The organism is Comamonas denitrificans, from assembly GCF_017368815.1.
In the GTDB taxonomy this organism is placed as follows: Bacteria; Pseudomonadota; Gammaproteobacteria; order Burkholderiales; family Burkholderiaceae_C; genus Comamonas; species Comamonas denitrificans.
On record NZ_JAFNME010000016.1, the window covers coordinates 1 to 57,309 of the forward strand.

A 57,309-nucleotide genomic window follows, 5' to 3' on the forward strand; every position below is an offset into this window, starting at 1 on the left:
GGAGTCAGCGGGGGGCAGCGTTTCGGCGCTCGCGCTGCCGCTGATGCGTTGGCTGGGCAGGCTGGTCAAGACATGGGCGGGGTTGATGCCTTGCAGCTGCACCTGGGCGTTCAATGCCTGGGTGGCCACAGTCCATTGGCCTTGGGCTTGGAGCTGGCCGCCGGGGGTGCCTGGATCTTCCTGCGTCGTCTCTTTTGTTCCTTTGCCCTTTTTTGACCCTTTTGACTCTTTTTGGCCATGGGGCAATTGCAGCTGGAGCTGGTCGAGCGTCCACACCTGGCCATCGAATTGCGCTTGGGCTTGCAGTTGCTGCAGGGGCAGGGCGGGGGCATCCCCGGGGCCGGCTTGGGGGTTGGCGATGTCGGTGCGAAAGCGCCAAACGCCGTCGGCATCGGTGGTGATGTGCAGCTGCCCGGTGAGATCGCTGGGCGGCAGCTGCGGGGCAAAGAGGGCGAGATTGACGTGCTGCAACTCCAGCTGGGCCTGCGGCAGCGGCTGGGCTTGCCATGGGGTGACGGTGGCGTGCAGGCGGGCGGATAAAGGGGGCAGGGCGCTGTTTGCCCCAGTGGTGGGCGCATCGGCATCGGTGGCCTGGGGCTGCACCTGGGCGGTCACTTGCAGTTGGGCCTGGGGGCCAAAGAGCTGGCCGCTGATGTCCACTTGCGCTTGCAGCGCCAAGGGCTGGGCCAGTTCCAACGCCGGGGTGGCGCTGGCCTGGGCCTGGGCCGTCAGCTGCAGGGGCGCTTGGCCGCCCAGTTGCACGCTGGCGCTGAGCTGGGCCTGCTGGGGGCCGTAGCGCAGGCTGCTTAGTTGCAGACGGTGTTGATCGCGGTCGTAGCGGTAGGTGGCAGCCAGGTGGTCAAGCTGGGCGCTGGGGCCGTCGGCCCAGGTGAAGGTGTCGATCTGCACCGGCAGGTCAATGGCCAGGGGCAGTTGCAGGCTGCGCAGGGGCTGGCTGGGGGTGTCGTCCGGCGGGGCCTCGGGCTGGGCGCGGTAATCGACGCGGGCGGCGTGCAGGCGCTCAACGGCCAAGCGCCGCTGCAGCAGCTGGCCCAGGTTCCAGGCCAGCGTTAGATTTTTTATTTGTAGCGTAAACCGCTGGTTGGATATGCGTAAACGGTCAATTTCACCCCCAAAACGCAAGCTGCCTTGGGCGTTTTCTACCTCAAGCTGCATGCCCGCAGGCAGCCAGCGCTGTGCCACGGCCAGGGTTTGCGCCAGGGATTGTTCTCGCCCGCTCCACCACCACAGGCTGGCCAGGCCCGTGGCCAGCACCAGCAGCAAGGCCAGGCCCAGCCAGCCCAGGCGGCGGCGCCTAGGGCGGTGTTTGGGGGCAGCAGGGGCGGCCGCTGGGGCCCCCGCCGGGGTGTCGAACACGGGGTCTTGGCGTTCAGGCATGGCAGGTTTAGAAGGTAAAGCCTAAGCGCAGGTGCAGGCGCAGTTGTTGGGTTTTAAAGCCATAGGCGATGTCGGCTTGCAAGGGGCCGACGGGGCTGTTCCAACGGATGCCGGAGCCGGCACCAACAAAGATTTGCACGTTGTTGCCGGGCTCATCGGTGACGGAGCCGGCATCCAGAAACACCGTGTGCTCCCAGTCTTTGCGGTTACCGGCCAGCACGATGGGGCGCTGCCATTCGGCCGAAGCGGCCAGCATATAGCGCCCGCCAATCATGTCATCGCCATTGCGCCGGGTGCCAATGCTTTGGTAGCTGTAGCCGCGCACGGTGGTGTCGCCGCCCGATAAGAAGAGCAGGGTCAGCGGGATATCCGTGCCTTTGCGGGCCACCACCGCGCCCAGTTGGCTGCGCAGCATCAGGCGGGCGCGGCGCTTGGTGGCCGCATCGCGCTCGCCCATGGGTTTGAAGTATTGCCAGCGGCCCAGCACGCGGGTGAAGGGGGTGCGCTCAGGGGTCAGCGTGCTGCCCAGGCCCAGCTCAAACGCCAGCCCATGGCCCCGGGTGGGGTTGCTGGCGTTGTTGAAGTAGCGCCCTGTCCAGCTGTAGTTGGCGCTGATGGCCGAGCTTTTGGGCGGGGCTTTGTCGCCTTGCGGGTTGGCCAGGTCGTAGCGCAGAAAGTACTGGCGGTCGATGCTGTCCTCATCCTTGCCGCGCCCGGCGGCCAGGGAGATGCTGTTGGTGTCGTAATCGGCCAGTTCGGCGCGTTCGGCGCTGGCGCTGGCAAACCAGTTCCAGCCGGTTGCATCGGGCAAGGAATACAGGCGGGTTGAGAGCAGTGGATTTTTGGCGTTGAGCTGCAGCTTGTTGTGCGCCTGCCAGCCCAGGCCCGGAATGCGGTGGTGGGTGTAATCCAGCGACAGGCGCGGCCCAATGTCGGTGCTCATGCCCGCGCCGTACACCCATTTGCGCAAAGGCGCTTCGCGCACCTGGGCCAGCACGGGCACCTGCACTTCGGTGGCATCGGGGGGGATGTTGTCTGTCTGCAGTGTTAAAAAGACCGAGTCGTACAAGCCCGTGGCCGCCATGCGCTGCTGCACATCGAGCAAGGTGGTTTGCCGGTATTCCGCCCCCACGGGCAGGCGGGCCGCGCGGGCCACCCCGGCGTTGTCGTAACGCTCGCCGCCTTCAATGGTGAGCGCCCCAAAGCGCACCAGGGGACCGGTAGCGTAATGCGCCTGCAGGTGGGCTTGGTGGGTGTCGGCATCAATCTCGGCCCGGCTGCTGGTCAGCGCTGCGGTGGGGTAGCGCCGCGCTTGCAGGCTGCGCAGCCCTTCGGCCTTGGCGCTGGCCCAGGCCGCTTGGGAAAACGGCTGCCCCACCTCCAGGGGCCAATTGCGGCCAATGCTTTGGCGTTGCCAGCTGCCGGCTTTTTCGCCCTCTTGCGGGCTGGTGACCTGGATATCGGCCTGCGCCACCGTGGTTTGCACGCCCGCATCGACGGTAATGCGCACCGTGGGCAGCACCTCAGAGTCACGGGGCGGGGCCTCCAGGACCAGCTCCACCGTCGGGGCGAAATAGCCCAAGGTGCCCAAGAGTTTGCGAATGTCGGCATCGGCCACACTCACCAGGCGGGTCAGTTCTTGGCGGCGCAAACCTTCCAAGTGGCGGTAGCGGTTGAGTTCCAGGTGCGCTTGCAGCAAGTCTTGTGCGGCCTCAGGCTGGGCGCGAATGACCAGTTCAAAATTCGGTTTGCCTTTGGCGGTGCCCAGGTTTTTGGCTTTGCCCAGCAGGCCGCAACCGGCCAGCAGCACGCTGGTTAGCAGGGCAAGGAGAAAGGAAGTCCAGCGCATAAGGCTTACTTAGACAACTGGCGCATGCATTGTTCCAGCCCCTGCACGGTCAGCGGGTACATCTTGCCGCCCATCAGCTGGTGGATGATGTCAATGCTCTGGCGGTACTGCCACACGCCTTGCGGCTCGGGGTTGATCCAGGCGTGCTGGGCAAAGGCCTCGGTCAGGCGCTGCAACCAGACCGCGCCGGGCTCTTCGTTCATGTATTCCACGCTGCCGCCGGGCTGCAAGATTTCGTAGGGGCTCATGGTGGCATCGCCCACAAAGATCAGTTTGTAGTCTTGGTTGTACTTGCGGATGATGTCCCAGGTGTCAAATTTTTCGGCAAAGCGGCGGTGGTTGTTCTTCCAGACAAAGTCGTACACGCAGTTGTGGAAGTAATAAAACTCCAGGTGCTTGAATTCGGCCTTGGCGGCTGAAAACAACTCTTCCACACGCTGGATGTGGTCGTCCATGGTGCCGCCCACGTCCATCAGCAGCAGCACCTTCACGTTGTTGTGGCGCTCGGGCACCATCTTGATGTCCAGCCAACCGGCGTTGGCCGCCGTGCTGCGGATGGTGTCGGGTAAGTCCAGCTCCAGCTCGCCGCCCTGGCGGGCAAATTTGCGCAGGCGGCGCAGCGCCACCTTGATATTGCGCGTGCCCAGCTCCTGCGTGTCGTCGTAATCGCGGTAGGCCCGCTGCTCCCACACCTTCACCGCGCTGCGGTTTTTCCCCGCCCCGCCAATGCGAATGCCCGCCGGGTTGTAGCCGCCATGGCCAAAGGGGCTGGTACCGCCGGTGCCAATCCATTTGTTGCCGCCCTGGTGGCGCTCTTTTTGCTCTTCCAGGCGTTTTTTCAGCGTCTCCATCAACTCGTCCCAGCCCATGGCCTCGATGGCGGCTTTTTCTTCCGGGGACAGTTCCCGCTCCAGCAGCTTGCGCAGCCAGTCTTGCGGGATTTCTTGCGTCAGGTCGGTGAGCATCTCCACGCCCTTGAAGTACGCCGCAAAGGCGCGGTCGAACTTGTCGAAGTGCTTCTCGTCCTTCACCAAAATGGTGCGGGCCAGGTAGTAAAAATCGTCCAGGCTCCAGCCGTCCCCGCCCGGCTCGGATTTGGGGCCGACCACGCCCACCTGCAGGGCTTCGAGCAGAGCCAGAAATTCTTTGACCGAAACCGGCAGCTTGGCCGCCCGCAAGGTGTAGAAAAAATCAATCAGCATGAAATTGGCCTTTAGCACTTATGTAGCCAGCGGATGCAGCTCTAAAAGATGAAGCAAATGGGCACGCACTTCGGGCCATTCACCCTGGTGCAGGCTGTACATCACCGTATCGCGAATCGTGCCATCGCGGCGCAGCGCGTGGCCGCGAATGACACCGTCTTTTTTGGCCCCCAGGCGTTCAATCGCCCGCTGGCTGGCGTGGTTGAAATTGTCCGTGCGCCAGCCCACCACGTTGCAGCCCAGCGCCTCGAAAGCATGCGCCAGCAGCAACAGCTTGCAGGTGGTATTGACGTGGCTGCGCTGCACGCTCCGGGCGTACCAGGTGTAGCCGATTTCCACGCGGCGCACGGGTGCCAGGATGTCGTGGTAGCTGGTGGTGCCCAGCACGCGGCCTGTCGCCTCGTCGATGACGGCAAAGGCAAAGCGACTGCCCTCCTGGCGCATTTGCAGCGCGGTTTCGATGTAGGCGCGGGTGTTCTCGGGCTCGGGTACGCTGGTTACGCGCAGCTTCCACAATTGCCCGTCGGCAGCGGCGGCACGCAGGCCGTCCTCATGTTCCAACGCCAACGGCTCCAGGCGCACGCCATGGCGGCTCAGGACGACAGGCTGCACAAAAGCCATAGCGGTGTTCCTTTAGCGGTTGCGCTGGTTCATAAACACCAGTTTTTCAAACAGCGAAATATCCTGCTCGTTCTTGAGTAGCGCCCCCACCAGCGGCGGCACGCTGATTTTGTTGTCGCCGCTGTGCAGCGCCTCGGCCGGGATTTCTTCAGCCAGCAGCAGTTTGAGCCAGTCGATCAGCTCGCTGGTCGAGGGCTTTTTCTTCAGCCCCGGCAGTTTGCGGATTTCGTAGAACACCTGCATCGCGGCGCTGAGCAGCTCGCCCTTGAGGCCAGGAAAGTGCACATCCACGATCTGGCGCATGGTGTCCGCCTCGGGGAACTTGATGTAGTGGAAGAAGCAGCGGCGCAAAAACGCATCCGGTAATTCTTTTTCATTGTTCGAGGTGATGAACACCAGCGGCCGGTGCTTGGCGCGGATGAGCTGGCGCGTCTCGTAGCAATAAAACTCCATGCGATCCAGCTCGCGCAGCAGGTCGTTGGGAAACTCGATGTCCGCCTTGTCGATCTCGTCGATCAGCAGCGCCACCGGCTGATCGGCCGTAAACGCCTGCCACAGCACGCCTTGCACGATGTAGTTGTCGATCACCTGCGAGCGGGCATCGCCCAGTTGGCTGTCGCGCAGGCGGTTTACCGCGTCGTATTCGTACAGCCCCTGCTGGGCCTTGGTGGTGGATTTGATGTGCCACTGCAAGAGTGGCAGGCCCAGCGCCTGGGCGGCCTCTTCGGCCAGCATGGTTTTGCCGGTGCCCGGTTCGCCCTTGACCAGCAAGGGGCGCTGCAGCTGGATGGCGGCATTGACGGCCAGCATCAGATCGGGGGTGGCGACGTAATTCTCAGAACCTTGGAATTTCATAGTGCAAAAAGTCAAGAAAGGTGAAAAAACGCAATCGTCTCAATCTCGCGTTGCGCGGCGTTGCACGGCAGCGACATAGGTCGCGCCATCCGGCGGCAGGCCGCTGCGCTGGCTGTCGGCCAGCATCTGGCCCAGGCACTCCATCGCTGCGTGGTGGGCATCGTGCAGGCCACCATCGAGCCGCTTGGAAAGCAGCTCCACCGCCTGGCGAATGCCGCGCGGTTGGTCGATGCTGCACTGCTCGCTGATGGACAGGTGCATGGACAGGTGCAGAAACGGATTGGTGCGCTCGGGCGTGAGGTCGTAGTTGCGGGCAATCGCCGCCTCGGCATCGGCCAGATCGGCAAAGTATTCGGGGTGCTCTTCAATCCACAGGCTGGCCAGCGTTTCGATGGCTTCCATCGGGGCCTGGGTGAGCATTTTGGAGCGCACGCCGCAGAAGAAGCGGCGCACATCGGCTTGGGAAGGTTGGAACATAGTTCGTCAGCGTAGCATGCAAAGCATCCTGACCGGGCCAAGGAGCTGCTTCTACGTGCCCCACAAACTCGACAGTGGCGCTGCCCAGATTCCGTTCCCCAGGGGCATCGTCTCGGTGCCGTCATACAGCAGCACGCCCATTTTTAATTGGCTGCCCGCCAGGCTGGCCAGCTTCTTCAGTCCGCGAAGATCGCCCTCCCTGACGGAGGCTGCCGCTTTCACCTCCACACCGACCAGTTGCCCGGCTGCATTCTCGAGCACGACATCGACCTCGAACTTGTCCGCGTCCCGGTAGTACATCAGGCGGTAGTCGCCATCCGCTGTGGTCGTGTGCTTGAGCAGCTCACCAAAGACAAACGTCTCCAGCACGTTGCCAAACCGCGTGCGGTCTTGCTGCACTTCTTCCAGGTTCACATCCAGCAGCGCCGCCAACAGGCCGGAGTCGATGAACTGCAATTTGGATGTCTTCACCACGCGGTTCAGGCGGTTGCGTGCCCAGACATCGATCCGCTTGAGCAGGTACATCTGCTCGAATACGCCAACGTAGCGTGCAGCGGTCTTACCATCCAGGCCGACCTGACCGCCAAGCTGGGTGTAATTGCACATCTGGCCTGCTGTCTGCGCCAAGGCACGCAGAAATCGCGGTAACTGATCGAGCTTCTCGATGCCCGCCACCTCCCGCACATCTCGTTGAATGATTGCGTCGATGTACTGCCGCGCCCACGCGATACGCCGCCTGGCCGAGGGGCGCGCAATGGCTTCGGGGTAGCCGCCCCGCAGCACACGTTCGACCAGATCATTGCCCAGTGCGGGCTGGTCCACCTTCAGTATTCGACCTGCGAAGGCGCTATCGATCCAGTTCGCCGCATGCGTTTCGATTTCGCTCTGCGCCAGAGGCAGCAACGATAGCGTTTCCATCCGCCCCGCCAGTGAGTCGGCCACCGTGGGCAGCGCCATCAAATTGGCGGAACCGGTCAGCAGAAAGCGGCCAGGGCGGCGGTCTTCGTCCACACTCTTTTTAATGGCCAGCAGCAGCTCAGGCGCACGTTGGATTTCATCCAGCACGGCGCGATCTAGGCTGCGCACCATCCCGACCGGGTCCTCCCGTGCTGACAGCAAGGTCAGCCCATCGTCCATGGTCAGGTAGCGCAATCCTTGTTGTTCTGCAATTTGCCGCACCAGCGTTGTCTTGCCCGCCTGACGCGGGCCTGCCAGCAACACCACGGGCGTGTCCAGCATCGCTTCAGCAATGCGCGGTTCGATTCGGCGTGGGAAAAGGGATGCCATGTTCATGCAGAAATGGTATCGTAAATCTCGGAATTTAGCGCCGTAAATCTCGGAATGTAGTTCCGTAAATCTCGGAATTGATCAACGTAAATTCCGCAGAATTTAGGCCTGCTTTCTGCCCGCCTTCCCTTTGGTCTTCTCTTTACCTTTGCCCTTCACCGCTGGCAGCAAGCTGGTCAGGTGCTGGTAGCGCTCAAACAAAAATGCCACGCGCTCGGCATCGTTTTTCCAGGTTTTTTTGCCACCTACCAGGGCATACGCGGCATCGACGGCCGCGTCGAGCTTTTGGTGCGCCTTGAGCAGGGCGGGCGGCATGGTCAGCGGGTCGTACAGGTCGGCCAAGCTGCTGCCGGGGAACTGGGCGCGGGCATCGAGCACGGCTTGCGCGGCTTTTTCTATAGCTGTTTGCGCTTTATGGGCGGGCGTTTGAGGCTGATTTGGCTCTAATTTTTCTGGGAGATCGGGCCAGGGGAAGGTGTTGTAAACGATGGCGGCGGAGTAGCGGTAGCGGCTCTCCAGTCGCCCGCAGACAGCACGCACCCAGGCGTTGTGCATGGTGCTTGAGAGGATGCCGAAGTGGTAGAGCGTGGCGCTGGGGACAATGTAGAGCTGATTGGATGCAACGATGCTAGGCTCCAAAAACCCCATAGGTATGAAATGTCTGCGTTCCGAACTTACTGTGGGAATCGCGACGTAGTGGGTCCCTGGCTGCCTGATTTCAGCAAATACTGTGGGTGTAAGCGCTAATTTTTTGGTTGTCTCGCGGTCACGTGATGTTCGCCAATGGCGAACGGCTTCAATGCGCTTTATGACAGAAGGCATTGATTTGAGCGTTGCAGGTGGCGCATTGAGTAACCAGAGGCACCAACGGGGTGTGCTATGCAAAAATTCTTCGCCTCCAATAAATGGGCGCAAATAGTCAGCAGCTTTCGGATCGGCTGAAAGCAGTTCTGCGCGTTCTTCGGCATTGATAGTGAAGTGCCCACCGTCCAATGCAAAACTGCCGTAGGACACGGGCGGAACGTTGGGGAACGCATTTTTTTGTGCAGTGATTAGCAGATCAGGCCCGTCGATTAGATACGGATTGATATGCGTCGCCGGCACTGCCAGCGCCTCGCCCTTGATATCTTCATATTCAAAAATCGTCTTTTCCGCCACGTCCTGCAGGCCAAAACCCACAATCACGCAATGCACAGCGGCCTTGCCCTTGGCCTCGTTTGTCCATGAAAACGTGCGGTGGGCAAAGTGAATATGGACACCTTGCGCCAGCATCCAGCCCCACAGCACGCCCACTTGTTCCCCCTGGGTAATGCTGTTGGTAGAGACAAACGCCACCCGCAGGGGCGTGGCAGGTGCAGGTTGGGCCGATTTGGGGGCCGCAGGCACCGTATGAGGCCCGGCCTGTGCCTGCCATGCCCCGGCCCCCTGCATATAGCGCGTGGCTTTCACGTACCAGGCTGCGACAAAATCCAACACGCCAAAGCCTTTGATGTGGCCCATGACGCACTCGAAATCGGCTTTTTGTGCAGCGCTTTGTTCTTTTTTGCCCAGGAACGGCGGATTGCCCAGCACATAGCTACAGCGCTGGGCGGGCAGCACCTCTTCCCAATCCAGCGTCAGTGCATTGCCGTGGACGATGTGCGGGCTGTTTTTCAAGGGAATGCGAGCAAAGTACAGGCCAAACTCTTCGCTCACACGCAAATTCATCTGGTGATCGACCAGCCACAGGGCCACCTGGGCGATTTGCGCCGGGAACTCTTCAATCTCGATGCCGTAAAACTGATCGACGTTCAGGCTGATGAGCTGGTGGACATCCAGCGCTTGCTGGCCGCCTTGCCCTGAAAGTTTGTGGCTGGCACGCAGCACCTCCAGCTCCAGCAGGCGCAGCTCGCGGTAGCTCATCACCAGGAAGTTGCCACAGCCGCAGGCTGGGTCAAAAAACGTCAGGTGGCGCAGCTTTTTATGAAAGTCGAACAGGCGGTTTTTGTTGTTTTTGACTTTGTGAAACTCGGCCCACAGCGCATCCAGAAACAGCGGGCGGATGAGCTTGAGGATGTTTTCCTCACTGGTGTAATGCGCCCCCAGATTGCGCCGGGCCTTCTCGTCCATGATGCTTTGGAACAGGCTGCCGAAGATGGCGGGCGAAATCGCCGACCAGTCCAGCGCACAGGCATCGAGCAAGGCGGTGCGCATGGTGGCGTTGAAGTCGGCCAGGGGCAGGGGCTCTTCAAACAGCTTGCCGTTGATGTAGGGAAAGGCGGCCAGTTGCTCATCGAGGTTTTTGCTGCGCTTGTCCTCGGGGGTGTTGAGCACTTGAAACAGCTGGGCCAGGCGTGGGCCCAGGTCGCTGCCGTCTTCGCTGGTGCGCTCTTCAATGAATTGGCGCAGCGCTTGCGCGGGCTGGAAGATGCCGGTGTCGTCCGCAAACAAGCAAAACAGCAGGCGCACCAGCAGCACTTGCAGGGGGTGGCCGTCGTAGCCGCTGGCGTGCAGGGCATCGTGCAGGCGGCCCATGCGCTCGGCAGCGCGAATGTTTACCGGGTCTTGCGCCTGGATGGTTTGCACCTTGTACCCGGCGATAAAGCCAAACAGGCGCACGTGCTGGTGCAGGTCGGCCAGGGCAAATTCGGTGACCTGCCCATTGGCCAGGTCGTGTACGCGAAAGCGGGCAAAGTCGCACACCACGATGAGCTGGGGCAAGTCGCGCTCGGCAATGCCGGGGAAGTAGCCCAGGGCCTGGTCAAACGCGGCATCAAGGTTTTTGCCGCGCGACTTTTGCTCGACCAAGAGCATTCCGGGCCAGAACAAATCGACAAAGCCTTGGCCGCCGCCGTGCTTTTTCACGTTGTGCTCGAAGCTGGCCACGCGCTTGTTGGTGATGCCGAAGATTTCAAAAAAGTCGATCCAAAAGGGTTTGGCCTGCGCATCTTCATTGGCGGCATCGGCCCAAGTGCGGGAAAAGGCCAGGGCGCGGGATTTGATTTCGTTCCAGGACAGGGGCATGGGGCAGCAAGCAAAGACAAAACGGCTAATGTAGCCAAAAGGCTGGGGCGCGCTTTGCCTTAGTCGGCTTGGTCAGTGCGATCAGCTTGATCGGTGGCCGCAAACACCAGCATGGCCTGCAGCCCGCTGCTGCGCCCTGGCACCGGGCTGGTCAGGCTGAAGCTGGCCCCATGCTGGCGGGCAATGCTGCCCACGATGGACAGGCCCAGCCCGTAGCCCAGGCGCGAAGCGTCGGCCCGCACGTGGCGCTGCTGCACGGTGGATAAATCGTGGGCGGCAATGCCCGGGCCGCTGTCGCGCACGATGATGGCCGGGGGCTGTGCCTGCACGGCCAGTTCGACCGGGCCGCTGCTGTAGGTCAGGGCGTTGTCAATCAGGTTGCGCAGGGCAATGGCCAGGGTGTCGATGTCGCCTTGCACGGGGAGGGTGATGGTTGGCGCATCCCAATCGAGGCGCTTTTGGGCCTGGGGCTGTTGCCAAAATTCTTGCGCCAAGGTGGTACACAGTGCGACTAAATCGACGGTGCTGCGTGCTTGGCTGGCCGCTTCGGCGCGGGACAGTTGCAGCAGCCGCTCGGTGCGGTGGCTCAAGGTGTGCAGGGCGTGCAGGATGGGCTGGATTTGCGCCAGGGCAATTTGCCCGCTGCCGTCGGCTTCGGCCTGCTCGATGGCGGTGTGCAGGCGCAGCCGTACCGAGGCCAGGGGCGTGCGCAGCTCGTGCGCGGCGTTGGCGGCCAGGGCGCGTTCCACGTCCAGGGCCAGGTGCAGGCGGTGCAGCAGCTGGTTTACGTCTTGCCCCACTTGGTGCAGTTCGTGTGGCAGGTCGGTCAGGGCCAGCGGTTGCAAATGGTCACCGCTGCGCTGCTGAATTTGCGCTTGCAGCCAGCGCAGGGAGTGCAGCTCGCGCCGGGCAATCCAGTGAATTAGCCACAGCAGCACCGGCAGCATGAGCAGTAGCACGGCAATCAGGCCGCTGGCGGTGCGCCAGCGGGCCTCGGTGCGCTCGTCCAGCGGGTCGGCCAGTTGCAGCCAGACACCGCTTTCGGGTTCTTCCAGGGTGTAGATGCGGTGCTGCGCGGTGTCGTAAAAGCCTTCTTGCAGGGGGGCGGCAAAGGCCTCCTCAGGCGCAGCGCGCGAGCGCAGCAGCAAGCGGCCCTGGGCATTGCGCAGTTGCAGCGAGAGCGGCTCGGTGTAGTCGGAGCCGGGCACTTCGCCCAGGATGCGCACCGCCTGCGCCTGCGCCTGCGCCTGCGCTGGTTCGGGGGTGGCGGCATCAAGCAGCGCGGGGTAGAGCTGGCGGTGGGCGCTTTCGACCAGTTCGGTATCGAAGTTGTGCTGAATTTGCGTATCCACATACCAGGCCACCAGGGCCGTGCTGATGCTCCAGACCAGCACCACGGCGGCGACCAGTGGACGCGCCAAGCGCGAGGCCAGGCTGCGGGTGGGGCCAGGCGGGTGTGCAGGCGGCTTCATGCGGCCTCCAGCCGGTAGCCCACGCCGCGCACGGTTTGGATCAGGCTGCTGCCCAGCTTGCGGCGCAGGCGGCTGATGAACACTTCCAGCGTGTTGCTGTCGCTGCTGGCATCCCATTGGTAGAGGGCTTCTTGCAGGCGCTCGCGGGTAAAAATTTGTCCAGGGCGGCTGGCCAGTACGCGCAGCAAGGCCCATTCTTTTGGGGTCAGCACGACGGGTAGGCCCGCCACCTGCACCCCCTCGCGCACCAGGTCGATATGGACGCTGCCGCGCACGACCTGGGCGGCGGCCTGTTGGCTGCGCCGCCGCTCGATGGCCCGCAGCCGGGCCAGCAGTTCTTCGGGGTCGTAGGGTTTGACCAGGTAGTCATCGGCCCCAGCGTCCAGCCCCCGAATGCGGTCGCTGACCTGGTCGCGTGCGGTGACGGCAATCACGGTGGGGCGGTCGGGCGCAGTGCGCAGTTGCGGCAGCAGCGTGAGGCCGTCGCCATCGGGCAGGTTTAAATCGAGCAGCACGGCCCAATAGTGGTTCACCCCAATCAAGGGTCGGGCCTGGGCCAGGCTGTCGGCCCAGTCCACCTGGTAGTGCTTGGTGTGCAGGTACGCCAACACGGCAGTGGCCAGGGTGCGATCGTCTTCTAAAAGCAGGATGTGCATGGTGGGTGCAGTGTAGGGGGCCGCCATGCTGAGCGCACAAGCTGAACGCTGTCTGAATCTGGGTTTCAGGCAGCGTTCAGAGCAGCAGCGCACATTGGCGGCCTATGACTGCGACTGCTCTTTCTTCGTCCCCCGCCCAAACGTCCCGCCCGCACTGGCTGCGCCGCCCGGCCCCCATCTCTTTGTCCACGCGCGCCGTGGCGCTGCTGCTGGCGCTGTGGTGCGCTGGGCCGCTGAATCTGGCGCTGTGGCAAAAACTGTCCGCCCTGGAGGATTTTGCCGATCCCTGGGCCCTTAAACGCCTGGCCCTGGGCGGCTTGATCGCTGCGGCCACGTTTCTGTGGCTGATGCTGTGGTCGTGGCCCGGGGTGCGCCGTCCGGCCTGGAGCGCCAACCTGCTGCTGGCCGCCAGCGTGCAGCATTTCATGCGCAGCTATGGGGTGGTGATGGACAGCTCCATGCTGGCCAACAGCCTGCACACCAACTGGACGGAGGCCTGGGCGCTGCTCACGCCTGCGCTGCTGGTGCAGGTGTTGTTGTTGGCCGGGCTGCCCATGGCTTGGCTGTACTGGGGGGTGCAGATGCCGCGCCAGCGCCGGGGCTGGCTGCGCTCGGCCTTGTGGCTGCTGGCCGCGCTGGGCGTGCTGGTTGGCGGCGGTCTGCGCCTGTACCGTGATTTGGCCCCGCTGCTGCGCAACCACACGGAAATTCGCTATTTGGTTAATCCGCTGGCCACGGTGGTGTCGTGGGCCAATGTCACGCTGAAACCTATTTTGAAGCCGAAAAAACCTTTTCAGCCGGTGACGGCCGGTGCTTCCCTGGGGGCCAGCTATGCGGCGCAGGCGGCCGGTCAGGTCAAGCCGCCGCTGCTGGTACTGGTGGTGGGCGAGACGGCACGCGGTGACCACTTTGGTCTGAATGGCTATGCGCGCAACACCACGCCGCAGCTGGCCCAGCAGCCCGTGCTGAGCTGGCAGCAGGTGCAGTCCTGCGGCACCAACACCATTGCCTCGGTGCCGTGCATGTTCTCGCCCGTGGGCAAAGAAGGCTACGAAGGCCGCAAGGTGGAGTACGGCAACCTGCTGGACATCGTGCAGGCCGCTGGGTTGGGGGTGCGCTGGCTGGACAACCAAGCGGGCTGCAAAGGCGTGTGCGCGCGCATCCCCAGTGCCGATGCCCAGGCCATTGCCACGCCCGCCCAGCGCCAGCCGTGGTGCCGCGAGGGTGAATGCCTGGACCGCCTGATGCTTGACGAGCTGGACGGCGAATTGGCCGCCATTCCTGCCGCGCAGCGCCAGCAGGGCGTGGTGCTGGTGCTGCACCAGATGGGCAGCCACGGCCCGGCGTACTACCGCCGTTCGGCCCCAGACAGCAAGCATTTTGGGCCGGAATGTGCCACCCATGTCACCTCCGATTGCGAGCAGCAAGACTTGGTGAATGTGTACGACAACAGCATTGTCGAGACGGATGCCTTTCTGGCCCAGACCATCGCCTGGTTGCGCACCCAGGAACGGGATTTCGCCCCGGCCATGCTGTATGTGGGTGACCACGGTGAATCTTTAGGGGAAAACGGCCTGTACCTGCACGGCCTGCCCTACCGCATTGCCCCCCAGGCGCAAAAACACGTGCCCTGGGTGCTGTGGCCCGGCCAGCTGCAGCAGCGCACCGGCTGGAGTGAGGCGTGCAGCCGCGCCCAGCTCAACCGGCCGCTGACGCACGATGCTTACTTTCACACCGTGCTGGGCATGTTGGACATCGCCAGCCCCTACTACCAGCGCCCGCTGGATGCCATGGCGGGGTGCCGCGCCAGCTAAGAACGTGTTCACAATCTCCTCGCGGGTGTGCAGTCGCGGCCTCGGGCGGTCTGCGGCGTTGCAAATCCTCGCCATAGCTAGCGCTATGTCTGTGGTTTGCGCCTTGCAGCCCATCCCGATCCGCATCCCGCACCCCTTCGCGCGGAAATCGTGAACACGTTCTCAGAACGTGTTTATAAAAAATGGGCCAACCACCCGTTGGCCAACACCACGCACACCCCGGTGCCGACAAACAGGCTGAGGAACAGATTGCCCCGCCACAAATGCACGGCCACCGTGGCGGCGATGCCCGCCAGTTTGGCGCTGGCCAGGGAGGTGTCGTGCAGGTCAATCATGCGCAGGCAATAGACCACCAGGATGGCGGTCACGCCCAGCGGCATCCAGGCGTTGAGGTGGGCCAGCAGGGGCGAATCCTTGATGGCCTCGCGAATGGCAAAGGGCAGCGCCCGCAGGGCAAAGGTGATGATGGCGGCACAGCCAATGGCCAGTGCAATATAAGGAGCATTCAGCGCCATGTTTTAAGCCTTTTTATCGTTGTTTTTATTGAATATCCTTTGTTTTAATGCGTGGCGTGCTAGGCAAAAGATAAGAAAAGCCCCCATTGCCACCAGCAGCATGGCATCACCGGCCAGCACAGCGGCGGTGCCTCCGGCCCCCAGGGCGGCCAGGGCAATGGTTTTATCGGGCCGGGTGCGGTAGGCATCCATGGCCAGCACGATGAACAAGGCGGTTAAAACAAAATCCAGCCCCGCCACATCCTGCAGCCACGTTGCGCCGGCCCAGGCCCCGGCAACCGAGCCCGATACCCACGACAGGTTCAGCCCCGCTTGAATCCACACAATCTGGCGGCTGGTCTGCGCCGATGTGGGCAGGTTGGCAATCAGCACGTAGGCCTCATCCGTCAGTGCGTACATGCTGTACAGCTTGCGCCACCCGCTGCGCACCTGTTGCAGTGGAAATGAGAGGCCGTAAAAAATATGCCGCGCGTTCACCAGCAGCGTGGTCAAAGCAATGGCCGACAGCGGGGCTGCGGTGGTGATCATGCCCACCAGCAAAAACTCCACCGACCCGGCATACACCGCCCCTGAAAGAATCGGTGCCAGCCACCACGGCAAGCCGTTGCTGGTGACCAGCACCCCCAGGCCCAGCCCCAGTGCGAACATGCCCAACCACACTGGGCCGGTGCGGTGAACCGCCAGCCGCAGGCCGCGCTGGGCCGATTGGAGGGCGGGGGAGGAAAGGGGGGTAAGAAAACGGGACATGCGGGAGCGAATCAAAACGTACAAATTTGAAAAATAGAACAGGCTGGGGGTATGGATGGGAGTATGGGGGGCATTTTTATGCCGCTGGCGCAGCGCGCCCCATGCGCCACCGCTGGATGGCTTTTTCTAGCTCGGCGATGGCAAATACCGAGGCCCCAGCCAGCACCACGCGCAGCCATTCGGCGGCGCTGAGGTTGGTCGAGCCAAATACCGCTTGCAGCCAGGGGGTGTACACAAAGGCCAGTTGCAGCACGGCGCACAGGGCGATGGTGGCGGGTATTTTGGGGTTGCCCAGCAGGCCTTCGCGGCTGAGGACGCTGTGCAGCACGTGGCGGCTGTTGTAGAGGTAGAACATTTCGACCAGCACCACGGTGCTTACGGCCATGGTGCGGGCGGTTTCGAGGCTGGAGCCGTGGCCCAGCTCCCACAAAAACAGGCCCAGCGCGGCGCAGGCCATGAGCACCGACACCATCACCACACGCCAGACGAACAGGCCCGACAGCAGCGATTGCCGTGGGTTGCGCGGGCGGCGGCGCATGACATCGCCCTCGGTCGGCTCAAAGGCCAGGGCCACGCCCAGGGTGCTGGAGGTGACCAGGTTGATCCACAGCACCTGCGCCGGGGTGAGCGGCAGCACCAGGCCAAAGGCGATGGCGCTGAAGACGATCAGCGACTCGCCGCCGTTGGTGGGCAGCATGAACAGGATGAACTTGCGCACGTTGTCGTAAATGCCCCGGCCCTCGCGCACGGCGTGGCCCAGGGTGGCGAAGTTGTCGTCGGCCAGCACCATGGCGGCGGCATCTTTGGCCGCTTCGGTGCCGTTTTTGCCCATGGCCACGCCCACGTCGGCGCGTTTCAGGGCCGGGGCATCGTTTACGCCGTCGCCGGTCATGGCGACCACTTCGCCGTTGGCTTGCAGGGCTTGCACCAGGCGCAGCTTGTGCTCGGGGCTGGCGCGGGCAAAGACATCGACATCGGTCACCACGTGGCGCAAGGCGGCATCGTCCAGCAGTTCGATTTCGGCCCCTGTCAGCGCCGGTTTGCCCAGGCCGATGCCCAGCTGGGCACCAATGGCGCGGGCGGTTTCGCCGTGGTCGCCGGTGATCATCTTCACGCGAATGCCCGCTGCGTGGCATTCGGCCACGGCCGCCATGGCCTCGGGGCGGGGTGGGTCCATACTGCCCAGCAGGCCAAGCAGGGTAAAGCCGCCTTGCATGTCAGAAAACTGCAGCGTTTGCTGCTGCGCAGGCACGGTTTTGACGGCAATGGCCAGGACGCGCAGGGCGCGGGCGGCGCAGTCGTTGGCGGCGCGGCGCCAGTAGTCGGTATCCAGCGGTGCGGCTGGGTGGTGCCGATCGTGCTGGGCGTGGCACATGTCCAGCACGCACTCGGGCGCACCTTTGACAAACACCAGGGCCTGGCCCGTGTGCTCGTGGTGCAGCGTGGCCATGAAGCGGTGCGCGGACTCAAACGGAATCGCATCGGTGCGGGGCAGGCGGGCGTGTTCGGCGGGCGCATCCAGCCCGGCTTTCAGGGCCAGGGTGAGCAGTGCGCCCTCGGTGGGGTCGCCGGTCAGCACCCAGCTGCCGTCGCTTTCATGCAGCGCCGCATCGTTGCACAGCAAGGCGGCGCGGGTGATGCCGGGCAGGGCGGGGTGGTCGTCCAGCGCCACATTGTGTGTTGCGCTGTGGCCGCTGCGGTGCAGCCCGCCTTCGGGGCGGTAGCCGCTGCCGCTGACTTCGTACACCTGGTTGGCCGTGACCACGCGCTGCACCGTCATTTCGTTGCAGGTGAGGGTGCCGGTTTTGTCCGAGCAGATGACGGTGACCGAGCCCAGCGTCTCCACCGCCGAGAGCTGGCGAATGATGGCCTTGTGCTGCGCCATGCGCCGCACGCCCAGCGCCAGGGTGATGGTCATCAGGGCGGGCAGCCCCTCGGGGATGGCCGAGGCGGCCAGGGCCACGGCCATCATGAACATCTCGGCCAGGGGCTGGCCGCGCCACAGCACGCCAATGGCGAAGGTGAGCACAACAAAGCCGACGATGACCAGCGCCAGCCAGTGGCTAAAGCGGGCCATTTGGCGCAGCAGCGGCGTGGTGGTGGACTGCACCGTGGCCAGCAGGGCGCTGATGCGGCCCAGCTCCGTGGCGCTGCCCGTGGCCACGACCAGCCCCGTGGCCGTGCCCGAGGCCACCAGCGTGCCCGAGTACAGCATGCCGTGCCGGTCGCCCAGGGGGGCATCCTCGGCCACCGCGCCCGCGTGCTTGTCGCAGGGCAGGGATTCGCCGGTCAGCACCGCCTCATTGGCCCGCAGGCCCTTGGCGTGCAGGATGCGCAGATCGGCGGGCACCTTGTCGCCCGAGGCCAGCAGCACCACATCGCCCGGCACCAGGGTTTGGGCATCCACCACCGTGCGCACGCCGCCGCGCAGCACCGTGGCCTGCAGCGACAGCATGCGCCGGATGGCATCGAGCGAGGACTCGGCCTTGCCTTCTTGCAAAAAGCCAATCAGTGCATTGATCACCACCGCCCCCAGCAGCACGCCCGTATCCAGCCAGTGCCCCAGCGCGGCGGTGACCACGGCAGCCACCAGCATCACGTAAATCAAGACGTTGTGAAATTGCAGCAGCAACCGCAGCCACACCGGGCGTTTGCCCTGCTGCGCCAGGCGATTGGGGCCGTGCGTGGCCAGGCGCTGGGCGGCCTCAGCGGGGGTGAGTCCGTGGGTGGCGTGGCTGCCTTGCCGCTGCACAGCGGTGGCGCTGTCCAGGCTGTGCCAGGCAGTGCGGGTGCTGGCCGTGGAAGGAGAAGGGGGGGTGGAGGGTGGCAGCGTACTCATGGCGATGGGGGATGCGTGGAGCATGTGCGTGGGGCATTTGATGGCGACGGCAGCCATCACTTTGTTCGGCACCTTGCGCAGCGGACGGGCCATTATCTGCCTGGGGGCCGCCCTAAAATTCAGCTTTTTCCAACAAGGTGGTGGGTGCGATGGAGTTTCATGCTTGGGTGGCTTTTTTAATGGCCAGTATTTTTATTACCCTGTCGCCCGGTTCGGGGGCCGTGCTGTCCATGAGCCATGGCCTGGCCTATGGCGTGCGCCAGACGACGGCAACCATCTTTGGGCTGCAGCTGGGCTTGATTCTTATCTTATTGATAGCGGGTGGCGGTGTTGGTGCGGTGCTTATCGCATCAGAACTTGCTTTTACCGTAGTCAAAGTGCTCGGGGCCTGCTATTTAATTTATCTGGGCTGGTGCCAGTGGCGCAGCGCGGGCAATGCGCTGGATGTGGCCCATCTGCAGGGCCAGGCGCACCTGCCTTGGCAGCGGCGGGTGTTGATGGGGTTTTTGACCAACGCCACCAACCCCAAAGGCATCATCTTCATGGTGGCCGTGCTGCCGCAATTCATTAGCCACAGCCACCCGCTGTGGGTGCAATTGGTGGTGATGGCCGCCACCATGATCGGCGTGGATGTGGTGGGCATGCACGGCTACGCCCTGGGGGCCAGCGCCTTGCGCCGCTGGATGCGCAGCGCCAGCGCCCAGCGTGGGCAGAACCGGGTGTTTGGCGGCCTGCTGATGCTGATCGGGGCCGGGCTGTTTTTTGTGCGCCGCCAGCCCGGTTAAAGACCAGTTAAAGACCGGCTAAAGGCCGCTTGCTCCCCCAAAGCCGTTTTGCCGCCAGGCTTCAAAAACAGTGACGGCCACCGCGTTCGATAAATTCAAACTGCGCTGCTCAGGGCACATGGGCAGGCGCAGGCGCTGCGCCGGTGGGAAAAAGCCCTCGCGAATCTCGACCGGCAAGCCCTTGGTTTCGCACCCAAAGATGAAGCAATCGCCCGGCTGAAACTGCAGCGCAAAAGCATTGCCGCTGCCGTGCGTGGTCAGGGCAAACATGCGCTGGGGATGGGGCTGCTCACTGGCCAAAAATGCCGACCAATCGGCATGGCGGCGCACGCGGGCGTACTCGTGGTAATCCAGCCCAGCGCGGCGCATGTGGCGGTCTTCCATGGAAAAGCCCAGCGGCTCAATCAGATGCAGATGGCAGCCCGTATTGGCCGCCAGGCGGATGATATTGCCCGTATTGGGCGGAATTTCGGGGTGAACCAGCACGATATGAAACATAGGGAGCGATTGTGCGCCTGTTCTTTACGGGTTTGGCACCGGCTCAACTGTTTGGCGTGCGCGCCACGGCCACAACCGCGACCTCTTGCACGCCTGCTGCTTGCAAAGCCAGGCACGCCGCCTGCAAGGTGGCCCCGGTGGTCAGCACATCATCGACCAGCAAAACGCGCTGGCCTTGGAGGACTGCTGGTGCGGGCACATGAAACGCTTGGCGCAAATTGCGCTGCCGCTGCGCCCGTGTCAGGCCGCGTTGGCTGGGGGCCTCTTGCTGGCGCTGTAAGGCCATGGGGTGGGATTTGGCCGGGGCCAGCAACGCGGTGAGTTGGGCGGCCTGGTTAAAGCCGCGCTGGCGCAACCGCTGGCGCGACAGGGGGATGGGCACCAGCACATCGGCCTGGGCCACGGCGGCGGCAATGGCCGCGTCAGCGCCCAGCCAGTGGGCAATGGGCCGGGCCAGCGCGGGCTGCTGGTGCAGTTTCCAGCGCGTGAGCAGATCGGCCCAGGGGTAGGCGTAATCCACCCACACATGGCACGCCTGCCACGGCGGCGGTTGGCGCAGGCAGGCACCGCAGCGCGGGCCGCTGTACCCCTGGGGCAGGGCCAAGCCGCAGCCGGTGCAGCGCGGTGGGGCCGATGGGCCATGGGGCGCAAACGTGGCCCAACACGCCGCGCACAGCGGCCCGCCTTGGGCCCAGGTATGGCAGGCCAAGCATTGTTGGGGCAGGCGGGCAGATAGCCACAGGGCGGCGCTTGAAAGCATGGAGCCAATATACTGCGCGGCGCTTGAGCCTTGCCCTGACCATGTCTGACTTTCTTCCCCCCACCATCGACCCCATTGCCGCGCAACGCTGGCAGCAGGCGGCCCCCCCTGTGGCCCCCTGGCTGCACGAAGAAGTGGGGCGGCGCATGCAAGAGCGGCTGCAGTGGATGGCTGCGCCGCCCGCCGTCTGGTGCCATTGGCACGCCTTGCGCGGCGGGGTGCAGACCCACGATTTAATCGCCCAGCGCTACCCGCAAGCGCAGTGCTATGTGGTGGAAGAGACCGCCGCCGCCCAGCAAGCGGCCCAGGCCCGCTGGGCCAGCCCCTGGTGGCAGCCCTGGCGTGCGGGCAAGCTGCAGGTGGCCATGCCGCCGGAGCTGGGGGCCAACATGCTCTGGGCCAATATGCTGCTGCACACGCAGGCCAACCCTTTGGCGCTGCTGCGCCGCTGGCATGCGGCCGTGGCGGTGGATGGCTTTGTCATGTTCTCGTGCCTGGGGCCGCAGACGGTGCAGACCTTGCACCAGCTGTACGCCGCCCTGGGCTGGCCCCCCGCAGGGCACAGCTTTACCGATATGCATGACTGGGGCGATATGCTGATCCAAACCGGTTTTGCCGAGCCGGTGATGGACATGGAAACCATCACCCTGAGCTTTGCCACCCCCGAGCGCCTGCTGCAAGAGCTGCGCGAGCTGGGGCGCAATCTGCACCCCCAGCGCTTTGCCGGCTTGCGGGGCCCACAATGGCGCGATCGGCTTTTGCACGCTATAGACCAGCACCTGCGCCTGCCCGATGGGGCGTTGGGAATCAGCTTTGAAATTGTGTATGGTCATGCCTTCAAGGCGGCACCACGCAGCGCCCGCCAATGGAAAAAAAATCGCGCCGATCTGCGTTAGTGCGCGAGGGAGAGAAAAATGATGCACCGTCGTCAATGGGCCTTGAGCGCCGCCGCCATCGCCGGTTTGAGTTTGCTCGGTTGCGATAGCCAAAGCAGCCTGCCGGTTGAAGGCATGGATTTAACCGGGGCCGAGCATGGCAAAGACTTTGCGCTGTTCGATGCCCAAGGGCAGCAGCGCTCGGTCAAAGACTTTGCCGGCAACGTTGTTGTGGTGTTTTTTGGCTATACCCAGTGCCCCGATGTCTGCCCGACCACGCTGCAAGAGCTGGTCGAAGCCAAAGCCCTGCTGGGCCCCCTGGGGGAACGCTTAAAAGGCGTTTTCATCACCGTGGACCCTGAGCGCGATACGCCCGAGGTGTTGCAGGCCTACACCCAAGCCTTCTCCCCCGACTTTGTCGGGCTGAGCGGCACCCCCGACCAAATTGCCGAAGTGGCCCGCAGCTTTAAGGTGTTTTATAAAAAAGTGCCCGGCAGCACCCCCAACAGCTACACCATCGACCACTCTGCCGGCATGTACATGTACGACACCCAAGGCCAGCTGCGCGTGTACCACCGCTACGGCCAAGGGGCGCAGGCCCTGGCCACGGATGCCAAGCTGCTGCTGGGCTTGGCCGATAAATAAAAAAGCACTTTGCGCTTGAAAAGGCTTGTTTAAAAGATTGCTTATCTTTTAAACGCCCGTATTTAAAGCGCAAACAGCTATTGTTTTTAATTTTCTCGGCCAATTTCGGGCCAGCGCTGGTGCAGCACCATCCACGACACCAGCCCCACCAGCATCAACCCCAGTGAAGCGGTGGCCAAGGCAATGGCCGAGTGCATCACCAGCGGGGCCACCAAGCCAGCCACCAGCCCATTGGCCGTGGAGCCCACCACGGCCTGCAGCGACGAAGCCATGCCCCGGCGCTCGGGGAACAAGTCCAGCAGCTGCAAGGTCACCACCGGCACCATCAGCGCCCAGCCAAAGGAATAAATCGCAATCGGCAGCATGGCCCACAGCGCATGCGCGGGAAAGAGCAGGTTGGCCGTCAAGTTGATCAGAGAAATCACCAGCATGATCAGCAGGCCATGGCGCACTTGCTTTTTAGGCACCATCTTGCCCGCCAAGCGGCCACTGGCCCAGGCACCGCCCATGATGCCGCCGATGTTCAGCACAAACAGCCAGAAGAACTGGGTGGGCTGCAGTTGCAGCAACTCCCCCAAAAATGCCGGGGCCGAGAGCACGTACAAAAACATGCCGTTAAACGGTATGCCACTGGCCAGGGCCAAAAGCAAAAAGCGCGGATCGGTACACAGCTGCCAATAGCCGCGCATCAGGTGGGGGATGCTGAATGGCTGGCGCTGGCTGGCGTGCAGCGACTCGGGCAGCATTTTGAAATTCACCGCCCACAGCGCTAAACCAATGGCGGTGAGCAGCCAAAAAATACTGTGCCAACCCAGGCTGACGAATAGCCAGCCGCCCATAATCGGTGCAATGGCCGGGGCCAGGCCAAAGAAGATGGTGATTTGGCTCATCACCTTTTGCGCCTGGGTGGGGGGGAATATGTCACGCACAATCGCCCGTGAAACGACCACCCCGGCTCCGCACGACAGGCCCTGCATGGCGCGAAAAACGATCAGCTGGGTGACGTTTTGTGCCAATGCGCAGCCCAGGCTGGCCAAGGTAAAAGCCATCAAGCCCCACAAAATCACGGGGCGGCGGCCAAAGCTGTCGGCCAGTGCCCCGTGAAACAAGTTCATAAAAGCAAAGCCGAATAAATACGCCGACAGCGTTTGCTGCATGTGCACGGGCGAAGCATTCAGCGAGCTGGCAATGCCTGAGAACGCGGGCAGGTAGGTGTCAATCGAGAACGGCCCCAGCATGCCCAACACGGCCAGCAAAATAGCCAGTGTCCAGCGCGGGCCGCGCCACAGGGTTTCAGCGTGGGGGTGCATAAGACGGGTCAAGAACCAAGTAAAGCGCTTGATTATTGCCCTGCGGCAATAAAAGCGTGGATCTCAGTGTTTTCCCTGGGTTGGTGCTGGTCTGGCAGGCCGCCCAGGGGCTGGCCAAATCCACTAGAGCCGCCCCGTAGAATCTGCGCCCATGCATATTCATATTTTGGGCATTTGCGGCACCTTTATGGGTGGCGTTGCTGCGCTGGCCCGCGAAGCAGGACATAAGGTGACGGGGTGTGATGCCGGGGTGTATCCACCCATGAGCGATCAATTGCGGGCCTTGGGGATTGAGTTGATCGAGGGCTACGACGCTGGCCAAGTGCAGCTGCAGCCCGATATGTTTGTGGTGGGCAACGTAGTGAGCCGGGCTCGCTTGGCCGATGGCTCGCCCAAATTTCCGCTGATGGAGGCGATTCTTGACCAAGGCCTGCCGTACACCAGCGGCCCCCAGTGGCTGGCAGAGCATGTGCTGCAAGGCCGCCATGTGCTGGCGGTTGCGGGCACCCATGGCAAAACCACCACCACATCCATGCTGGCGTGGATTTTGGAGTCGGCAGGATTGACACCAGGATTTTTAGTCGGCGGTGTGCCGCTCAATTTCGGTGTTTCCGCGCGGCTGGGGGATGTGGCACCCGGGCAGCAACGCCCCTTGTTTGTGATTGAGGCGGACGAGTACGACACCGCTTTTTTCGACAAACGCAGCAAGTTTGTGCACTACCGCCCCCGCACGGCGGTGCTGAACAACCTGGAGTTTGACCACGCCGACATCTTTCCCGATTTGGCGGCCATTGAGCGGCAGTTTCAACACCTGCTGCGCACCGTGCCCGCCTCTGGGCGCGTGGTCAGCAACGGTCTGGAAGAGGCCCTGGCCCGCGTCTTGCACCAAGGCTGTTGGAGCCAGGTGCGCAGCTTTGGCAGTGCCGTCAGCGACTTTACGGCCCAGGGCCCGCACCACGCTTTTGCCGTGTTGCATGCCGGCCAGGTGGTGGGGCAGGTGCAATGGGGCTTGAGTGGTGAGCACAACCAGCTCAATGCCCTGGCGGCCATTGCGGCGGCAGAGCATGTGGGCGTGCCTCCCGCCACAGCCTGTGCCGCCTTGGCGGACTTTCAAAATGTGCGCCGTCGGATGGAGTTGCGTGGCACGGTGGCTGGTATTGCGCTGTACGACGATTTTGCCCACCACCCCACCGCCATTCGGACAACCTTGGATGGGCTGCGCCAGCAAATTGGCCAGCAAAAGCGCATCTTGGCGGTCTTTGAGCCGCGCAGCAACACCATGAAGCTGGGCACCATGAAGGCCCAGCTGCCCTGGGCCTTGAAAGAGGCTGATCTGGCCTTTTGCCACACGGCGGGGCTGGATTGGGATGCGGCCCAGGCGCTGGAGCCTTTGGGGGCCGCTGGGCTGACGGCCGACAATATCCCCACCTTGGTGCAGCAAGTGATGGCGGCTGTGCAACCCAACGACACCATCGTGTGCATGAGCAATGGTGGTTTTGGTGGTGTGCATACGCAGTTGCTGGCTGCGTTGGCTGAAAAATTTTCAGCCCAGTAAATCCACATTGAGGGGAAAAGCACTTGCCACGTACCGTGCATAGTGCATACCCTCAACCCCTTGCCATGGTCCATGGCGCAAGCGGGCCAAGCATTTTGGGGAGTGATGGTGGGGATTAAAAAAATAAAACAAACAGCGGTGCAGACAACGGGGCTGTTGTGGGGGTTGATTGGCGCTTGCCTGTTGATTGTCTTGGGCAGTTTTTGGCTTTACCACAGTGAGCAAAAAACCTTGGGTGCCAAACTGGATTACTTGTGGGTTTTTCCGGTGTTTGGCTTGCTGCTCTTGTGTGTAGCGCTCTACTTAGTGCAGCGCAGCATGCGCCAAGGTCTGCGCCTGGCGTTGAAAGACCTGACCGATCATTTGCCCGTGGTGGTGTACCGCTACCAATTGCTGCCGGGGCATCGGCCGCACATGCTCTACATCAGCGAAGCGGTAGAGCGCTTGACCGGCAGCACAGCCCAAGCGGTGATGGATAATCCGCAAATTTTTTTTCAACGCATTCATCCTGACGATTTATCTGAATTTATTGCAGCCGATCAAAAATCCTGGGAAACCAAAACGGATTTTTCTTTGGAATTTCGATTTTATACGTCAGATAATTCACTGCATTGGCTTTATGCGAATTCTTCCCCTTTTGAATTATCAAATGGAAAAGTCGTGTACCACGGCTTCATTGAAGATATTACCGAGCGTAAATTAGCCGATGCCCGTATCAAAAAAAGTGAATCGCTGTTGCAGCAAATTTTTGATACTTCAACCGCTGGCATTTTTTTGGTGAATCAAGATGGCAACATCGTTCTTGCCAATAAGCGCATGGCAGAAATGTTTGGCCGCACAGTCCGTGGCATGGTAGGAACTCCTTATGTAAGCTTGGTGGCCCCTGAAGAGCGGGCCATTAGCCATCAAAAAATGTTGGCTTTACTAGCAAGTGATATTGATAATGTTGATCTGGAACGCTTGTATTGGCGTGAGGATGGCAGCCAGTTTTGGGGCAATTTAAGCGGCCGCCGGTTTCACGATACCCAAGGGCAAGACAAAGGTTTGCTGGGTGTTATTTTGGATATCACCACGCGCAAACAAGCGGAGCAAGAAGCCAGTACCTTGGCTTTTTATGATCCCTTAACTGGTTTACCCAATCGCCGTCTATTGCGCGATCGGTTGCAGCAGGGGATGGCCAGCTCCGCCCGCAAGGGGACTTACGGCGCGTTAATTTTTCTCGATTTAGACAACTTTAAGACACTCAATGACACCCTGGGGCACGATGTAGGGGATGAGCTATTGGTCACCGTGGCGCAACGCTTGCAGGACTGTGTGCGCGAGGAAGATACGGTGGCCCGGCTGGGTGGGGATGAATTTATTGTGTTGCTCAATCATTTGGATACCGATGAATCGACGGCGGTTCATTTGGCGAAGAATATTGCAGAAAAAATAAATAAAAATTTAAATCCATTTTATAAGTTTAATAAAAACACCATTCGAATTACCCCCAGTTTGGGGGTGGCGCTGTTTTTTGGTCATGAGATATCGGCTGATGAATTATTGAAGCGTGCTGATTTGGCAATGTACCAAGCGAAAGAAGCTGGGCGCAATACCACGCGCTTTTTTGATCCGAAAATGCAGGATAAAATCAATGCCCATGCAAAAATGGAAAGAGGGCTGTATTCAGCGCTAGAAAATCAAGAATTTACGCTGTTTTACCAGCCGCAGGTGGATGCTTATGGGCGCTGCATTGGGGTGGAGGCCTTGCTGCGCTGGCAGCATCCTACGCAGGGTTTGATTCCACCGGGTAAATTTATTCCTATTGCAGAGGCTACCGGACAAATTTTAGAGATTGGTCGCAGGGTATTTTTGCAGGCGTGTCAGCAGCAGGTGTTGTGGCAGCAGTCAGAAAGCAAGGCGCAGTTAGAAATCGCGGTCAATGTGAGTGCGCGGCAATTTCATGATAATAATTTTGTGACCGAAATTCAGCAATGCCTCCAAGAAACAGGTGCCAATCCCGAAAGAATTTTGCTGGAACTGACCGAAAGCATTTTGTTGCAAGATATTAATGAGGTGATTGGAAAAATACGAGCTTTGCAGAAATTGGGCTTGCAATTCTCGCTGGATGACTTTGGCACTGGATATTCATCGCTGGCGTATTTAAAACGCCTGCCATTAACCCAGTTGAAAATCGACCAATCGTTTGTGCGCGATATTTTGACGGACAAGAACGATCGGACCATTTGTCGCTCGGTCATTGCCTTGGGCCGGAGCATGGGGTTGCGGGTCTTGGCCGAAGGGGTGGAGACCCAGGCCCATTGGCAGTTGCTGCGCGCGGATGGCTGTGAGGAAGCCCAAGGCTATTGGTTTGCCAAGCCTTTGCCGCTGCCGGAGTTGGAGCAGTGGCTGGCACAGCACGCGTTTTAAGCGGGCCGGGCGTGCCAGCCTCAATAAAAAAAACCGCCCATGGGGGCGGTGGCAGGCGGAGGGCAATGCTTGCACCATTGCGCCTGAGGGCTTATTCGGTAGGCAAAAAGCCTGGTACGGACAAGTAGCGCTCGCCCGTGTCGTAGGCAAAGCCCAGCACCCGGCTGCCGGCTGGTAACTCCGGCAATTTTTGGGCAATGGCGGCCAGCGTGGCACCCGAGGAAATTCCGACCAACAACCCCTCTTGCGCGGCGGCGCGGCGGGCGTATTCGCGGGCGGCTTCGGCCTCCACTTGGATGGTGCCGTCCAGCAGGCTGGTGTCCAGGTTCTTGGGGATAAAGCCTGCGCCCAGACCTTGAATGGCATGGGGGCCTGGAGCACCGCCAGAAATCACCGCCGATTCTTTGGGCTCGACCGCAAACACTTTGAGCTGGGGAAACTTGGCCTTGAGCACGCGGGCCACGCCGGTCAGGTGCCCGCCTGTGCCCACGCCGGTAATCAGCGCGTCCAGCCCATCGGGAAAATCGGCCAGCACTTCTTGTGCGGTGGTGCTGGCGTGGATGTCGGCGTTGGCCGGGTTGTCAAATTGCTGGGGAATCCAGGCATTGGGCACTTGTGCGGCCAATTCTTCAGCGCGGGCGATGGCACCTTTCATGCCTTTTTCTTTGGGGGTGAGGTCAAACGATGCCCCGTAGGCCAGCATCAGGCGGCGGCGTTCGATGCTCATGCTGTCGGGCATCACCAAAATCAGTTTGTAGCCTTTGACCGCCGCCACCAGGGCCAGGCCCACGCCGGTATTGCCACTGGTCGGCTCGATGATGGTGCCGCCGGGCTTGAGCACTCCGGATTTTTCTGCCGCCTCGACCATCGCCAAAGCGATCCGGTCTTTGATGGAGCCGCCAGGATTGCCGCGCTCGGACTTGATCCAGACCTGGGCATTGGCACCCAGGATGCGGTTGATGCGAATGGCGGGGGTGTTGCCAATGGTTTGCAGAATGTTGTCAGCTTTCATGGGGGCTCCAAAGAAGGGGGCAAAGTCAATGGTGCGCATTGTGGCGCAGTCATTCCTCTTGGCAACCATATGAATATGCTTTGCGTGGATAAAGCCAAGCGGTTTCCCAACGATAATCCCGCCTGTGAAGCCCACCAGACCGCCGCCGGTGCAAGTGCTGAAAAGCCGCACTGGAGGAACGTCCGGACTGCACAGGGCAGCGTAGCAGCTAACGGCTGTCCACCGTGAGGTGAGGATCAGAGCAACAGAGACGAGTTCGAGCGTAGAAGTGTCCATCATGGGTGTTCTGCGGTTCGCTGACGCAAGTCGGCGCGGCTGGCGCAAGCCAGACGGTGACGGGCGATTAGCCCGGCACGACGCAGCCACCTCGGGCGCTTCGCGCCCGAGGTGAAACGGGCAATCTCTACGCGCAGCAACACCAAGTAGGCACACGCTGACGGGGCCCCCGGAGTGTGCGGGTAGGTGGCATCGAGCCGGTGGGGCGACCCCCGGCCCAGAGTAATGGCGGTCACGTTTGGGCAACCAAGCGCACAGAATCCGGCTTATCGGTGGGCTTCACATTTTTACTGACGGCTGAAGCACAGGTGACTGCCCAGGCAGCTTTTGTGCCTGGGTTGGGCAAATAATCCTCCCATGCGAGCCCAATACGATATTTACCCTGCCCGCGCGCCAGCGCCTTTGCTGGATGCCGCCACCTTGCTTTTGGTGCGCAGCACCCCCTCCCAAGGATGGGAGCTGCTGATGACGCGCCGCTCTGCCCAAGCCAGCTTTGTGCCTGGCGGCTACGTGTTCCCCGGCGGTGGGCTGGAGGCGCAGGATGCGCAAGAGGGCCTGCCCGTGCTGACCCGTCCGGCCATGCCTGCGGCCCAGCGCCAGGCGGCCATTGCCGCGGTGCGGGAAACGTTTGAAGAGATGGGCCTGCTGCTGGCCGTGCATGCCGATGGCCGCCCGGCCACCCAGGCCGATGTGGATGCGCTGGACCGCCGTGCTGCCCTGTGGCCCCAACTGCTGGCCCGGGGCCTGCAACTGGACTTGCGCGGGGTGTGGCTGCTGGCCCATTGGACGGCGGACCCGTGCGTGCCCAAACGCTTTGCGGTGCCCTTTTTTATCGCTCTGGCCCCGCAGGGGCAAATGGCTGTGGCCGATGAGAGCGAACAGTTCGAGCCGGTCTGGGTCGCGCCCCAGCAAGCGCTGCAGCAGCATGCGGATGGGCACATGCCCATGATTTATCCCACCTTGCGCACCTTGGAGCGCTTGGCGGCCTACCCCGAGACGGCAGCGCTGCTGGCGGCCGTGCAAACGGGCCCGCTGTGGCGCAGCATGCCGCGTTCGGGCCGTCTGGGGGGCAAGGAATACCGCTGCATGGAAAACGAAGCGGCCTATGGCGAGCTGGCCTTGCTCTGCCCCGATGGGCAAGCGCAGCATGTGCTGGACTGGCAATCGACGCAGGTGGTGGCGCTGCGCAAAAACGTGCTGCGCCTGACTGCTCCGAATGAGGGCGTGATGACCGGCCCGGGCACCAACAGCTACCTGATCGGTGAAGCGGCCACCGGTTTTATCGCCATTGATCCCGGGCCCAGCGATGCCCAGCACATTGAGCGGCTGTTGGTGGCCGCAGGCGCAGATATTCGCGCCATTGTGTGTACCCATTCGCACCCCGACCATGCCCCAGGGGCGTGGTTGCTGCAGGCCCTGTGCGAGGAGAAAACCGGGGTCAAACCCAGGGTGTACGGCCTGCCCAGCGGGCCGGGAGCCCCGGCGCACAGCCACTTCGTGCCCGATCAAGTTTTGCAAAATAAAGAGCTGCTTACGCTTGCTGGTAAAGGCGAAAATGCCAAAATAACCCATACTTTACAAGCCTTGCACACCCCGGGCCATGCCAGCAACCATCTGTGCTTGCTGTTGGTTGAAGATGGCCTGCTCTTTACGGGGGATCACATCCTCAATGGCAGCACCACCATCATCAATCCGCCCGATGGCAATATGGCCCAGTACCTGCAAAGCCTGGCGTATTTGGATGCGGTGTGTGCTGAGCACCAGGTGCAGTTCCTCCTGCCGGCCCATGGCTACGTGCTGGGCCAGGCGCGGCAGGTGATTGCCCAGCTTACGGCCCACCGTTTGGCCCGCGAGGCCAAAGTATTGGCCGCCATGCGCCAAGTGCCCCACGGCACGCCGACCGACTGGGTGGCGCTGGCCTACGCCGACACGCCCCAGGCCTTATGGCCGCTGGCACAAAGAAGCTTGCTGGCCCATGCAGAGCGCATTGAGGCACTGGGATTGCTTTAATCTTCGGTCATGACAGAAAAAACCTTCCCCGAAAACACGCCCCCGGATGCGGGCGAACGCTTGGCCAAGCGCTTGGCCCGGCAACTCAATTGCTCACGCCGGGAGGCGGAGCTGTACATTGAAAACGGTGCCGTATTGGTCGATGGAGCCGTGGTCGAGGTGCTCTCAACGCGGGTACACCCTGGGCAGACGGTGGCGGTGGCGCCGGGGGCCCGGGCCGAGCCTGTGCCCCCCGTCACCTTGCTGTTGCATAAACCGGCAGGGTTTACGGTTGGCGATGGGCAGCCCAGTGCCTGGGATTTGCTCACCCCCGAGCGTTGGCAGCAAGGCAACACCCCCGCGCCGCTGAAAATGTTGAGCAAGCATTTTCAAAACCAAGAGCCCCTGCTCACCATCCCGATTCCGGCCAGCGGGCTCACCGTGCTGACGCAAGATGGCCGCATTCGGCGCAAGCTGACGGAAGATGCCCTGTTCATGGAGCAAGAATGCATTGCCCAGGTGCAAGGGCGCATCGCGCCAGAGGGCCTGCAGCGCCTGTGCGACGGCACCGCCATTGCTGGCAAGCGCTTGCCGCGTATCAAGGTCAGCTGGCAAAGCGAGGGGCATTTGCGCTTTGCCCTGCAAGGAATTTTTCCGCACGAAATCGAGGCCATGTGCGCCGGTGTGGGCTTGGAACTGGTGGGTTTAAAACGCCTGCGCATTGGGCGCATTGCCCTGGCTGGGCTGGCCGAGGGCCATTGGCGCTATTTGCAGCCCTGGGAACGGTTTTAAGTTCAGCCAAGTGGTGGATTGGCCATAATCACGCCGAATCCGTATTGCCTGGTATTGCCTTGTATCGCCCTTTCTCCCCTTTATTTTTTGCCCATGCACGCCAACGAATCCCCCGTTTTTGACGATCAACAGGTGGCCGACTACCTGCTGCGCCACCCCACTTTTTTTGAACACCATGCCGAGTTACTGACCCGCGTGCAATTGCGCAGCGCCCATGGCCCGCAAGCGGTCAGTTTGCAAGAGCGCCAGGCCGAGTTGCTGCGCGAAAAAATCCGCAACCTCGAAGGCCGGGTGGCCGAAATGGTGCGCCACAGCAGCGAAAACGCCAGCATCGCCCACAAAATCCACCGCTGGAGCTGCGCCCTGGCCGGGGTGCCCGACGCCCGCTCCTTGCCCCATGTGATCAGCGAAGGCTTGCAAAAAGAGTTTGACGTGCCCCAGGTGGCCGTGCGCATGTGGCAGGTGGCCGGGCCGTTTATGGGCCTGCCGTTTACCTTGGGGGTGAGTGACGATGCGAAAGCCTTTGCCTCCTCGCTGACCATGCCGTTTTGCGGGCCCAATTTGGGCTTTGAGCCCACCACCTGGTTGCCCCGGCCTGACGAGGTGCAATCCCTGGCACTGCTGACCTTGCGCGAAGGCCCCAACGACAGCCAAACCCCGGCCTTTGGCCTGCTGGTGCTGGGCTCGCCCGACCCACTGCGCTTTGATGCCACCATGGGCACCGACTTTTTATCGCACATCGCCGAGCAGGCCAGCGCCGCCCTGGGCCGGCTGCGCGGTGGTGTCGGTGGCAACGCCTGACCTCCCCGCAGACTTGGCCACAGCGCCCGCATCGGCCCAGCCTGTGCAGGCGGCACCGGTAGCTTCTGCAGCACCTGCAGATGCCGCCTTGGTTGCCGCCTACCTGCAGCATGTGGCGCTGGAAAAACGCCTCGCACCCCGCACCGTCGCCTTGTATGCCCACGGGCTGCAGCGCTTATTGGCCCTGGGGCAAGCGCTTGCCGTGCCGCTGTGTGCCTTGCAGCCGCAGCACATCCGCCGCAGCGTGGCCCAGTGGCACAGCCAAGGGGGCAGCAGCGCCAGCATCGCTTTGGGCCTGTCGTGCTGGCGGGGGTTTTTTCACTGGCTGGCGGGGCAGCACCGGGTGCAGCGCAACCCGGTACAAGGCATTCGCCCGCCCAAGGCCGCGCAGCGCTTGCCCAAGGCCTTGCCGGTGGATGCGGCGGTGCAACTGGCGGCATTTGCAGGCGAAACTTCCAGCAGCCCCTGGCAAGAAGCGCGCGCCGCAGCGCTGACCGAGCTGCTCTACAGCAGCGGCTTGCGCGTGAGTGAACTGGTCGGGCTGGATGCCCAGCCCAGTGCGCAGGCCCTGGGCTGGGTGGATGAAGCGTCCGCCCTGGTGCATGTGCTGGGCAAAGGCGGCAAGCGCCGCAGCGTGCCGGTGGGCCCGCCCGCACTGGCGGCCCTGCGGCAGTGGCTGGCGCTGCGGGCGCAGCCCTTTGGGCCGCAGTGGCAGGAGCCGGCCTTGTTCGTGGGCGTGCGCGGGCGGCGCATCAGTGCGGCCCAGGTGTGGCACAGCGTGCGCCAGCGCAGCCAGCAGGCGGGGCTGGCGCAGCCGGTGCATCCGCACATGCTGCGACACTCGTTTGCCAGCCATGTGCTGCAATCGAGCGGCGATTTGCGGGCCGTGCAAGAGCTGCTGGGCCACAGCAGCATCCGCACCACGCAAGTCTATACACGCCTGGATTTTCAGCATTTGGCACAGGTGTACGATCAGGCCCACCCTCGGGCGCACCGGGGGCCAGCGGGCGCTGCGCCGCTGGCGGCCGCCAGCACCGAAGTGCAGGAGCCGTGACAGAAATTTTTTAAAAGGAGCTGTTTCCGTTGTATTGATAAGGTATTTTTGTATAAAAGATACTTTAACTCTTATTTAACAGGCGCAAATAGCTATTATTTTTTTCCGCTATGCCTGCGCAGGTACAGCGGTTTTACGTTTGGTCAGTCGTTCTTGAAGGTACTTTTATGGCTTTGATCCCCACCACCATCCTGACGGGCTTTTTGGGCGCAGGCAAAACCACGCTGCTCAAACGCATCCTGAGCGAAGCCCACGGCATGAAGATTGCCGTTATTGAAAATGAATTTGGCGAAGAAAACATCGACACCGATATTTTGCGCACCGAATCCAAAGAACAAATCCTGCAGATGAGCAACGGCTGCATCTGCTGCACCATCCGCGAAGACCTGCGCGAAACCCTGCAACTGCTGGCGGCCAAGCGGCGCAAAGGGCTGGTCGATTTTGAGCGCATTGTGATTGAAACCACGGGCCTAGCCGACCCCGGCCCGGTGGTGCAAACCTTTTTTATGGACGATGAGATTGCCGAGACCTACCTGGTCGATTCCATCCTCACCGTGGTCGATGCCAAACACGCCCCGCAGCAGCTCGATGAGCGCCAGGAAGCGCGTCGCCAGGTGGGTTTTGCCGACCAAATCTTTTTAAGCAAAACCGACTTAATCAGCGCCGAAGAAAAAGATGCGCTCATCCACCGCCTAAAGCACATGAATCCGCGTGCGCCCATTGAAGCGGTGCATTTTGGCCAAGTCGATTTAAAACAGGTGCTCGATCTGCGCGGCTTTAATCTGAACGCCAAACTCGAAGTCGATCCCGATTTTTTGCAGGACGACGACCACAGCCACTGCGACCATGACCACGGCCACTGTTCGCATGGCCATGACCACCACCACGACCATGAGCATGGCGAGCACTGCCACCACCCGCACCACCATCACCACGATGACGATGTGAAAAGCTTTGTGTACCGTGCCACCCGCCCATTCAATCCGGCCAAGCTGGAAGACTTTTTGGGTGCGATTGTGAACATCTACGGCCCGCGCATGCTGCGCTACAAGGGCGTGCTGGACATGCAAGGCACCAGCCGCAAAGTGATCTTTCAAGGCGTACACCAGCTGATGGGCAGCGATTTGGGCCCCGAATGGGCTGCCGATGAAAAGCGCGAAAGCCGCATGGTATTCATCGGTATTGACCTGCCGCAAGACATCCTGCGCCAAGGCCTGGACCAAACCCTGAGCTAGCCCGGTGGGCCGACGCGGCACATGGTCACCCTAGGGTGATCCCTAGGAGATCAAGCCTTGCCCGTGTGCTGGTGTGCGATATAAAGCCAGCCTTGCAATAGAGGTCGATACAATCGCGCCCCGCAAGCGCTGGCCTAGCGCATAGGCCAAAGCACCTCTTTGCCGGCCCCGCCCGCCAAGAGTGTGTTTCCCCTCAACCCCGGCAGCTGCCAAGCTGCCATTGTTGCGATTCAGAACATCATGATTACGACCACTGCAGCGACCAAACGCGATCCCAAGCTGGCCAATAACTGGAAAAGCAAACCTGTTGAGGAATTGAGCGATGCCGAAATCATCGCCATGCCCGAGAGCGAATACATGAATGACACCCAGCTGGCGTACTTTCGCCTGAAGCTGGTCAAGCTCAAGCAAGATATGCACGCCAACGCCGGTGAAACCGCAGAAAACCTGCGCGAAGACACCGTGGTGGTGCCCGACCCGGCCGACCGTGCCACGATCGAAGAAGAGCACGCCCTGGAGCTGCGCACCCGCGACCGCGAGCGCAAGCTGCTGAAAAAAATTGAGCAATCGATTGCCAGCATCGACGCGGGTGAATACGGCTATTGCGATGAAACCGGCGAGCCCATTGGCGTGCCGCGTCTGCTGGCCCGTCCAACCGCAACTTTGTCGCTGGAAGCGCAGCAGCGACGCGAATTGAAACAGAAAATGTTTGGTGATTGAGCGTTAAGCAGGCTGGCAAGCGGCTAGGATGTTTGGCATGGTGACACAGGCAAACAAACCCACTGGACTGCTTTCAAAAGTGATCGGCTTGGTGCGCGGCAAGGACGATGCCAGCCCTGGCGAAAGCACCTTGTCCCCAGACAGCCGCCAAGAGCTGCGTGACCTCGTGGCGCGCAAGCGCCGCAACCTGGCGGTGCGCCACCAAGAATTTGCCCAGCTGCGCCAGTTGCGCCAAGCGGGCGTGACGGCGGAAAACCTGCCCTCGCCCGTCTCCAGCCAGCTGTCTTCGCAAGCTTTGGGGTATGAGCAGGGGGCGCTGAAAAGCACGCAAACCTTGCGCAAGATTGATGTGATTGAGGCTCAAATGTCCCGCCAATGGTGGGGCGACAAAGCCGGTGCAAGCTCAAAAATCGCTGATTCTGTGCAGGAGGGCGCGTCTTTGCGGGCGGCGCAAGCGGCCGCTGGGGTCCCTCCAGGGACTGCGTCTGCGCCTGCGTCTGCTCCACCGATTCAGCCCGCACAGGAGCGTTGCGCAGTGGAGTTTGTTCCCCATGCCGATCTGGAAGAGCCTGCCATTTTGTTTGCCCACGGCGATGCGCAGGCCGCACGCACGCATCTGCTGGAGCAGCTTTCTCAATCCTTAAGCAACCCTGCGGCAGAGCCTGAAACGGTGGCCCGGCTGTGGCACGCTGTCTTGGATTTGTGCCGTGCGACGGGGGATGAAGCAACCTTCGAACCCTTGGCGATTGATTACGCCGCCCATTTTGGCAAATCGGCCCCCTTGTGGACTTCGCTGCCTGGGCAGCTGGGCTTGGCCCCTTTGCTGGATGGTGCCATGCACAGCGCCGCTGCCACGCCTGCTGGGCGCAAGGGGCCGTGGCAAAGCCCGGCGGCGGTGACCACCAGCACGGTGGCCGCCTTGAACGCCACCGTCAGCCGCGCGCTGCCGCCGTGGTGCATGTCCTGGCAACGCCTGCACACGGTGGATGAAGCGGCCTTGCCCCATTTGACGGCCTTGCTGCAGTGCTGGGCCGATGCCCCTGGCGACTACGCCTGGTCGTACGCCGGGACATTGCTGCAATTGCTGCAGCGCCATACCGTGGTTGAAGACAAGCAGGCCAACCCCCAGTGGTGGATGCTGCGCCTGGCGGTGCTGCGCTTTTTGCACCGGATGGAGGAATACGATGAGGTGGCGCTGGAGTACTGCATCACCTACGAGGTTTCACCGCCGTCGTGGGTGCCGCCCTTGCACCAGTGCCTGGTTGAACTGGAGGGCGATTTAGACCCCAGCACCGTGCTCGATTCGTTGGAGCAGCAGACCCGCCAGCCAGGTTCCACCGCCGCCGCCACTACCGCGATGACCCCGGTGAAGGGCGAGGGCTTGTGGGGAATTTTGGATGGCGATATTGACGCGCAATTGAACGCCGTGAGCGCCAAGCTGGTGCCCGGCCAGCCCTTGGAAGTCGATTGCAGCTTGCTGGTGCGGCTGGATTTTGTCGCCGCCGGCAGCTTGCTCAACTGGGCAGCCCAGGCCCAAAGCCAAGGGGTTGCGCTGCGTTTTACCCATTTGCACCACTTGGTGGCGGCCTTCATGACCGTGCTGGGGGTGCAAGAGCACGCCAAGCTGTACCTGAGCCCGGTATAAATTTTTGTTTTTCTCCAGACAAACCCCCTTGTAATTGGGGGCAGCGGTGCCACTTGTTGGCGCTATGGAACAATTTCACGGCACCACCATCATCAGCGTACGGCGGCAAACGCCGCAGGGCCTAGAAGTCGCCATCGGCGGCGACGGGCAAGTCACCCTGGGGCACATCGTTGTCAAAGGCAGCGCCCGCAAAGTGCGCAAGCTCTACCACGGCAAGGTTCTGGCCGGTTTTGCCGGCGCCACCGCCGATGCGTTTACCCTGTTTGAACGCTTTGAAGCCAAGCTGGAAAAGCACCAGGGCCACCTCATGCGCGCGGCCATCGAGCTGACCAAAGACTGGCGCACCGACCGCGTGCTGCGCAAACTGGAGGCCATGCTGGCCGTAGCCGATCACTCGGCCTCGCTCATCATCACCGGCAATGGCGACGTGCTGGAGCCCGAGCAGGGCATTGTCGCCATTGGCTCGGGCGGGGCGTATGCGCACTCAGCGGCCAAAGCGCTTTTGAACAATACCGAGCTGGGGGCCGAGGCCATCGTAAAAAAATCGCTCGAAATTGCCGGCGAGCTGTGCATTTACACCAACATGCACCACACCATTGAAACCCTGCCTGTCCAGGCGGATTCTTAAAAATAAGAGCTGTTTACGCTTGCTACATAAGCGTAAATGACCATTTGAATGGATAAAACATGTCGTCCATGACTCCCCAAGAAATTGTCAGTGAACTCGATCGCCACATCGTTGGGCAAACCGGTGCCAAGCGGGCCGTGGCCATTGCCCTGCGCAACCGCTGGCGCCGCCAGCAGGTCGATGAGGCGCTGCGCCCGGAGATTACGCCGAAAAATATTTTGATGATTGGCCCCACCGGCGTAGGCAAAACCGAAATTGCCCGCCGCTTGGCGCGGCTGGCCGATGCGCCCTTCATCAAAATTGAAGCCACCAAGTTCACCGAGGTGGGCTATGTGGGCAAGGATGTGGATGCCATCATCCGTGACTTGGCCGAAGTGGCGGTGAAACAGGCCCGCGAAGCGGACATGAAAAAGCAGCGCATGCGCGCCGAAGACGCGGCCGAAGAGCGGGTGCTGGAGGTGCTGCTGCCCTCGGCCCGCACGCACGGCGATACCCCGGCCACCGACAACGCCACGCGCCAAGTTTTTCGTAAAAAATTGCGCGAGGGGCAGCTCGATGACAAGGAAATCGAAATCGACCTGCTCGATGCCCGCCCCCAGGTAGAAATCATGGGCCCCCAGGGCATGGAGGAAATGGCCGAACAGCTGCGCGGCATGTTCAGTCACATGGGCGCAGAGCGGCGCAAAACCCGCAAACTCAAGATCAAGGAGGCGCTCAAGCTCTTGGTCGATGAAGAGGCGGCCAAGCTGGTGAACGAAGAAGAGCTCAGAGCCCGCGCCCTGCACAATTTGGAGCAAAACGGCATCGTCTTTTTGGACGAAATCGACAAAGTCGCCTCGCGCCAAGACAGCGGCGGGGCCGAAGTCTCCCGCCAGGGCGTGCAGCGCGATTTGCTGCCGCTGGTCGAGGGCACCACGGTGAATACCAAATACGGCATGGTGAAAACCGACCATATTTTGTTCATCGCCTCGGGGGCGTTTCACCTGTCCAAGCCCAGCGATTTGATTCCTGAGCTGCAAGGGCGTTTTCCGATTCGCGTCGAACTCGACAGCCTGTCGGTGCAAGACTTTGAGGCTATCCTCACCCAAACCCACGCCAGCTTGACCAAGCAATACCAGGCCCTGCTGGCCACCGAAGGTGTCACGCTGGAGTTCACCCCCGAGGGCATCACCCGCCTGGCGCACACCGCGTTTACGGTGAACGAGCGCACCGAAAACATTGGCGCGCGCCGTTTATCGACGGTGATGGAGCGGCTGCTGGACGAGGTCAGCTTTGATGCGGTCAAGCACCAGGGCCAGACCATTGTGATTGATGCCGCTTACGTCGATGCCCGGCTGGAGCAGCTGAGCAAAGATGAAGATTTGTCACGCTACATCTTGTAAAGTCCCGCAGCGCGGTGGCCCTGGGCCGGTCGCTTAAAATCTTTCCCCTCTGGCGGCACTGGTCCCAGAGGGTTTTCTGTTTTTCTCTACCCGCTGAAGGCTGCTGCTTTGACCTCCACCTCGCCCGAACACATTACGGTTTTGCGCCAAGAAGCGGTACACGCTTTGCTGGCAGGACATGGCGAGCAGCCCGCTGGCACCTGGGTGGATGGCACCTTTGGGCGCGGCGGCCATGCGCGGCTGCTGCTTAGTCGGCTGGGGCCGCAGGGGCGCTTGATTGCCTTTGACAAAGACCCGCAAGCCATTGCCGAGGCGGCCACCATCCATGACCCGCGCTTTAGCATTCGCCACCAGGGCTTTTGCCATCTGGCCGAATTACCAATAGCTAGCACCGCAGGCGTACTCTTGGATTTAGGGGTCAGTTCCCCGCAAATCGACACGCCAGAGCGCGGTTTCAGCTTCCGTTTTGATGGCCCGCTGGACATGCGCATGGACACCACGCGCGGCATGAGCGTGGCCCAGTGGCTGGCGGAGGCCGAGGTGCAGCAGATCACCGATGTCATTCGCAACTATGGCGAAGAGCGCTTTGCCTTTCCCATTGCCAAGGCCATCGTCGCCCAGCGCGAGGCACAAGGGCCGCTGCAGACCACCGCTGAGCTGGCCAGCCTGGTGGCCCGCGTGGTCAAAACCCGCGAAGCGGGCCAGAACCCGGCCACGCGCACGTTTCAAGCGCTGCGCATTTTTATCAACGCCGAGCTGCAAGAGCTGGAGCAGGCCCTGGCCGCCAGCCTGCAGGTGCTGCAGCCGGGCGGCTGGCTGGTGGTGATTAGCTTTCACTCGCTGGAAGACCGCATCGTCAAGCAATTCATGGCCGAGCACTCCAAAGAGGTGTACGACCGGCGCATGCCGCTGGCCCCGCCCCAGCCCATGCGCCTGACGGCGGTGCAGCGCATCAAGCCCAGCGCCGCCGAGGTGGCGGCCAACCCGCGCGCGCGCAGTGCGGTGATGCGCGTTGCCCAGCGTACCGACGTGGTGTAAGCATGGAACGGGTGCTGCTGCGCATGCATATTTTGTTGCTGCTGGCCGTGATTGCCAGTGCCTTGTACTTGGTGCAAACCCAGTACGCAGCGCGGCGCTTGTTTACCGAGCTGGACCAAGCCATTGCCAAAAACCGGCAGCTGGAAGAAGAGCGCGAGCGCCTGCAGGTGGAGCAGCGGGCCCAATCGGCGCCGGTGCGCATTGAAAAATTGGCCCAAGAGCTGGGCATGGAAACGGCCACCCCAGCGCTGACCACCTATGTGCGCGATGACCGTGGGGTGGGGCAATAGGCATGCGCAGCGTTTCTTATGGCAGCAGCCCCTTGCTGGCGCACAAAACCCAGCTGTGGCGCAGCCGCTTGGTGATGATGTTGGTGGCCCTGGGCTTTTTGGGCCTGGCCGGGCGCGCGGCCTATGTGCAGTTGATTGGCAATGACTTTTTCCTGCGCCAGGGCGAGGTGCGCTTTGCCCGCACGATTGAGCTGGCGGCCAACCGGGGGCGCATTTTGGATCGCAACGGGCTGATTTTGGCCTCCAGCGTGCCAGCGGCCAGCATCTGGGCCATCCCGGAAGACGTGGATATGGCCGATCCGGCCGTGCTGGCCCAGCTGCCCGCGTTGGCCCAGCTGATGGATGTGCCCTTGGCGCAGCTCAAGCAAAAGCTGGACACGGACAAAACCTTTGTCTGGCTCAAGCGCCAGCTCGATTGGGATGTGGGCCAGCAAATTAAGGCGCTGGCCATCAAAGGCATCTACCAAACGCGCGAATACAAGCGCCAGTACCCGGAGGGTGAATCGGCGGCCCACATTGTTGGCTTTACCAATGTGGAGGACAAAGGCCAAGAGGGCATGGAGCTGGCCTTTGAAAAAGAGCTGGCTGGCCAACCGGGCTCGCGCCGGGTGATCAAAGACCGCCTGGGGCGGGTGGTGGAAGGCGTGGGCGAAGAAATCCCGCCGATTGATGGGCGCGAAATTACCCTGTCCATTGACAGCAAAATCCAGTTTTTTGCCTACCAAAAAATCAAAGAACAGGTGCTGGCCCACAAAGCCCTGGGCGGCTCGGTGGTGGTGATGGATGCGCGCACGGGGGAGCTGCTGGCCTTGGCCAACTACCCCAGTTTTGACCCGGGCAACCGCAAAAAACTCACGGGTGAGCAGCTGCGCAACCGTGCCATCACCGATGTGTTTGAGCCGGGCTCAACCGTTAAACCAATCACGGTGGCCATGGGCCTGGAGTCGGGCAAGTTCCGGCCCGATACCTTGATTGATACCTCGCCAGGGCGCTTGAACGTCACCGGCTCGACCATCTCCGATACGCGCAACCACGGGGTGCTCACGGTCGAAGGCGTGATTCAAAAGTCCAGCAATATTGGGGTGACCAAAATTGCCCAACAACTCACCGCCCAGGAAATGTGGGAAACCTTCTCGGCCGTGGGCTATGGACAAAAGCCGCAAATTGCCTTCCCCGGTGTGGCCAGTGGGCGCTTGCGGCCCTTTAAAAGCTGGCGGCCCATTGAGCAGGCCACCATGTCCTACGGCTATGGCCTGTCGGCCAGTTTGCTGCAAATGGCGCGCTCGTACACCGTGTTTTCCAATGATGGGCGGGTGATTCCGGCCTCCATGCTCAAGCTCAAGCAGCCGCCTGTGGGCGTGCCGATCTTCTCCATCAAAACGGCCAATGCCGTGCGCCACATGCTCGCCCTGGCCACCGGCCCTGGGGGCACGGGGCAGCGGGCGCAAACGGTGGGTTACTCCGTGGGCGGCAAATCCGGCACGGCGCGCAAGCAGGTGGGCAAGGGCTATGCCGCCGGCAAATACCGCGCGTGGTTTACCGGCCTGGCCCCGGTGGAAGAGCCGCGCATCATCGTCGCCGTTATGGTCGATGAGCCCAACAATGGCACCTATTACGGTGGCACCGTGGCCGCACCGGTGTTCAGTGCCGTGGTGCAACAAAGTTTGCGCTTTATGGGCGTGCCGCCGGACATGGCTGTGCAGCCCCAAATCGTCGCCGATCCGGTCGAGGAATCTTTGTGAGTTCAGTTTTTTTGCATTTATCCGATCTGCCCAGCACCTTGGCTTGGTTGCGCGCGCGCGCCCCTCAGGGGCAGTTGCGCACCGACAGCCGCCACGTGCAGCCGGGCGATATTTTTATTGCCTGGCCGGGGGCCGCAGTCGATGGCCGCGCCTTTGTCGCCCAGGCCTTGGCGCACGGCGCTGCGGCGTGCTTGGTGGAGCACGACGGCAGCGCCGACTTTGCGTTTGCCGATGCCCGCATTGCCAGCTTTACCGGCCTGAAAGCCATCACCGGCAGCCTGGCCGCGCAGTGGCTGGGCCACCCCGCGCAGGCGCTGCGCATTGTGGCGGTCACGGGCACCAATGGCAAAACCAGCACCGCCTGGTGGCTGGCCCACGCCCTGCCGCGCTGTGCCATGGTTGGCACCCTGGGGGTGGGCCTGCCGCCGCACTTCACCAGCACCGGCATGACCACGCCCGACCCGGTGCTGCTGCAGACCGAGTTTGCAAAGTTCATAGCTGCTGGCGCTGAATTTGCAGCCATTGAGGCCTCATCTATTGGAATAGTTGAGCATCGCCTTGCGGGCACTGCTATTGATACTGCCGTCTTTACCAACTTCACCCAAGACCACCTGGACTACCACGGCAGCATGGACGCTTACTGGCAGGCCAAGGCCCAGCTGTTCGATTGGCCCGGCCTGCGCGTGGCCGTGGTGAATGTGGACGATGCCCAAGGCCGGGCGCTGGCGCAAACGCTGGCCCCGCGTTGCGCGCTGGAGGTGTGGACGGTGGGCCTGCAGCACCCTGCGCGCTTGATGGCCGTCGATATTGCCCACACCGCCCAAGGCATGGCCTTTACCGTGGTAGAGGGCCAGCAGCGCCAGCCCATGCAAACGGCCCTGATTGGCCAGTACAACATCAGCAACCTGCTGGGCGTGCTGGCCACCCTGCGCGGCCAAGGCCACAGCCTGGCGCAGGCCGTGGCGGCGTGCGCCAGCTTGCAACCCGTGCCTGGGCGCATGCAGCAAATTGCCGTGGTGGGCCAGCCTTTGGTGGCCATTGACTACGCGCACACCCCCGATGCCCTGCAGCAAGCCCTGGCCGCCTTGCGCCCCTTGGCCCAGGCGCGGGGCGGGCGGCTGTGCTGCGTGTTTGGCTGTGGCGGCAACCGCGATGCCCGCAAGCGCCCGCTGATGGGGGCCGCCGCCGAGCAAGGGGCCGACCAGGTGCTGGTCACCAGCGACAACCCGCGCCTGGAAGATCCGCAGGCCATCGTGGCCGATATCTTGGCGGGCATGCGCCCCCAGACCCCTTATGAACTGGACCGCGCGGCCGCCATTGCCCAGGCCATTGCCCAGGCCGATGCCCGCGATGTGGTCTTGCTGGCCGGCAAAGGCCACGAAGATTACCAAGACGCGCAGGGCCACAAACGCCCGTTTTCCGATTACCACGAGGCCGCACGCGCCGTGCAGGCCCGCCAAGAAAGAACCCAGCCATGATGACTTTGGCCCAGGCGGCTGCCTGGATAGCCCAGACCCTGCCCCAGGTGCAGTACGGCAGTGCCGCTGCTGCCGAAGGGGCCCAGCACCTTGCCCTGCAGCGCGTGCACACCGACAGCCGCAGCGTGCAGCCCGGCGATCTCTTCATCGCCCTGCGCGGCGAGCGCTTGGATGCACACGACTTTTTGGCCCAGGCCCAAGCGGCCGGTGCCGCTGCCGCCGTGGTCGAGCTGGGGCGCAGCCTGCCCGGTTTGCCGTGCCTGGAGGTGAGCGATACCACCGCCGCCCTGGGGGCGCTGGCCGCCGGTTGGCGCAGCCAGTTTGGCCTGCCATTGGTGGCGGTGACCGGCAGCAATGGCAAAACCACCGTCACGCAAATGCTGGCCAGCATCCTGACCGCCGCAGCGGGCGAGGCCGCTTTTGCCACGCGGGGCAATTTCAACAACGCGATTGGCGTGCCGCTGACGCTGTTGCGCTTGACCGCGCAGCACCGTCTGGGCGTGGTCGAGCTGGGCATGAACCACCCCGGCGAGATTGCCGACCTGGCCTGCATTGCCCAGCCCACCATCGCCTTGGTGAACAACGCCCAGCGCGAGCACCAGGAATTCATGCACACCGTGCAGGCCGTGGCCGAAGAAAACGGCAGCGTGCTGGCCATGCTGCCGGTGGATGGCACGGCCGTGTTCCCGGCGGACGATGCCTTTACCCCCCTGTGGCAAGGCTTGGCCGCTGGGCGCACGGTGCTCACCTTTGGCGCTGGCGTGGGCGATGTGCAAGCGTCGCACGCCGTGTGGCAGGGCGACCATTGGCAGGTGAGCATCACCACCCCGCATGGCCCGCTGCACACCGCCTTGCACATTGCCGGGCGGCACAACGTGCGCAATGCCCTGGCGGCCACCGCCTGCGCGGTGGCGGCCGGCGTGCCCTTGGCGGCCATTGCCCAGGGCCTGCAGGCCTTCACCCCGGTGACGGGGCGCAGCCGGGCGCTGGCCCTGCCCTGGCAGGGACGCACGCTGACGCTGGTGGACGACACCTACAACGCCAACCCCGATTCCATGCAAGCGGCCATTACCGTGCTGGCCGAGTTGCCCGCCCCGCGCCTGCTGGTGCTGGGCGATATGGGCGAGGTGGGCGACCAAGGCCCGGCCTTTCACGCCGAGGTAGGGCACAGTGCCCGCGCCGCTGGGATTGAACAATTGATAGCACTGGGCCCCCAAAGCCAGGGCGCTGTGGTCGCTTTTGGCCCCGCCGGTTGGCATGGCCAGGACATGGCCGCCGTGCAAGCGCAGGTGCTGGCCGCGGTGCAGGCCGGGGTGGCCAGCGTGGTGGTCAAGGGTTCGCGCAGCATGCGCATGGAACAGGTGGTGCAGGCGCTGCAAGCGGCCAGCGCCCAGCAGGGAGCAGGGGTATGTTGATTTGGTTGGCCCAGTGGTTGCAAAGCCTGCAGCCGGACTGGACGTTTTTGCGCGTGGTGCAGTACATCACCTTCCGCGCCGTGATGGCGGCCATGACCGCCTTGCTCATTGGCCTGTGGATTGGCCCCAAGGCGATTCGCATGCTCACGGCGCTGAAAGTGGGCCAGCCCATTCGCGGCTACGCCATGCAAACGCACCTGGTCAAAAGCGGCACGCCCACCATGGGCGGGGTGCTGATTTTGTTGTCGATTGCCGTCTCCACCCTGCTGTGGTTTGAGCTGAGCAACCGCTTTGTCTGGACGACGTTGATCGTCACCCTCGGTTTTGGCGCGATTGGCTGGGTGGACGACTGGCGCAAGGTGGTGAATAAAGACCCCGAAGGCATGCGCTCGCGCGAGAAGTATTTCTGGCAATCGGTCATTGGCCTGCTGGCGGCGCTGGCGCTGGTGTTCAGCATTTCCGAGTCCAGCAATGCCCGGGCTTTTGAGCTGTTCATCACCTGGGTGCAATCGGGTTTTTCGATGGATTTGCCGCCGCAAACCGGGCTGATGCTGCCGTTTTTCAAACAGGTCAGCTACCCGCTGGGCGTGTTGGGCTTTGTCGTGCTGACGTATTTGGTCATTGTCGGCGCGAGCAATGCGGTGAATTTGACCGATGGGCTCGATGGCCTGGCCATCATGCCGGTGATTTTGGTGGCGGCTTCGCTGGGCATTTTTGCCTACGTGACGGGCAGCAGCACCTACGCCAAATACCTGCACCTGCCGCACATTCCGGGCACGGGCGAGCTGCTGGTGTTTTGCGGGGCCATGGCCGGCGCGGGGTTGGCCTTTTTGTGGTTCAACGCCCACCCGGCGCAGATTTTTATGGGCGATGTGGGGGCGCTGGCCCTGGGCGGTGCCCTGGGCACGATTGCCGTCATCGTGCGCCAAGAGATCGTGCTGGCCATCATGGGCGGCATTTTTGTCCTGGAGGCCTTGTCCGTCATGCTGCAGGTGGTCTACTTCAAATACACCAAAAAGCGCTACGGCGAAGGGCGGCGCTTGCTCAAAATGGCGCCGCTGCACCACCATTTTGAAAAAAGCGGCTGGAAGGAAACCCAAGTTGTCACGCGCTTTTGGATCATCACCATGCTGCTGTGCCTGATTGGCCTGTCCACTCTGAAACTGCGGTAAGCGCCATGGTGCAAGAGAATCAAAACCTAGCTGCTCTCGCTGATGAAATCAAGGCTTCAGAAGTAAATATGCCTGAAAGCATTGAAAAACAAGCGGATGCAGCTCCTGAAAACAAAGCGCTGACCGCCGCCAGCGACGCGGCGGCCTTTGTCGCGCAGATTTTTCAAGACGATCAAGCCGCTGCGGCCACGGACGCGGCCGACGCACAGACCGACCTGCCGCTGGCCGCCGTGCAGTGGCCCCCGGTGCCTGCCCGCTGGCCGCAGGATGCTGCCCAGCACCTGCGCGGCCAGCGCGTGCTGGTGCTGGGTCTGGGCGCATCCGGGCTGGCCATGGCCCGCTGGTGCGCCCGCGCCGGGGCGCAGGTGACGGTGGCCGATACGCGCAGTGCACCGCCGCAGTTGGCGCTGCTGCATGCCGAGTTGCCCAGCGTGCGTTTTATCGCCGGGCCGTTCAGCGCCGAGTTGGTGGCCGGGCAGGACGTGCGCAGCGTGTACCGCTCCCCCGGACTGGCCCCGCAGGAGATTGCGCCCGTGGTTGATGCCGCCCGCGCCATCGGTCTGCCGGTGGGCGGCGAGCTGGATTTGTTTGCCAAAGCCCTGGCCGCCTTGGCCCAGCAGCACGGCTATGCGCCCAAAGTGCTGGCCATTACCGGCACCAATGGCAAAACCACGGTCACCGCGCTCACGGGTCACTTGCTGGAGCATGCGGGCTGGTCGGTGGCGGTGGCGGGCAATATCGGCCCCAGCCTGCTCGACACCCTGACGCACCACCTGGACGCTGAAAATTTGCCCCAGGCCTGGGTGCTGGAGTTGTCCAGCTTTCAGCTTGAGGGCGTGCAAGATTTCGCGCCCAGTGCGGCCGTGGTGCTCAACATCACGCAAGACCACCTGGACTGGCACGGCAGCATGGCCGCTTACGCCGCCGCCAAAGCACGGGTGTTTGGGGCCCAAGGCTGCATGGTGCTCAACCGCCAGGACGAGGCCGTCATGGCCATGCTGCCTGCGCCGGTGAAATTGAAGGGCGGCAAGCTGCAGCCGCGCTGGCACACCACCTTTGGCAGCAATCTGCCGCAGCAGCCGGGTGACTTTGGCCTGGAAGAAGTCAATGGCATGCGCTGGCTGGTGCGCGCGCACGACGAGGCCGGGCCCGATGGCAGCCTGTTTCTGCAGCGCCTGCTGCCGGCCGATGTGCTGCGCATTCGCGGCCTGCACAACGCTTGCAACGCCTTGGCCGCCTTGGCCCTGGCCCAGGCGGCGGGCTGCCCGCTGGCACCGCTCTTGTTTGGCCTGCGCGAATACCGGGGCGAGCCGCACCGGGTGCAGTCCCTGGGGCTGGTCGATGGCATAGAGTATTTTGACGATAGCAAGGGCACCAATGTGGGGGCCACCGTGGCGGCCCTGCACGGGCTGGGGCCGCAGCAGCGCATCGTGCTGATTTTGGGGGGCCTGGGCAAAGGGCAAGACTTTGCCCCGCTGGCCGCGCCCGTGGCCCAGTATGTGCGCGCCGTGGTGTTGATCGGGCGCGATGCGCCCGCCATTCGCCAGGCTTTGGCCCCCACCGGGGTGGCGCTGCACGATGCTGCCGATCTGCCCAGCGCCGTGCTACTGGCCCGTGACCAGGCGCAGCCGGGCGATGCCGTGTTGCTCTCCCCGGCCTGCGCCAGCATGGACATGTTCCGCGACTACGCCCACCGCGCCCAGGTGTTTACCGAGGCCGTGCAGGCCCTGGCCGAGGCCGCCGGGCAGGTGCTGGAGGTGGGCAGTTAATGGCCAAGCAAAAGACGGACCACACGCCCGAGCAGTCCGCTGCGCCCTCGGCGCACCGCTCTTGGCGCACACGCCTGACCGGCTGGATGCGCGGCCCGCAGGACAAGCCCGTCGATGTCCTGCCCGTGCGCGTGGGCGATGCCCAGTACCGCAGCAAAGCCTTGCCGCCGACCACGCTGGGCCTGGACCAGGCGCTGATTTGGGTGGTGATTGGCCTGCTGGCCTGGGGGCTGGTGATGGTGTATTCGGCCTCGATTGCCATGGCCGACAACCCGCGCTTTGGCAAGATACTGCCCTACCACTTCGCCCTGCGCCACGCCATCTCGCTGGGCGTGGGCTTTGTGGCGGCCTTGCTGGCCTTTCAAGTGCCGATGGAGCGCTGGGAGCAGCTGGCCCCGCGCATTTTCATGTTGGCGCTGGTGCTGCTGGTGATTGTGCTCATCCCCCACGTGGGCGTGTCCGTCAATGGCTCGCGGCGCTGGCTGTCGCTGGGGGTGATGAATTTTCAGCCCTCCGAATTGGCCAAATTCGCCGTGCTTTTGTACGCCGCCGACTACATGGTGCGGCGCATGGCGGTGAAAGAGCGCTTCTTTCGTGCCGTGCTGCCCATGGCGTTTGCCGTGCTGATTGTTGGCGTGCTGCTGCTGGCCGAGCCGGACATGGGCGCTTTTCTGGTGATCGTCATCATCGCCATGGGAATTTTGTTTTTGGGCGGGGTCAATGCCCGCATGTTCTTTGGCATGGGGGCGCTGGTGGTGTTGGCCTTTGTGGCCATGATCGCCACCTCGCCCTGGCGGCGCGAGCGCATTTTTGCCTACCTCAACCCCTGGGACATGGAGCACGCCCTGGGCAAGGGCTACCAGCTCACGCACGCGCTGATCGCCATCGGCCGCGGCGAGGTGACCGGCGTGGGCCTGGGCCGCAGCGTGGAAAAATTGCATTGGTTGCCCGAGGCGCACACCGACTTTTTGTTCTCGGTGATTGGCGAGGAGTTTGGCTTTGTCGGCCTGATGGTGTTGATTTTTGCCTTCTACTGGCTGATGCGGCGCATGACCGAAATTGGCCGCGAGGCGATTATTTTGGACCGCGTTTTTTCGGGCCTGGTGGCGCAAGGGGTGGCCATTTGGATGGGGTTTCAGGCCTTTATCAATATGGGCGTGAACCTGGGGGCGCTGCCTACCAAAGGGCTGACCTTGCCGCTGATGAGTTTCGGCGGTTCCGCCATATTATTTAATTTGATAGCTATTGCCGTGGTACTACGCGTGGATTACGAGAACAAAGCACTGCAAAGCCCCAGGAGAGCGTGATGAGTGCTACACAAAAAACCGCCTTGGTCATGGCGGGCGGCACCGGTGGGCACATCTTCCCCGGCCTGGCCGTGGCCCAGGCGCTGCGCGAGCAGGGCTGGAAAGTCCATTGGCTGGGGGCCCCTGGCAGCATGGAAGAGCGCCTGGTGCCGCCCCAGGGCTTTCCTTTAGAAACAATCGACTTCTCTGGCGTGCGCGGCAAAGGGCTGCTTACGCTGGCCTTGCTGCCGCTGCGCCTGCTCAAGGCCTTTGCCCAGGCCTGGGCCGTGGTGCGGCGCGTGCGTCCGGATGTGGTCATTGGCCTGGGCGGCTACATCAGCTTTCCCGGCGGCATGATGGCCACGCTGGCGGGCAAACCGCTCATCCTGCACGAGCAAAATTCCGTGGCCGGCATGGCCAACAAAGTGCTGGCCAACGTTGCCAGCCGCGTGTTCTGTGCCTTTCCCAACGCCTTGCCGGGGGCGCAGTGGGTGGGCAACCCCTTGCGCCAAGCATTTTTGCAGCAGCCCCCACCGGCCGAGCGCTTTGCCGGGCGCAGCGGGCCGTTGCGCATCTTGGTGGTGGGCGGCAGCCTGGGGGCCAAGGCGCTCAACGACACCGTGCCGCAGGCGCTGGCCCTGATTCCGCCTGAACAACGCCCGCAGGTGCGGCACCAAAGTGGGGCCAAGCAAATGCAGGCCCTGCAGGCCAGCTACGCCGCTGCCGGGGTGCAGGCCGAATTGACCCCGTTCATTGACGACACCGCCAGCGCGTACGCCCAGGCCGACCTCGTCATTTGCCGCGCCGGGGCCAGCACCGTGACCGAGCTGGCCGCCGTGGGCGCAGCCGCCATCTACGTGCCCTTTCCCCATGCGGTGGACGACCACCAAACCACCAACGCCCGCTTTGTGGTCGATGCCGGGGGCGGCTGGGTGGTGCAACAAACGGCATTAAGCCCGGAAAAACTGGCACACATGATTCAAAATATGCAGCGCTCAACGCTGCTAGAGACTGCGCAAAAGGCCAAAATGATGCAAAAAACCGAAGCCACCGCTGCCGTGGTGGCCGCCTGCCAGGAGCTGGCCCGATGAAACACGCCATTCAACACATTCACTTTGTCGGCATTGGCGGCTCGGGTATGAGCGGCATTGCCGAAGTGCTGCACAACCTGGGTTACACCATCTCGGGGTCGGACTTGGCCGACAGTGCCACCTTGCAGCACCTGCAGTCCTTGGGCATTGCCACCTTTATTGGCCACGCCGCAGAGCACATTGCCGGGGCGCAGGTCATCGTCACCTCGACGGCGGTGCGCGCTGACAATCCGGAAGTGGTGGCCGCGCGGGCGCAAAAAATCACCGTCGTGCCCCGCGCCCTGATGCTGGCCGAGTTGATGCGCTTTAAAACCGGCATCGCCATTGCCGGAGCGCATGGCAAAACCACCACCACCAGCCTGGTCGCCAGTGTGCTGGCCGAGGCCGGGCTGGACCCCACCTTTGTGATTGGCGGGCGGCTCAACAGCGCCGGGGCCAATGCCAAACTGGGCCAGGGCGATTACATCGTGGTCGAGGCGGACGAATCCGATGCCTCGTTTCTGAACCTGCTGCCCGTCATGGCCGTGGTGACCAACATCGATGCCGACCACATGGAGACCTATGGCCACGATTTTGGGCGGCTGAAACAGGCTTTTCTCGACTTTTTGCACCGCATGCCGTTTTATGGCCGGGCCATTGTCTGCACCGAAAGCCCCGCCATTTGCGACATCCTGCCCCAGCTGGCCCGCCCGGTCACCACCTATGGCCTGGCCGAAGGCGCGCAGGTGCGGGCGGTGGATGTTCGCGCCGAGCAGGGCCAAATGCGCTTTACCGTGCTGCGGCAAAACGGCAAGCCCTATCCGCCGCTGCACGTCACCCTGAACCTGCCGGGTGAGCACAACGTCTTGAACGCCCTGGCGGCCGTGGCCATTGCCATGGAGCTGGAAGTGGACGATGCCGCCGTGCTGCGGGCGCTGGAAAACTTCAAAGGCGTAGGTCGGCGCTTTCAGCGCTACGGCGAGCTGCCGTGCGCAGGCGGCCAGTTCACCGTGATTGATGACTACGGCCACCACCCGGTGGAAATGCAGGCCACCATTGCTGCGGCACGCGGGGCCTTTCCGGGGCGGCGCTTGGTGTTGGCCTTTCAGCCCCACCGCTACACCCGCACCCGCGATTGCTTTGAAGACTTTGTGCAGGTGCTCAGCCAGGCCGATGCCGTGTTGCTGGCCGAAGTCTATGCCGCCGGTGAAGAGCCGATCCAGGCCGCCGATGGCCGCGCCTTGGCTCGGGGACTGCGCGTGGCGGGCAAGGTGGAGCCTTTATTTGTAGCGGACATTGCCCAAATGCCCAGCACCATCGTGGACAATGCCCGCCCGGGCGATGTGGTGCTGACCATGGGGGCCGGATCGATTGGTGCGGTGCCAGCCAAAGTAGTACAGCTGCTCGCAAAAGACAAGCTAGAGACGCATATTGGACGTGGGTTATGACACAAAACAATGACAAATTAACACCCGCCGCTTTCGGTAAAGTGGCGGTGCTGCTGGGTGGACGCTCTTCGGAGCGCGAAGTCTCTCTGATGTCTGGGCAGGGCGTGCTGAACGCCTTGCGTGCGCAAGGGGTTGATGCCCACGCATTCGATCCAGCCGAAAAAGACCTGTGCGCGCTGAAAACAGAAGGCTTTGCCCGCTGCTTTATTGCCCTGCACGGTCGCCACGGCGAAGACGGCACGGTGCAAGGGGCGCTGGAGCTGCTGGGCATTCCCTACACCGGCTCGGGCGTGATGGCTTCGAGCATGGCCATGGACAAAATCATGACCAAGCGCATCTGGCGTTTTGAAGGCCTGCCCACCCCCGATTGGCGCATGGTGGCCAGTGTGGCCGATACGCAAGCGGCCTTTGCCGCCCTGGGCAGCCCCATGATTGTTAAACCGGCGCGCGAAGGCTCCACCATTGGCCTGACCAAAGTCACCAGTGCCGAGCAATGCGCCCAGGCCTATGCCCTGGCCGCCCGGTACGACCCCGAAGTGCTGTGCGAAGAATTTATTGCCGGTGACGAAACCACCTGCCCCGTGCTGGGCACCGGCGCGGCCGCCCAGGCGCTGCCCCTGATCCGCATCGTCGCGCCCGACGGTAATTACGATTACCAGAACAAATACTTCACCGACACCACCCAATACCACTGCCCCAGCGGCCTGCCGCCGCAGGAAGAGGAGGCCATCCAGCGCATGGTGGAAAAAGCCTACCGCACCCTGGGCTGCCGGGGCTGGGCGCGCGCCGATGTGATGATTCGCGCCAGCGACCGCAAGCCGTTCTTGCTGGAAATGAATACCTCGCCGGGCATGACGGGCCACTCCCTGGTGCCCATGGCCGCCCGGGCTCAAGGCATCAGTTACGAGGCACTGTGCTTGCAGCTGCTGGCCACCGCCACTCTGGACAGCGCAGCTGCCACTTCCTAGCCACGGCAGTGACTGTGTATGCGCGAGCGGCCTACCCCCCTGGATATTCGCCTCATGAACGTGACGGCTTCGTTCATGTTTGGGGGCGGGTGCATTCTGGTGCTGGTGCTGGTTGTTGGCTGGGCGCTGCGCCATCCGGTGTTTTCGATTAACCGCATCGTGGTTGAAGGTGAATTGGTGCACAACAACGCGGTGACCTTGCGGGCCAATGTGGCCCCGCATTTGGCTGGTAATTTTTTCACCATTGATTTGCCCCAGGCGCAGACCGTATTCGAGCAGGTGCCCTGGGTGCGCAAAGCCGAGGTGCGCCGCGCGTACCCCAATAGTTTGCGTGTGCTCTTGCATGAGCATGTGGCCCAGGCGTACTGGGGCGCGGCTTCGGGCGCGGCCATGGTCAATACCTTGGGGGAAGTGTTTGAAGCCAACTTGGGCGAACTCGAACGCGAGGGCCTGCCCCGCCTGGACGGCCCCGAGGGCTCGGCCCCCCAGGTGTTGGCCATGTTTTATGCGCTGGAGCCATTGTTTCAAGCGCTGGACCTGTCGGTCGATGCCCTGAGCCTGCGTGACCGGGGCAGCTGGCTGCTGGTGCTGAGCAATGAGGCGCAGCTTGAATTGGGCAGCGGCACCCCCGAACAAGTTTTGCAGCGCACCCAGCGCTGGCTGCGCACGGTGCGCACGGTGCTGGAACGCTACCAACGCACGGCAAATGCTATAGAGTACGCCGATTTGCGCTATACCGATGGTTATGCTTTGCGCTTGCGTGGCGTGAACACAATTTCACCCGCTGCGGCCAAGGCCTTGGCACAGCGCCAAGCAGCAGCAACAACAACAAATAGTCCAAAAAATCGACCTGCAGAGGGCAGACACTGAAATGGCAAGAGAGTACAAAGATGTGGTGGTAGGGCTGGATATCGGCACCTCCAAAGTCATGGCTGTGGTGGCCGAAGTGTTGCCCAATGGCGATTTAAAACTGGCGGGCTTGGGGGTCGCCTCCAGCAACGGATTAAAGCGCGGTGTGGTGGTCAATATTGAAGCCACCGTGCAAAGCATTCAGCAGGCTTTAAAAGAAGCCGAGCTGATGGCCGATTGCAAAATTCAGCGCGTGCATACCGGCATCACCGGCAGCCATATTCGGGGCCTTAATCAAAGTGGCGTAGTGGCCATTAAAGACAAAGAAGTCACGCCCACGGATGTGGCCCGGGTGATTGAAACGGCCAAGGCGGTGAGTATTTCGTCCGATCAACGCCTGCTGTTGGTCGAGCCGCAAGAATTTGTCATTGACGGACAAGACGTTAAAGAGCCCATCGGCATGAGCGGCATTCGTTTGGAAGCGAAAGTACACATTGTCACCGGGGCCCAAAGTGCGGCGGAAAACATCATTAAATGCGTGCGCCGTTGTGGCTTGGAAGTGGAGCAATTGCTGCTCAATCCCTTGGCCGCCAGCCAATCGGTGCTGACCGATGACGAGCGCGAATTGGGCGTGGTCTTGGTCGATATTGGTGCCGGCACCACCGATGTGGCGATCTTTACCGGTGGGGCCATTCGCCATACGGCGGTGATTCCGATTGCGGGCGATTTAATTACCAGCGATATCGCTATGGCCCTGCGCACGCCCACGAAAGATGCCGAAGACATCAAGGTTGAGAGCGGTTTTGCCAAGCAATCGCTGGCCGATCCGCAGGCCCAGGTGGAAGTGCCCGGCCTGGGCGACCGGGGGCCGCGCATGCTGGGCAAGCAGGCCTTGGCCGGGGTGATTGAGCCGCGGGTCGAAGAAATTTTTCATCTGGTGCACCAAGTCATTCGCGAATCGGGCTATGAAGAGGTGCTCTCCTCCGGGGTGGTGATCACGGGCGGCAGCTCGGTCATGCCGGGGATGGTGGAGCTGGGAGAGGATATTTTTCTCAAGCCGGTGCGCCGGGGGGTGCCCCAATATGCCAGCGCTTTGGCCGATATGGTGGCCCAACCACGCTCAGCAACGGTGATGGGATTATTGGAGGAAGCGCGCCTGGCGCGCTTGCGCGGTTTCAAGGTGGCACAAAAAAGTGGCTCGATGAAGACCGCTTTAGGCCGATTCAGAGACTTTATTGTGGGAAACTTCTAGGTATCGCTATCTGAAGCTTTCCAGATACATTTGCGCGATGGCAAATTGAATTTGCTTTCCAATAAAACACTAGCAGTGCATGATTGACAAGGTTTCCAGGAGTTCCCGCATGACGACTATCGAAATGATCGACACCGAAAAATTTAACCAAGGTACTCAGATTAAAGTGATCGGGGTCGGTGGTGGTGGCGGCAACGCGGTTGAGCACATGATCGCCAACAGCGTGCAGGGTGTGGAGTTCGTGTGTGCTAACACCGATGCGCAGGCCTTGATTCGCAGCAACGCCAACCGCACCATCCAGCTGGGGCTAAGCGGCTTGGGCGCGGGCAGCAAACCCGACAAAGGCCGTGAAGCGGCCGAGGCCGCTGTGGAAGATATTCGTGCCGCTATTGATGGCTCGCACATGCTTTTTATTACCGCCGGTATGGGCGGTGGCACGGGCACGGGGGCTGCCCCCGTCATTGCCCGCGTGGCCAAGGAAATGGGGATTTTGACTGTTGGTGTGGTGACCAAACCCTTCGAGTGGGAGGGCAACCGCCGCATGAAAAACGCCGATGAGGGCCTGTCTGAACTGGAGGCCAACGTCGATTCCCTGATCGTCGTGCTCAACGAAAAATTGCTGGAAGTCTTGGGTGACGATGTCTCTCAGGAAGAGGCGTTTTCCCACGCCAACGATGTGCTGCGCAATGCGGTGGGCGGTATCGCTGAAATCATCAACGAATACGGCCACGTGAACGTGGACTTTGAAGACGTGCGTACCGTGATGGGCGAACCGGGCAAGGCCATGATGGGCACGGCCCGTGCCAGCGGCCCCGATCGCGCCCGTATTGCCGCCGAGCAAGCAGTGGCTTGCCCGCTGCTGGAAGGCATTGACCTTTCGGGTGCCAAAGGCGTGCTGGTGCTGGTCACGGCGGCCCGTGGCAGCTTGAAGCTGTCGGAGTCGCGCCAGGCCATGACCACCATCAAGGCCTATGCTTCGGAAGATGCCCACGTGATTTACGGGGCAGCGTATGACGACAGCCTGGGTGAAGATATTCGCGTGACGGTGGTGGCTACGGGCCTGTCCCGTCCAGGGGCACGTCGCCAGGCCATGTCGGTGGTGCAGGGCGGTTTGCGCACTGGTACCGACAACATGACCCTGGTCGGCACCCCAACGGCCAGCATGAACGCGGCGTTGGCCGGCGGCAATCCGGTGGCTGCTGCTCCCGTGGGTGCCGCAGGTGCCTATGGCAGCGGCGATGCCTCGACCTCCAGCGTTTGGGGCTCTAACCGCACCAACCGCACCCATGCTGCGGCCCGTGTGGATGCCTTGTCCTCTGGCGGCATGGACGATTTGGAAATTCCCGCTTTCTTGCGCAAACAGGCCGATTAAGGGCACTGAGCCGCATTCTCTGCGGCCCACGCGCCCAGCTTGGTGGCGATTCCAGCTTCGGTTGGGCAGCCTTAGAAACCATCCATGGTGCTTATAGAAAAATCTATAAGTTTGCTTTGGATGGTTTTTGTTTTAGCTCTCTACAATCGCGCCATGCTAGAGCAAAGAACCATTAAAACACTCACCCGTGCCGTGGGCATGGGGCTTCACAGTGGCCAGCGGGTGGAGATGACGCTACGGCCCGCGCCCCCGGATACCGGTATTGTTTTTCGCCGCGTTGATTTGCCGGAACCGGTGGATATTGCCATTTCTGCGCAAGCGGTGGTCGATACCCGCATGGCCTCGACGATTGGCGCAGCCGGGGCCAAGGTGCATACGGTGGAGCACTTGATGTCGGCTTTGTGCGGGCTGGGAATTGACAATATCGTGATTGATATTACGGCCGAGGAAGTGCCCATTTTGGATGGTTCTTCTTCTTCCTTTGTATTTCTATTGCAAAGTGCCGGTATTGAATTACAAAAAGTAGCAAAAAAATTTATTCGCGTGATAAAGCCTGTGGAGGTGCGCGAAGGCGCCGGTGCCCAATTGAAGTGGGCGCGGTTTGAGCCCTACCATGGTTTTAAATTGCGCTTTGAAATTGATTTTGCCCATCCGGCGGTGGATTCAACGGGGCAAAGTTTTGAGTTTGATTTCGGCCGGGGGGATTACGTGCGCGATATTGCACGGGCCCGCACTTTTGGCTTTACCCGCGATGTAGAAATGCTGCGCACCAATGGTTTGGCGCTGGGCGGTGGTCTGGACAATGCGATTGTGATGGACGACTACAAGGTGTTGAACAGCGATGGTTTGCGCTACGGGGATGAGTTTGTCAAACACAAAATCCTTGATGCGATTGGCGATTTGTACCTGATTGGCCGCCCGATCTTGGGCGCATACAGCGCGTTTCGCTCTGGCCATGCCATGAACAACCAGCTGCTGCGGGCCTTGCTGGCCCAGCCCGATAGCTGGGAGGAGGTGACCTTTGCCCGCGATCGGGACGCGCCGGCCGGATTTA

The 57,309-nt window shown here is 62.1% G+C and carries 47 protein-coding genes and 1 other RNA gene (1 of these 48 only partly in view); 31 read left to right on the plus strand and 17 right to left on the minus strand.

Annotated features, from left to right (window positions below; all coding sequences use genetic code 11):
• From J1777_RS08455 to J1777_RS08500, 10 genes are all read right to left on the minus strand, one after another.
• On the minus strand, positions 1-1,398 hold a 1,398-nt coding region (locus tag J1777_RS08455; protein WP_479723408.1), incomplete at its 3' end, for a translocation/assembly module TamB domain-containing protein.
• 7 nt (positions 1,399-1,405) lie between these two features.
• Positions 1,406-3,247, minus strand: a complete 1,842-nt coding sequence (locus J1777_RS08460) for an autotransporter assembly complex protein TamA (RefSeq protein ID WP_207575318.1) — start codon at positions 3,245-3,247, stop codon at positions 1,406-1,408.
• A 5-nt stretch (positions 3,248-3,252) separates the two neighbouring features.
• On the minus strand, positions 3,253-4,449 hold the full coding sequence (locus J1777_RS08465) for a vWA domain-containing protein (protein ID WP_207575319.1): 1,197 nt from the start codon (positions 4,447-4,449) through the stop codon (positions 3,253-3,255).
• Positions 4,450-4,467: 18 nt separating this feature from the next.
• The gene (locus J1777_RS08470; protein ID WP_207575320.1) at positions 4,468-5,070 is read right to left on the minus strand and encodes a GNAT family N-acetyltransferase; all 603 of its coding nucleotides are present in this window, start codon (positions 5,068-5,070) and stop codon (positions 4,468-4,470) included.
• A 12-nt stretch (positions 5,071-5,082) separates the two neighbouring features.
• Positions 5,083-5,925 carry an AAA family ATPase gene (locus tag J1777_RS08475; RefSeq protein ID WP_207575321.1) on the minus strand — a complete coding sequence of 281 codons (843 nt, stop codon included), beginning with the start codon at positions 5,923-5,925 and terminating at the stop codon, positions 5,083-5,085.
• 39 nt (positions 5,926-5,964) lie between these two features.
• On the minus strand, positions 5,965-6,402 hold the full coding sequence (locus J1777_RS08480; RefSeq protein WP_207575322.1) for a DUF1841 family protein: 438 nt from the start codon (positions 6,400-6,402) through the stop codon (positions 5,965-5,967).
• A 51-nt stretch (positions 6,403-6,453) separates the two neighbouring features.
• Complete coding sequence (locus J1777_RS08485; protein ID WP_207575323.1) at positions 6,454-7,695, minus strand: ATP-binding protein; 1,242 nt, start codon at positions 7,693-7,695, stop codon at positions 6,454-6,456.
• A gap of 96 nt (positions 7,696-7,791) precedes the next feature.
• Positions 7,792-10,692, minus strand: a complete 2,901-nt coding sequence (locus J1777_RS08490; protein ID WP_207575324.1) for a class I SAM-dependent DNA methyltransferase — start codon at positions 10,690-10,692, stop codon at positions 7,792-7,794.
• Between the two features lie 59 nt (positions 10,693-10,751).
• Entirely contained in the window at positions 10,752-12,164 is a 1,413-nt protein-coding gene (locus tag J1777_RS08495) for an ATP-binding protein (protein WP_207575325.1), read from the minus strand.
• Entirely contained in the window at positions 12,161-12,820 is a 660-nt protein-coding gene (locus tag J1777_RS08500; protein WP_207575376.1) for a response regulator, read from the minus strand. Before J1777_RS08500 ends, J1777_RS08495 begins: the two co-directional genes overlap by 4 nt.
• A gap of 104 nt (positions 12,821-12,924) precedes the next feature.
• On the opposite strand from J1777_RS08500, the gene J1777_RS08505 reads away from it, so the two are divergent.
• A complete protein-coding gene (locus J1777_RS08505; protein ID WP_207575326.1) occupies positions 12,925-14,634 on the plus strand; it encodes a phosphoethanolamine transferase in 1,710 nt (569 codons plus the stop codon).
• 173 nt (positions 14,635-14,807) lie between these two features.
• On the opposite strand, the gene J1777_RS08510 is transcribed toward J1777_RS08505, so the two are convergent.
• The 3 genes from J1777_RS08510 to J1777_RS08520 form a co-directional block, all read right to left on the minus strand.
• Entirely contained in the window at positions 14,808-15,149 is a 342-nt protein-coding gene (locus J1777_RS08510) for a branched-chain amino acid transporter permease (RefSeq protein ID WP_207575327.1), read from the minus strand.
• Between the two features lie 3 nt (positions 15,150-15,152).
• A complete protein-coding gene (locus J1777_RS08515; RefSeq protein ID WP_207575328.1) occupies positions 15,153-15,896 on the minus strand; it encodes an AzlC family ABC transporter permease in 744 nt (247 codons plus the stop codon).
• Positions 15,897-15,972: 76 nt separating this feature from the next.
• Positions 15,973-18,735 (minus strand): cation-transporting P-type ATPase, encoded by a 2,763-nt coding sequence (locus J1777_RS08520; RefSeq protein WP_242700463.1) that lies wholly within the window; start codon positions 18,733-18,735, stop codon positions 15,973-15,975.
• A gap of 149 nt (positions 18,736-18,884) precedes the next feature.
• On the opposite strand from J1777_RS08520, the gene J1777_RS08525 reads away from it, so the two are divergent.
• Entirely contained in the window at positions 18,885-19,520 is a 636-nt protein-coding gene (locus J1777_RS08525) for a LysE family transporter (protein ID WP_207575330.1), read from the plus strand.
• An 18-nt stretch (positions 19,521-19,538) separates the two neighbouring features.
• Here J1777_RS08525 and trmL read toward each other — a convergent pair whose 3' ends face one another.
• On the minus strand, positions 19,539-20,018 hold the full coding sequence (trmL, locus tag J1777_RS08530; protein ID WP_207575331.1) for a tRNA (uridine(34)/cytosine(34)/5-carboxymethylaminomethyluridine(34)-2'-O)-methyltransferase TrmL: 480 nt from the start codon (positions 20,016-20,018) through the stop codon (positions 19,539-19,541).
• Between the two features lie 43 nt (positions 20,019-20,061).
• Positions 20,062-20,778 (minus strand): ComF family protein, encoded by a 717-nt coding sequence (locus tag J1777_RS08535; protein WP_207575332.1) that lies wholly within the window; start codon positions 20,776-20,778, stop codon positions 20,062-20,064.
• A 41-nt stretch (positions 20,779-20,819) separates the two neighbouring features.
• On the opposite strand from J1777_RS08535, the gene J1777_RS08540 reads away from it, so the two are divergent.
• Both J1777_RS08540 and J1777_RS08545 read left to right on the plus strand, forming a co-directional pair.
• Positions 20,820-21,674: a biotin synthase gene (locus J1777_RS08540; RefSeq protein WP_207575333.1), complete on the plus strand. Its 855-nt coding sequence runs from the start codon at positions 20,820-20,822 to the stop codon at positions 21,672-21,674.
• Between the two features lie 18 nt (positions 21,675-21,692).
• Positions 21,693-22,298 (plus strand): SCO family protein, encoded by a 606-nt coding sequence (locus J1777_RS08545; protein WP_242700461.1) that lies wholly within the window; start codon positions 21,693-21,695, stop codon positions 22,296-22,298.
• 86 nt (positions 22,299-22,384) lie between these two features.
• On the opposite strand, the gene J1777_RS08550 is transcribed toward J1777_RS08545, so the two are convergent.
• Positions 22,385-23,608, minus strand: a complete 1,224-nt coding sequence (locus tag J1777_RS08550; RefSeq protein WP_207575334.1) for a multidrug effflux MFS transporter — start codon at positions 23,606-23,608, stop codon at positions 22,385-22,387.
• A gap of 151 nt (positions 23,609-23,759) precedes the next feature.
• Here J1777_RS08550 and mpl point away from each other — a divergent pair, with 151 nt between their 5' ends.
• Both mpl and J1777_RS08560 read left to right on the plus strand, forming a co-directional pair.
• Positions 23,760-25,163 (plus strand): UDP-N-acetylmuramate:L-alanyl-gamma-D-glutamyl-meso-diaminopimelate ligase, encoded by a 1,404-nt coding sequence (mpl, locus tag J1777_RS08555; RefSeq protein WP_207575335.1) that lies wholly within the window; start codon positions 23,760-23,762, stop codon positions 25,161-25,163.
• A gap of 72 nt (positions 25,164-25,235) precedes the next feature.
• The gene (locus tag J1777_RS08560) at positions 25,236-27,572 is read left to right on the plus strand and encodes a bifunctional diguanylate cyclase/phosphodiesterase (protein WP_207575336.1); all 2,337 of its coding nucleotides are present in this window, start codon (positions 25,236-25,238) and stop codon (positions 27,570-27,572) included.
• 91 nt (positions 27,573-27,663) lie between these two features.
• Here the strand turns inward: J1777_RS08560 and cysK are convergent, their stop codons facing one another.
• On the minus strand, positions 27,664-28,584 hold the full coding sequence (gene cysK / locus J1777_RS08565) for a cysteine synthase A (protein WP_207575337.1): 921 nt from the start codon (positions 28,582-28,584) through the stop codon (positions 27,664-27,666).
• A gap of 126 nt (positions 28,585-28,710) precedes the next feature.
• Here cysK and rnpB point away from each other — a divergent pair.
• The 25 genes from rnpB to lpxC all read left to right on the plus strand — a co-directional run.
• Positions 28,711-29,145, plus strand: an RNA gene (rnpB, locus tag J1777_RS08570) — RNase P RNA component class A.
• A 72-nt stretch (positions 29,146-29,217) separates the two neighbouring features.
• Positions 29,218-30,870, plus strand: coding sequence for an MBL fold metallo-hydrolase (locus J1777_RS08575; RefSeq protein WP_207575338.1), 1,653 nt, complete (start codon positions 29,218-29,220; stop codon positions 30,868-30,870).
• A 9-nt stretch (positions 30,871-30,879) separates the two neighbouring features.
• Complete coding sequence (locus J1777_RS08580) at positions 30,880-31,641, plus strand: pseudouridine synthase (RefSeq protein WP_207575339.1); 762 nt, start codon at positions 30,880-30,882, stop codon at positions 31,639-31,641.
• A gap of 93 nt (positions 31,642-31,734) precedes the next feature.
• On the plus strand, positions 31,735-32,442 hold the full coding sequence (locus J1777_RS08585) for a DUF484 family protein (protein ID WP_207575340.1): 708 nt from the start codon (positions 31,735-31,737) through the stop codon (positions 32,440-32,442).
• A 43-nt stretch (positions 32,443-32,485) separates the two neighbouring features.
• On the plus strand, positions 32,486-33,496 hold the full coding sequence (locus J1777_RS08590) for a tyrosine recombinase XerC (protein ID WP_341352951.1): 1,011 nt from the start codon (positions 32,486-32,488) through the stop codon (positions 33,494-33,496).
• A 167-nt stretch (positions 33,497-33,663) separates the two neighbouring features.
• Positions 33,664-34,731 carry a CobW family GTP-binding protein gene (locus J1777_RS08595; RefSeq protein ID WP_207575342.1) on the plus strand — a complete coding sequence of 356 codons (1,068 nt, stop codon included), beginning with the start codon at positions 33,664-33,666 and terminating at the stop codon, positions 34,729-34,731.
• Positions 34,732-34,971: 240 nt separating this feature from the next.
• Positions 34,972-35,451: an RNA polymerase-binding protein DksA gene (gene dksA / locus J1777_RS08600; RefSeq protein ID WP_207575343.1), complete on the plus strand. Its 480-nt coding sequence runs from the start codon at positions 34,972-34,974 to the stop codon at positions 35,449-35,451.
• Positions 35,452-35,488: 37 nt separating this feature from the next.
• Positions 35,489-37,096, plus strand: a complete 1,608-nt coding sequence (locus J1777_RS08605) for an STAS domain-containing protein (protein ID WP_207575344.1) — start codon at positions 35,489-35,491, stop codon at positions 37,094-37,096.
• A 64-nt stretch (positions 37,097-37,160) separates the two neighbouring features.
• Complete coding sequence (hslV, locus tag J1777_RS08610; protein ID WP_207575345.1) at positions 37,161-37,724, plus strand: ATP-dependent protease subunit HslV; 564 nt, start codon at positions 37,161-37,163, stop codon at positions 37,722-37,724.
• A gap of 59 nt (positions 37,725-37,783) precedes the next feature.
• On the plus strand, positions 37,784-39,106 hold the full coding sequence (gene hslU / locus J1777_RS08615; RefSeq protein ID WP_207575346.1) for an ATP-dependent protease ATPase subunit HslU: 1,323 nt from the start codon (positions 37,784-37,786) through the stop codon (positions 39,104-39,106).
• 108 nt (positions 39,107-39,214) lie between these two features.
• Positions 39,215-40,144 (plus strand): 16S rRNA (cytosine(1402)-N(4))-methyltransferase RsmH, encoded by a 930-nt coding sequence (rsmH, locus tag J1777_RS08620; RefSeq protein WP_207575347.1) that lies wholly within the window; start codon positions 39,215-39,217, stop codon positions 40,142-40,144.
• A gap of 2 nt (positions 40,145-40,146) precedes the next feature.
• Entirely contained in the window at positions 40,147-40,434 is a 288-nt protein-coding gene (gene ftsL, locus J1777_RS08625) for a cell division protein FtsL (RefSeq protein WP_341352950.1), read from the plus strand.
• Between the two features lie 2 nt (positions 40,435-40,436).
• Entirely contained in the window at positions 40,437-42,176 is a 1,740-nt protein-coding gene (locus J1777_RS08630) for a peptidoglycan D,D-transpeptidase FtsI family protein (RefSeq protein WP_207575348.1), read from the plus strand.
• On the plus strand, positions 42,173-43,654 hold the full coding sequence (locus J1777_RS08635) for a UDP-N-acetylmuramoyl-L-alanyl-D-glutamate--2,6-diaminopimelate ligase (protein WP_207575349.1): 1,482 nt from the start codon (positions 42,173-42,175) through the stop codon (positions 43,652-43,654). Before J1777_RS08630 ends, J1777_RS08635 begins: the two co-directional genes overlap by 4 nt.
• Positions 43,651-45,069, plus strand: coding sequence for a UDP-N-acetylmuramoyl-tripeptide--D-alanyl-D-alanine ligase (locus tag J1777_RS08640; RefSeq protein ID WP_207575350.1), 1,419 nt, complete (start codon positions 43,651-43,653; stop codon positions 45,067-45,069). Before J1777_RS08635 ends, J1777_RS08640 begins: the two co-directional genes overlap by 4 nt.
• Positions 45,063-46,241, plus strand: a complete 1,179-nt coding sequence (gene mraY / locus J1777_RS08645; protein ID WP_207575351.1) for a phospho-N-acetylmuramoyl-pentapeptide-transferase — start codon at positions 45,063-45,065, stop codon at positions 46,239-46,241. Before J1777_RS08640 ends, mraY begins: the two co-directional genes overlap by 7 nt.
• Before the next feature lie 5 nt (positions 46,242-46,246).
• Positions 46,247-48,010, plus strand: coding sequence for a UDP-N-acetylmuramoyl-L-alanine--D-glutamate ligase (gene murD / locus J1777_RS08650; protein WP_207575352.1), 1,764 nt, complete (start codon positions 46,247-46,249; stop codon positions 48,008-48,010).
• A gap of 86 nt (positions 48,011-48,096) precedes the next feature.
• Entirely contained in the window at positions 48,097-49,317 is a 1,221-nt protein-coding gene (ftsW, locus tag J1777_RS08655) for a putative lipid II flippase FtsW (protein WP_242700466.1), read from the plus strand.
• Positions 49,317-50,387 (plus strand): undecaprenyldiphospho-muramoylpentapeptide beta-N-acetylglucosaminyltransferase, encoded by a 1,071-nt coding sequence (murG, locus tag J1777_RS08660; protein ID WP_207575354.1) that lies wholly within the window; start codon positions 49,317-49,319, stop codon positions 50,385-50,387. Before ftsW ends, murG begins: the two co-directional genes overlap by 1 nt.
• A complete protein-coding gene (gene murC / locus J1777_RS08665; RefSeq protein ID WP_207575355.1) occupies positions 50,384-51,814 on the plus strand; it encodes a UDP-N-acetylmuramate--L-alanine ligase in 1,431 nt (476 codons plus the stop codon). Before murG ends, murC begins: the two co-directional genes overlap by 4 nt.
• Positions 51,811-52,782, plus strand: a complete 972-nt coding sequence (locus J1777_RS08670; protein ID WP_207575356.1) for a D-alanine--D-alanine ligase — start codon at positions 51,811-51,813, stop codon at positions 52,780-52,782. The genes murC and J1777_RS08670 overlap by 4 nt, the downstream gene beginning before the upstream one ends.
• An 18-nt stretch (positions 52,783-52,800) precedes the next feature.
• Entirely contained in the window at positions 52,801-53,652 is an 852-nt protein-coding gene (locus tag J1777_RS08675) for a cell division protein FtsQ/DivIB (RefSeq protein WP_207575357.1), read from the plus strand.
• Position 53,653: 1 nt separating this feature from the next.
• Positions 53,654-54,883: a cell division protein FtsA gene (ftsA, locus tag J1777_RS08680; RefSeq protein WP_207575358.1), complete on the plus strand. Its 1,230-nt coding sequence runs from the start codon at positions 53,654-53,656 to the stop codon at positions 54,881-54,883.
• Between the two features lie 109 nt (positions 54,884-54,992).
• Positions 54,993-56,255, plus strand: coding sequence for a cell division protein FtsZ (gene ftsZ, locus J1777_RS08685; RefSeq protein ID WP_207575359.1), 1,263 nt, complete (start codon positions 54,993-54,995; stop codon positions 56,253-56,255).
• Positions 56,256-56,408: 153 nt separating this feature from the next.
• Positions 56,409-57,309: the 5' portion of a UDP-3-O-acyl-N-acetylglucosamine deacetylase gene (gene lpxC / locus J1777_RS08690; RefSeq protein WP_207575360.1), read on the plus strand. It continues 23 nt past the right edge of the window; only the first 901 of its 924 coding nucleotides appear in the window; its start codon is at positions 56,409-56,411; its stop codon lies off the right edge, out of view.

Excerpts from the sequence above, each read along its gene's own strand:
- J1777_RS08460 (WP_207575318.1), bottom strand. The coding sequence starts at position 3,247 with ATGCGCTGGACTTCCTTTCTCCTTGCCCTGCTAACCAGCGTGCTGCTG.
- J1777_RS08465 (WP_207575319.1), bottom strand. The coding sequence starts at position 4,449 with ATGCTGATTGATTTTTTCTACACCTTGCGGGCGGCCAAGCTGCCGGTT.
- J1777_RS08470 (WP_207575320.1), bottom strand. The coding sequence starts at position 5,070 with ATGGCTTTTGTGCAGCCTGTCGTCCTGAGCCGCCATGGCGTGCGCCTG.
- J1777_RS08475 (WP_207575321.1), bottom strand. The coding sequence starts at position 5,925 with ATGAAATTCCAAGGTTCTGAGAATTACGTCGCCACCCCCGATCTGATG.
- J1777_RS08480 (WP_207575322.1), bottom strand. The coding sequence starts at position 6,402 with ATGTTCCAACCTTCCCAAGCCGATGTGCGCCGCTTCTTCTGCGGCGTG.
- J1777_RS08485 (WP_207575323.1), bottom strand. The coding sequence starts at position 7,695 with ATGAACATGGCATCCCTTTTCCCACGCCGAATCGAACCGCGCATTGCT.
- J1777_RS08490 (WP_207575324.1), bottom strand. The coding sequence starts at position 10,692 with ATGCCCCTGTCCTGGAACGAAATCAAATCCCGCGCCCTGGCCTTTTCC.
- J1777_RS08495 (WP_207575325.1), bottom strand. The coding sequence starts at position 12,164 with ATGAAGCCGCCTGCACACCCGCCTGGCCCCACCCGCAGCCTGGCCTCG.
- J1777_RS08500 (WP_207575376.1), bottom strand. The coding sequence starts at position 12,820 with ATGCACATCCTGCTTTTAGAAGACGATCGCACCCTGGCCACTGCCGTG.
- J1777_RS08505 (WP_207575326.1), top strand. The coding sequence starts at position 12,925 with ATGACTGCGACTGCTCTTTCTTCGTCCCCCGCCCAAACGTCCCGCCCG.
- J1777_RS08510 (WP_207575327.1), bottom strand. The coding sequence starts at position 15,149 with ATGGCGCTGAATGCTCCTTATATTGCACTGGCCATTGGCTGTGCCGCC.
- J1777_RS08515 (WP_207575328.1), bottom strand. The coding sequence starts at position 15,896 with ATGTCCCGTTTTCTTACCCCCCTTTCCTCCCCCGCCCTCCAATCGGCC.
- J1777_RS08520 (WP_242700463.1), bottom strand. The coding sequence starts at position 18,735 with ATGAGTACGCTGCCACCCTCCACCCCCCCTTCTCCTTCCACGGCCAGC.
- J1777_RS08525 (WP_207575330.1), top strand. The coding sequence starts at position 18,885 with ATGGAGTTTCATGCTTGGGTGGCTTTTTTAATGGCCAGTATTTTTATT.
- trmL (WP_207575331.1), bottom strand. The coding sequence starts at position 20,018 with ATGTTTCATATCGTGCTGGTTCACCCCGAAATTCCGCCCAATACGGGC.
- J1777_RS08535 (WP_207575332.1), bottom strand. The coding sequence starts at position 20,778 with ATGCTTTCAAGCGCCGCCCTGTGGCTATCTGCCCGCCTGCCCCAACAA.
- J1777_RS08540 (WP_207575333.1), top strand. The coding sequence starts at position 20,820 with ATGTCTGACTTTCTTCCCCCCACCATCGACCCCATTGCCGCGCAACGC.
- J1777_RS08545 (WP_242700461.1), top strand. The coding sequence starts at position 21,693 with ATGATGCACCGTCGTCAATGGGCCTTGAGCGCCGCCGCCATCGCCGGT.
- J1777_RS08550 (WP_207575334.1), bottom strand. The coding sequence starts at position 23,608 with ATGCACCCCCACGCTGAAACCCTGTGGCGCGGCCCGCGCTGGACACTG.
- mpl (WP_207575335.1), top strand. The coding sequence starts at position 23,760 with ATGCATATTCATATTTTGGGCATTTGCGGCACCTTTATGGGTGGCGTT.
- J1777_RS08560 (WP_207575336.1), top strand. The coding sequence starts at position 25,236 with ATGGCGCAAGCGGGCCAAGCATTTTGGGGAGTGATGGTGGGGATTAAA.
- cysK (WP_207575337.1), bottom strand. The coding sequence starts at position 28,584 with ATGAAAGCTGACAACATTCTGCAAACCATTGGCAACACCCCCGCCATT.
- J1777_RS08575 (WP_207575338.1), top strand. The coding sequence starts at position 29,218 with ATGCGAGCCCAATACGATATTTACCCTGCCCGCGCGCCAGCGCCTTTG.
- J1777_RS08580 (WP_207575339.1), top strand. The coding sequence starts at position 30,880 with ATGACAGAAAAAACCTTCCCCGAAAACACGCCCCCGGATGCGGGCGAA.
- J1777_RS08585 (WP_207575340.1), top strand. The coding sequence starts at position 31,735 with ATGCACGCCAACGAATCCCCCGTTTTTGACGATCAACAGGTGGCCGAC.
- J1777_RS08595 (WP_207575342.1), top strand. The coding sequence starts at position 33,664 with ATGGCTTTGATCCCCACCACCATCCTGACGGGCTTTTTGGGCGCAGGC.
- dksA (WP_207575343.1), top strand. The coding sequence starts at position 34,972 with ATGATTACGACCACTGCAGCGACCAAACGCGATCCCAAGCTGGCCAAT.
- J1777_RS08605 (WP_207575344.1), top strand. The coding sequence starts at position 35,489 with ATGGTGACACAGGCAAACAAACCCACTGGACTGCTTTCAAAAGTGATC.
- hslV (WP_207575345.1), top strand. The coding sequence starts at position 37,161 with ATGGAACAATTTCACGGCACCACCATCATCAGCGTACGGCGGCAAACG.
- hslU (WP_207575346.1), top strand. The coding sequence starts at position 37,784 with ATGTCGTCCATGACTCCCCAAGAAATTGTCAGTGAACTCGATCGCCAC.
- ftsL (WP_341352950.1), top strand. The coding sequence starts at position 40,147 with ATGGAACGGGTGCTGCTGCGCATGCATATTTTGTTGCTGCTGGCCGTG.
- J1777_RS08630 (WP_207575348.1), top strand. The coding sequence starts at position 40,437 with ATGCGCAGCGTTTCTTATGGCAGCAGCCCCTTGCTGGCGCACAAAACC.
- J1777_RS08640 (WP_207575350.1), top strand. The coding sequence starts at position 43,651 with ATGATGACTTTGGCCCAGGCGGCTGCCTGGATAGCCCAGACCCTGCCC.
- mraY (WP_207575351.1), top strand. The coding sequence starts at position 45,063 with ATGTTGATTTGGTTGGCCCAGTGGTTGCAAAGCCTGCAGCCGGACTGG.
- murD (WP_207575352.1), top strand. The coding sequence starts at position 46,247 with ATGGTGCAAGAGAATCAAAACCTAGCTGCTCTCGCTGATGAAATCAAG.
- ftsW (WP_242700466.1), top strand. The coding sequence starts at position 48,097 with ATGCGCGGCCCGCAGGACAAGCCCGTCGATGTCCTGCCCGTGCGCGTG.
- murG (WP_207575354.1), top strand. The coding sequence starts at position 49,317 with ATGAGTGCTACACAAAAAACCGCCTTGGTCATGGCGGGCGGCACCGGT.
- murC (WP_207575355.1), top strand. The coding sequence starts at position 50,384 with ATGAAACACGCCATTCAACACATTCACTTTGTCGGCATTGGCGGCTCG.
- J1777_RS08670 (WP_207575356.1), top strand. The coding sequence starts at position 51,811 with ATGACACAAAACAATGACAAATTAACACCCGCCGCTTTCGGTAAAGTG.
- J1777_RS08675 (WP_207575357.1), top strand. The coding sequence starts at position 52,801 with ATGCGCGAGCGGCCTACCCCCCTGGATATTCGCCTCATGAACGTGACG.
- ftsA (WP_207575358.1), top strand. The coding sequence starts at position 53,654 with ATGGCAAGAGAGTACAAAGATGTGGTGGTAGGGCTGGATATCGGCACC.
- ftsZ (WP_207575359.1), top strand. The coding sequence starts at position 54,993 with ATGACGACTATCGAAATGATCGACACCGAAAAATTTAACCAAGGTACT.